Source organism: Nocardioides terrigena (genome assembly GCF_003047265.1).
In the GTDB taxonomy this organism is placed as follows: Bacteria; Actinomycetota; Actinomycetes; order Propionibacteriales; family Nocardioidaceae; genus Nocardioides; species Nocardioides terrigena.
The window spans coordinates 225792-283239 of sequence record NZ_PZYY01000005.1; the positions used below are offsets into that span (position 1 = coordinate 225792).

At 70.0% G+C, this 57448-nt stretch carries 52 protein-coding genes (2 of these 52 only partly in view); 34 read left to right on the forward strand and 18 right to left on the reverse strand.

What is annotated here, in order from left to right; translation table 11 throughout:
* Positions 1-1290: the 5' portion of a polysaccharide biosynthesis tyrosine autokinase gene (locus tag DAE25_RS12675; RefSeq protein ID WP_107766553.1), read on the reverse strand. 186 nt of this gene lie to the left of the window's left edge; 1290 of the gene's 1476 nt are visible here — the first part of the coding sequence; its start codon is at positions 1288-1290; its stop codon lies off the left edge, out of view.
* A gap of 134 nt (positions 1291-1424) precedes the next feature.
* Between DAE25_RS12675 and DAE25_RS12680 the strand changes: the two genes are divergently transcribed.
* The gene (locus tag DAE25_RS12680) at positions 1425-1793 is read left to right on the forward strand and encodes a phosphomannose isomerase type II C-terminal cupin domain (protein ID WP_107766554.1); all 369 of its coding nucleotides are present in this window, start codon (positions 1425-1427) and stop codon (positions 1791-1793) included.
* Here DAE25_RS12680 and DAE25_RS12685 read toward each other — a convergent pair.
* Together DAE25_RS12685 and rfbB are read right to left on the reverse strand one after the other, a co-directional pair.
* Positions 1757-3172 (reverse strand): sugar nucleotide-binding protein, encoded by a 1416-nt coding sequence (locus tag DAE25_RS12685; protein WP_107766555.1) that lies wholly within the window; start codon positions 3170-3172, stop codon positions 1757-1759. The two genes, DAE25_RS12680 and DAE25_RS12685, sit on opposite strands and share 37 nt — an antisense overlap.
* Positions 3169-4167, reverse strand: a complete 999-nt coding sequence (rfbB, locus tag DAE25_RS12690; RefSeq protein ID WP_107766556.1) for a dTDP-glucose 4,6-dehydratase — start codon at positions 4165-4167, stop codon at positions 3169-3171. Before rfbB ends, DAE25_RS12685 begins: the two co-directional genes overlap by 4 nt.
* Before the next feature lie 57 nt (positions 4168-4224).
* Here rfbB and rfbA point away from each other — a divergent pair, with 57 nt between their 5' ends.
* A complete protein-coding gene (gene rfbA, locus DAE25_RS12695) occupies positions 4225-5103 on the forward strand; it encodes a glucose-1-phosphate thymidylyltransferase RfbA (RefSeq protein ID WP_107766557.1) in 879 nt (292 codons plus the stop codon).
* Here rfbA and DAE25_RS12700 read toward each other — a convergent pair.
* Both DAE25_RS12700 and DAE25_RS12705 read right to left on the reverse strand, forming a co-directional pair.
* Positions 5097-6614: a sugar transferase gene (locus DAE25_RS12700; RefSeq protein ID WP_107766558.1), complete on the reverse strand. Its 1518-nt coding sequence runs from the start codon at positions 6612-6614 to the stop codon at positions 5097-5099. The genes rfbA and DAE25_RS12700 overlap by 7 nt on opposite strands.
* 311 nt (positions 6615-6925) lie before the next feature.
* Complete coding sequence (locus tag DAE25_RS12705; protein WP_159083711.1) at positions 6926-8188, reverse strand: hypothetical protein; 1263 nt, start codon at positions 8186-8188, stop codon at positions 6926-6928.
* Positions 8189-8551: 363 nt separating this feature from the next.
* Here DAE25_RS12705 and DAE25_RS12710 point away from each other — a divergent pair, with 363 nt between their 5' ends.
* From DAE25_RS12710 to DAE25_RS12775, 14 genes are all read left to right on the forward strand, one after another.
* Positions 8552-10327, forward strand: coding sequence for a polysaccharide biosynthesis protein (locus DAE25_RS12710; RefSeq protein ID WP_159083712.1), 1776 nt, complete (start codon positions 8552-8554; stop codon positions 10325-10327).
* A gap of 33 nt (positions 10328-10360) precedes the next feature.
* Entirely contained in the window at positions 10361-11389 is a 1029-nt protein-coding gene (locus tag DAE25_RS12715; protein WP_267895257.1) for a polysaccharide biosynthesis protein, read from the forward strand.
* Entirely contained in the window at positions 11389-12351 is a 963-nt protein-coding gene (locus tag DAE25_RS12720; protein ID WP_107766561.1) for an MraY family glycosyltransferase, read from the forward strand. The genes DAE25_RS12715 and DAE25_RS12720 overlap by 1 nt, the downstream gene beginning before the upstream one ends.
* A complete protein-coding gene (locus DAE25_RS12725) occupies positions 12348-13589 on the forward strand; it encodes a glycosyltransferase family 4 protein (protein WP_107766562.1) in 1242 nt (413 codons plus the stop codon). Before DAE25_RS12720 ends, DAE25_RS12725 begins: the two co-directional genes overlap by 4 nt.
* Before the next feature lie 29 nt (positions 13590-13618).
* A complete protein-coding gene (locus DAE25_RS12730) occupies positions 13619-14512 on the forward strand; it encodes an NAD-dependent epimerase/dehydratase family protein (RefSeq protein ID WP_267895260.1) in 894 nt (297 codons plus the stop codon).
* The gene (locus DAE25_RS12735) at positions 14509-15630 is read left to right on the forward strand and encodes a polysaccharide biosynthesis C-terminal domain-containing protein (protein ID WP_107766564.1); all 1122 of its coding nucleotides are present in this window, start codon (positions 14509-14511) and stop codon (positions 15628-15630) included. Before DAE25_RS12730 ends, DAE25_RS12735 begins: the two co-directional genes overlap by 4 nt.
* Positions 15627-16745 carry a non-hydrolyzing UDP-N-acetylglucosamine 2-epimerase gene (gene wecB, locus DAE25_RS12740; RefSeq protein ID WP_107766565.1) on the forward strand — a complete coding sequence of 373 codons (1119 nt, stop codon included), beginning with the start codon at positions 15627-15629 and terminating at the stop codon, positions 16743-16745. Before DAE25_RS12735 ends, wecB begins: the two co-directional genes overlap by 4 nt.
* Positions 16742-17863, forward strand: a complete 1122-nt coding sequence (locus DAE25_RS12745; protein ID WP_107766566.1) for a glycosyltransferase family 4 protein — start codon at positions 16742-16744, stop codon at positions 17861-17863. The genes wecB and DAE25_RS12745 overlap by 4 nt, the downstream gene beginning before the upstream one ends.
* Entirely contained in the window at positions 17860-19056 is a 1197-nt protein-coding gene (locus tag DAE25_RS12750) for an oligosaccharide flippase family protein (protein WP_159083715.1), read from the forward strand. Before DAE25_RS12745 ends, DAE25_RS12750 begins: the two co-directional genes overlap by 4 nt.
* On the forward strand, positions 19050-19949 hold the full coding sequence (locus DAE25_RS12755; protein ID WP_159083716.1) for a glycosyltransferase family 2 protein: 900 nt from the start codon (positions 19050-19052) through the stop codon (positions 19947-19949). Before DAE25_RS12750 ends, DAE25_RS12755 begins: the two co-directional genes overlap by 7 nt.
* A gap of 157 nt (positions 19950-20106) precedes the next feature.
* Positions 20107-21054, forward strand: a complete 948-nt coding sequence (locus tag DAE25_RS12760; RefSeq protein WP_159083717.1) for a polysaccharide pyruvyl transferase family protein — start codon at positions 20107-20109, stop codon at positions 21052-21054.
* Positions 21051-22421, forward strand: a complete 1371-nt coding sequence (locus DAE25_RS12765) for an O-antigen ligase family protein (RefSeq protein ID WP_107766569.1) — start codon at positions 21051-21053, stop codon at positions 22419-22421. Before DAE25_RS12760 ends, DAE25_RS12765 begins: the two co-directional genes overlap by 4 nt.
* 351 nt (positions 22422-22772) lie before the next feature.
* On the forward strand, positions 22773-22985 hold the full coding sequence (locus DAE25_RS23920) for a hypothetical protein (protein WP_456093767.1): 213 nt from the start codon (positions 22773-22775) through the stop codon (positions 22983-22985).
* Between the two features lie 301 nt (positions 22986-23286).
* Positions 23287-24396, forward strand: coding sequence for a hypothetical protein (locus DAE25_RS12775; protein WP_159083718.1), 1110 nt, complete (start codon positions 23287-23289; stop codon positions 24394-24396).
* 132 nt (positions 24397-24528) lie between these two features.
* On the opposite strand, the gene DAE25_RS12780 is transcribed toward DAE25_RS12775, so the two are convergent.
* From DAE25_RS12780 to gmd, 3 genes are all read right to left on the reverse strand, one after another.
* Complete coding sequence (locus DAE25_RS12780) at positions 24529-26388, reverse strand: DUF4012 domain-containing protein (RefSeq protein WP_107766572.1); 1860 nt, start codon at positions 26386-26388, stop codon at positions 24529-24531.
* 184 nt (positions 26389-26572) lie between these two features.
* Positions 26573-27523, reverse strand: a complete 951-nt coding sequence (locus tag DAE25_RS12785; protein ID WP_234411019.1) for a GDP-mannose 4,6-dehydratase — start codon at positions 27521-27523, stop codon at positions 26573-26575.
* Positions 27520-28503 carry a GDP-mannose 4,6-dehydratase gene (gmd, locus tag DAE25_RS12790; RefSeq protein WP_107766574.1) on the reverse strand — a complete coding sequence of 328 codons (984 nt, stop codon included), beginning with the start codon at positions 28501-28503 and terminating at the stop codon, positions 27520-27522. Before gmd ends, DAE25_RS12785 begins: the two co-directional genes overlap by 4 nt.
* Before the next feature lie 62 nt (positions 28504-28565).
* On the opposite strand from gmd, the gene galE reads away from it, so the two are divergent.
* From galE to DAE25_RS12805, 3 genes are read left to right on the forward strand one after another with little or no spacing between them, the layout of a single operon-like run.
* A complete protein-coding gene (gene galE, locus DAE25_RS12795; RefSeq protein WP_107766575.1) occupies positions 28566-29579 on the forward strand; it encodes a UDP-glucose 4-epimerase GalE in 1014 nt (337 codons plus the stop codon).
* Positions 29579-30349, forward strand: a complete 771-nt coding sequence (locus tag DAE25_RS12800; protein ID WP_234411020.1) for an N-acetylmuramoyl-L-alanine amidase family protein — start codon at positions 29579-29581, stop codon at positions 30347-30349. Before galE ends, DAE25_RS12800 begins: the two co-directional genes overlap by 1 nt.
* Before the next feature lie 20 nt (positions 30350-30369).
* Entirely contained in the window at positions 30370-31299 is a 930-nt protein-coding gene (locus DAE25_RS12805) for an alpha/beta hydrolase (protein WP_107766576.1), read from the forward strand.
* Positions 31300-31306: 7 nt separating this feature from the next.
* Here DAE25_RS12805 and DAE25_RS12810 read toward each other — a convergent pair whose 3' ends face one another.
* On the reverse strand, positions 31307-32209 hold the full coding sequence (locus DAE25_RS12810; protein WP_107766577.1) for a dihydropteroate synthase: 903 nt from the start codon (positions 32207-32209) through the stop codon (positions 31307-31309).
* Between the two features lie 31 nt (positions 32210-32240).
* Here DAE25_RS12810 and DAE25_RS12815 point away from each other — a divergent pair, with 31 nt between their 5' ends.
* Positions 32241-32933 carry a dihydrofolate reductase family protein gene (locus tag DAE25_RS12815; protein WP_234411021.1) on the forward strand — a complete coding sequence of 231 codons (693 nt, stop codon included), beginning with the start codon at positions 32241-32243 and terminating at the stop codon, positions 32931-32933.
* Between the two features lie 13 nt (positions 32934-32946).
* On the opposite strand, the gene DAE25_RS12820 is transcribed toward DAE25_RS12815, so the two are convergent.
* A complete protein-coding gene (locus DAE25_RS12820; RefSeq protein ID WP_107766731.1) occupies positions 32947-33471 on the reverse strand; it encodes a type 1 glutamine amidotransferase domain-containing protein in 525 nt (174 codons plus the stop codon).
* Between the two features lie 117 nt (positions 33472-33588).
* On the opposite strand from DAE25_RS12820, the gene npdG reads away from it, so the two are divergent.
* The 4 genes from npdG (at position 33589) to DAE25_RS12840 (ending at position 38110) form a co-directional block, all read left to right on the forward strand.
* Complete coding sequence (npdG, locus tag DAE25_RS12825; protein ID WP_234411022.1) at positions 33589-34290, forward strand: NADPH-dependent F420 reductase; 702 nt, start codon at positions 33589-33591, stop codon at positions 34288-34290.
* 247 nt (positions 34291-34537) lie between these two features.
* Positions 34538-35905: an IS607 family element RNA-guided endonuclease TnpB gene (gene tnpB / locus DAE25_RS12830; protein WP_159083719.1), complete on the forward strand. Its 1368-nt coding sequence runs from the start codon at positions 34538-34540 to the stop codon at positions 35903-35905.
* 224 nt (positions 35906-36129) lie between these two features.
* Complete coding sequence (locus tag DAE25_RS12835) at positions 36130-37467, forward strand: MFS transporter (RefSeq protein ID WP_159083720.1); 1338 nt, start codon at positions 36130-36132, stop codon at positions 37465-37467.
* 37 nt (positions 37468-37504) lie between these two features.
* Entirely contained in the window at positions 37505-38110 is a 606-nt protein-coding gene (locus DAE25_RS12840) for a rhomboid family intramembrane serine protease (protein ID WP_107766581.1), read from the forward strand.
* Between the two features lie 110 nt (positions 38111-38220).
* On the opposite strand, the gene DAE25_RS12845 is transcribed toward DAE25_RS12840, so the two are convergent.
* Positions 38221-39381, reverse strand: coding sequence for an acyl-CoA dehydrogenase family protein (locus tag DAE25_RS12845; RefSeq protein WP_107766582.1), 1161 nt, complete (start codon positions 39379-39381; stop codon positions 38221-38223).
* 158 nt (positions 39382-39539) lie between these two features.
* Between DAE25_RS12845 and DAE25_RS12850 the strand changes: the two genes are divergently transcribed.
* From DAE25_RS12850 to DAE25_RS12865, 4 genes are all read left to right on the forward strand, one after another.
* Positions 39540-40175, forward strand: coding sequence for a hypothetical protein (locus DAE25_RS12850; RefSeq protein WP_107766583.1), 636 nt, complete (start codon positions 39540-39542; stop codon positions 40173-40175).
* A gap of 64 nt (positions 40176-40239) precedes the next feature.
* On the forward strand, positions 40240-41019 hold the full coding sequence (locus DAE25_RS12855; RefSeq protein ID WP_107766584.1) for an ABC transporter ATP-binding protein: 780 nt from the start codon (positions 40240-40242) through the stop codon (positions 41017-41019).
* Positions 41016-41774 (forward strand): ABC transporter permease, encoded by a 759-nt coding sequence (locus DAE25_RS12860; protein WP_107766585.1) that lies wholly within the window; start codon positions 41016-41018, stop codon positions 41772-41774. The genes DAE25_RS12855 and DAE25_RS12860 overlap by 4 nt, the downstream gene beginning before the upstream one ends.
* Positions 41775-41793: 19 nt before the next feature.
* Positions 41794-42564, forward strand: a complete 771-nt coding sequence (locus tag DAE25_RS12865; RefSeq protein WP_107766586.1) for a MerR family transcriptional regulator — start codon at positions 41794-41796, stop codon at positions 42562-42564.
* 27 nt (positions 42565-42591) lie between these two features.
* Here the strand turns inward: DAE25_RS12865 and DAE25_RS12870 are convergent, their stop codons facing one another.
* Complete coding sequence (locus tag DAE25_RS12870) at positions 42592-43266, reverse strand: hypothetical protein (RefSeq protein ID WP_107766587.1); 675 nt, start codon at positions 43264-43266, stop codon at positions 42592-42594.
* A 13-nt stretch (positions 43267-43279) separates the two neighbouring features.
* Entirely contained in the window at positions 43280-45169 is a 1890-nt protein-coding gene (gene typA / locus DAE25_RS12875; RefSeq protein ID WP_107766588.1) for a translational GTPase TypA, read from the reverse strand.
* Positions 45170-45364: 195 nt separating this feature from the next.
* Here typA and DAE25_RS12880 point away from each other — a divergent pair, with 195 nt between their 5' ends.
* Complete coding sequence (locus DAE25_RS12880) at positions 45365-46744, forward strand: M4 family metallopeptidase (protein ID WP_107766589.1); 1380 nt, start codon at positions 45365-45367, stop codon at positions 46742-46744.
* Between the two features lie 459 nt (positions 46745-47203).
* Here DAE25_RS12880 and DAE25_RS12885 read toward each other — a convergent pair whose 3' ends face one another.
* Both DAE25_RS12885 and DAE25_RS12890 read right to left on the reverse strand, forming a co-directional pair.
* Positions 47204-47893: an aspartate/glutamate racemase family protein gene (locus DAE25_RS12885; protein ID WP_056887007.1), complete on the reverse strand. Its 690-nt coding sequence runs from the start codon at positions 47891-47893 to the stop codon at positions 47204-47206.
* Positions 47894-48007: 114 nt separating this feature from the next.
* Entirely contained in the window at positions 48008-48790 is a 783-nt protein-coding gene (locus DAE25_RS12890) for an SDR family NAD(P)-dependent oxidoreductase (protein ID WP_107766590.1), read from the reverse strand.
* Between the two features lie 16 nt (positions 48791-48806).
* On the opposite strand from DAE25_RS12890, the gene DAE25_RS12895 reads away from it, so the two are divergent.
* The 4 genes from DAE25_RS12895 to DAE25_RS12910 all read left to right on the forward strand — a co-directional run bounded on the left by DAE25_RS12895 (position 48807) and on the right by DAE25_RS12910 (position 54163).
* Complete coding sequence (locus DAE25_RS12895; RefSeq protein WP_107766591.1) at positions 48807-49715, forward strand: RNase H family protein; 909 nt, start codon at positions 48807-48809, stop codon at positions 49713-49715.
* A gap of 47 nt (positions 49716-49762) precedes the next feature.
* Positions 49763-52309 carry an AMP-binding protein gene (locus tag DAE25_RS12900; RefSeq protein ID WP_107766592.1) on the forward strand — a complete coding sequence of 849 codons (2547 nt, stop codon included), beginning with the start codon at positions 49763-49765 and terminating at the stop codon, positions 52307-52309.
* 82 nt (positions 52310-52391) lie between these two features.
* The gene (mshA, locus tag DAE25_RS12905) at positions 52392-53654 is read left to right on the forward strand and encodes a D-inositol-3-phosphate glycosyltransferase (protein WP_407669381.1); all 1263 of its coding nucleotides are present in this window, start codon (positions 52392-52394) and stop codon (positions 53652-53654) included.
* Between the two features lie 23 nt (positions 53655-53677).
* Entirely contained in the window at positions 53678-54163 is a 486-nt protein-coding gene (locus tag DAE25_RS12910; RefSeq protein WP_407669382.1) for a type III secretion system chaperone family protein, read from the forward strand.
* Here DAE25_RS12910 and DAE25_RS12915 read toward each other — a convergent pair.
* The 3 genes from DAE25_RS12915 to DAE25_RS12925 form a co-directional block, all read right to left on the reverse strand.
* Entirely contained in the window at positions 54160-55077 is a 918-nt protein-coding gene (locus DAE25_RS12915; RefSeq protein ID WP_107766593.1) for a DMT family transporter, read from the reverse strand. The two genes, DAE25_RS12910 and DAE25_RS12915, sit on opposite strands and share 4 nt — an antisense overlap.
* Positions 55078-55154: 77 nt before the next feature.
* The gene (locus DAE25_RS12920; protein WP_107766594.1) at positions 55155-55832 is read right to left on the reverse strand and encodes a response regulator transcription factor; all 678 of its coding nucleotides are present in this window, start codon (positions 55830-55832) and stop codon (positions 55155-55157) included.
* A 67-nt stretch (positions 55833-55899) separates the two neighbouring features.
* Positions 55900-57153 (reverse strand): sensor histidine kinase, encoded by a 1254-nt coding sequence (locus DAE25_RS12925; protein WP_107766595.1) that lies wholly within the window; start codon positions 57151-57153, stop codon positions 55900-55902.
* A 133-nt stretch (positions 57154-57286) separates the two neighbouring features.
* Here DAE25_RS12925 and phoU point away from each other — a divergent pair, with 133 nt between their 5' ends.
* Positions 57287-57448, forward strand: the start of a protein-coding gene (gene phoU, locus DAE25_RS12930) for a phosphate signaling complex protein PhoU (protein WP_107766596.1). The gene runs 495 nt beyond the window's last position; the window shows 162 of its 657 coding nt (coding positions 1-162); its start codon is at positions 57287-57289; its stop codon lies off the right edge, out of view.

Below are 57448 nucleotides of genomic sequence, written 5' to 3' on the forward strand. Positions count from 1 at the left end.
ATTGATGACCACGCCGAGGGCCTTGGCATCGACGGCCTCGAGGCGCTCGATCGAGTGCTGGAGCTGGTCGCGCGTGGTGCGGCCGTGGCGGATGACGATGACGGCGCCGTCGGCCTGGGCCGCGATCAGGGCGGCGTCCGTGACGGGCAGCAACGGCGGCGCGTCGACGATGATCACGTCGAACTTGCCGCGCAGGTCGGTGAGCAGGGCCTCCATGGCGTGCGACTGGAGCAGCTCGGACGGGTTGGGCGGGATCGGCCCGGACGCGAGCACCTGCAGCCCGGACGTGCCGTACTCCTGGAGGGCGTCGACCAGGGAGACCTTGCCGATGAGCACGTTGGTGGTGCCGACGGCCCCGTCCAGCTGGAGGCGTTGGGCGATGAGCGGCCGGCGTAGGTCGGCCTCCACCAGCACGACCCGCTGGCCGGCCATCGCGGTCGTGAGCGCCAGGTTGATCGCGGTGGTCGTCTTGCCCTCACCGGGCAGCGAGCTGGTCATCACGATGACCTTCTGCTCCTCGTCGACCTCGACGTACTGCATGTTGGTGCGCAGCACCCGGAAGGCCTCGGCCCACGGGGTCGCCGAGGTGAGGACCTCGAGTGGCGCAAGGTTGGCGGCCTCGTCGGTGGCGATGTTGCCCAGGATGGGTGCGTCGGTGACGTCGCCGATGTCGTCGCCGGTGGAGAGGGAGGTGTCCAGCAGCTCCCGGGCGACGGCGAGGCCAATGCCCAGCAGCAGCCCGAGGACACCGGCCAGGGCGAGGTTGCGAACGGGTTGCGGGGAGACAGGCGACGATGTTTCCACGGCTTCGTCCACGATGGTTGCCCGGATGGGGGCACGACTCTCACCGTCTGGCGTCTCGAGCTCCCGCACCAAGATCGTCAGCTCCTCGCCGTAGGCCTGGGCGATATCACGAGCCCGGACGGGGTCCATGTCCACGGCGGTGATCTCGAGGTTGACGGTTTCCGGGACGACGCTTGCCGTGACTGAGTCCATCAGTTCCTCGGGGTCGGAATCGTCTCCCAGCCGCTCGCTGACCTGGCCGGCCAGTGCGCGGCTGGTGACAAGGTCGGCATATGACGTCACCCGTTGCGTGGCAAAGAGGTTGCCGGCGTAGGCCGAGCTCGAGTCGGACTCGCTCGTGGTCGAGACAAAAAGTCGTGTCGACGACTCGTACTGCGGAGTCGCTGTCAAGGTGACGATGCCGGCGAAGGCAACGACGATCACGAGCGTCGCCACCACGATGCGCCAGCGACGACGGACAGCCAGCCAGTAGTCCTTGAGTTCCACGCGGTTCCGTTTCCCGAGGGGTGAGAGTGAGACGCCCCACCCTAGACGGCGCGACGACGGGTTCGACATCGTGGACGGTCTCCGACAGGTAGGGTCTGCGGGTCATCCGACGCACACAAGGGGAGAAGTAACGCATGTCGCTGGACTGGGAAGAGCGCCCGTGGGGCTCGTGGCACGTCATCGATGAGGGTGACGGCTACAAGGTCAAGCGCATCCATGTGGCTCCCGGCCAGCGTCTGTCCTACCAGACCCACGAGCACCGCTCGGAGCACTGGGTGGTCATCGCCGGCACTGCAACGTGTGTGGTGGAGGGCGAGACCCTCATCGCGGAGGCGGGTCACTCCATCGACGTCGCGCTCGGCGCGGCGCACCGCATCACCAACGCGCACGACGAGGAGCTGGTGATCATCGAGGTGCAGCGCGGCGCCTACACCGGTGAGGACGACATCTGCCGCCTCGAGGACGACTACGGCCGGTCGGACGACGCCGTCGAGGCCAGGTAGCGTTCCAGCGCGACCGTCGCGTCCTCCGGCTCGAAGCCGGTGGCCTCGAGCCGCTCCAGCGACATCGCGCTGCGCAGCGGGCGCGGGGCGAAGGGCTTGTCCTGGGCGAGCACGCCGGCGGCGTACTCCTCCGTCGTGATCGGCGTGACGTCGTCGGCAGACCGACCCGAGCGCTCGAAGACCGCCTGCGCGACCTCGGCCCACGACATCGCGGGCCCGCCGTTGGAGACGTGGTAGGTGCCGTGGTCGGCACCCGACTCGAGCAGGTGCCGGGTGGCGCGGACCAGCTCGTCAGTGAAGGTGAGCCGCCCGACCTGGTCGGAGACCACGCTCGGGGAGACGCCATTGGCGGCGAGTCGCTGCATGGTGCGCACGAAGTTGTTGCCCTCGCCGATGACCCACGAGGTGCGCAGCAGGTAGTGCCGCGATGCGATCGCGACGGCGATGTCGCCGGCCGCCTTGGACTGCGCGTAGACGCCGAGGGGGCTCAGCGGCTCGTCCTCGGTGTGCTCCTCGGCGGTGCCGTCGAAGACGTACTCCGACGAGTAGTGCACCAGCGTGAAGCCGTGGCGGCAGGACAGCCGGGCCAGGGTGGCGGGCGCGACGGCGTTGGCAGCCCAGGCGTCACGGCGACCCTCGGGCGTCTCGGCGGTGTCGACCGCGGTGTAGGCGGCGGCGTTGAGGACCACCGCGTACTCGTGCCACGGCCAGGCGGCGACGGCCGCGGCGTCGGTGACGTCGAGCTCGGCCCGCGTGACTCCCTCAGCGCCCGGAAGGTCCGCGACGAGGGCCTTGCCCAGCTGGCCGCCGGCGCCCAGGACCAGTGTCCGCTTGGGCGCGATGGCGGTCGCCGGGTCGAGGGCCGGGTTGTGCTGGTCCTTGTCGGAGATGATCGCGTCGGCCAGCGGGATCGGCCACGGGATGGCCACGGTCGGGTCGTCGAGCGCGAGCGCGGGGTAGGCGATGCCCGGACGCCAGTGCTCGTTGACGAGGTAGGTGTAGGCCGTCGCGTCCTCGAGCGTCTGGTAGCTGTTGCCGACGCCGCGCGGGACGTAGACCGCGACCGAGGTGTCCATCTCCAGGGAGAAGGTGGCGCCGAAGGACTCGCCCTCGCGCATGTCGACCCAGGCGCCGAAGATCCGGCCGGTGGCCAGCGAGACGAACTTGTCCCACGGCTCGGTGTGGATGCCGCGGGTCACGCCGCGGTCGGCGTTGAAGGAGACGTTGTTCTGCACCGGGCCGAAGTCGGGCAGGCCGATGGCGAGCATCTTCTCGCGCTGCCAGTTCTCCTTGAAGAACCCGCGGGCGTCGTCGCGGCGGTCAAGGCGGACGACGACCAGGCCGGGGATGGGGGTCGTCTCGAGGGAAGGAAGGGTCACTGGCCCTTCTCCGCGTACTGCGCCTCGACGGACTGCTTGACCGGACGCCACCAGTCCTCGTGCGTGCGGTACCACTCGATGGTGTTGGCCAGCCCGGACTCGAAGTCCTGGAACTGCGGCTGCCAGCCGAGCTCCTGGCGCAGCTTGCCGGACTCGATGGCGTAGCGCAGGTCGTGGCCGGCCCGGTCGGTGACGTGGTCGAAGGCGTCGGCGGGCTGGCCCATCAGGGTCAGGATCAGCCGGACGACCTCGAGGTTGTTCTTCTCCCCGTCGGCGCCGATGAGGTAGGTCTCGCCGATCTCGCCCTTGTTGAGGATCGTCCACACGGCCGAGGAGTGGTCGTCGGCGTGGATCCAGTCGCGGACGTTCTCTCCCGAGCCGTAGAGCTTGGGGCGGATGCCGTCGATGACGTTGGTGATCTGGCGGGGGATGAACTTCTCGATGTGCTGCCAGGGGCCGTAGTTGTTGGAGCAGTTGGAGACGGTCGCCTGCACGCCGAAGCTGCGGACCCACGCGCGGACCAGGTGGTCGGAGCCAGCCTTGGACGCGGAGTAGGGCGAGGACGGGTTGTAGGGCGTGTCCTCGGTGAAACGCTTGGGGTCGTCGAGCTCGAGGTCGCCGTAGACCTCGTCGGTCGAGACGTGGTGCAGGCGCTTGTCGTGCTTGCGGACCGCCTCGAGGATCGTGAACGTGCCCAGGATGTTGGTCCGGATGAAGGGGCTCGGGTCGTGCAGCGAGTTGTCGTTGTGCGACTCCGCGGCGTAGTGCACGACCGCGTCGTGCTCGGCGACCAGCGGGTCGACCACGTCGGGCTCCGCGATGTCACCGACGACGAGCTGGACGCGGTCCTCGGGGAGACCGGCGATGGCCTCGCGGCTCGCGGCGTAGGTCATCTTGTCGAGCACGGTCACCCGCACGTCGGTGTGCTCCATCAGGTGGTGCACGAAGTTGGAGCCGATGAAGCCGGCGCCCCCGGTCACGAGAAGTCGATCCATGCGCCGGAGTGTAGTGGTGGTGACACGGCCGGAAGCGACCCCTCTAGGGTGACGACCATGCGCGGAATCATTTTGGCCGGCGGCACCGGGTCGCGACTGCACCCGATCACCCAGGGCATCAGCAAGCAGCTCGTGCCGGTCTACGACAAGCCGATGATCTACTACCCGCTCTCCACCCTCATGCTCGCGGGGATCCGGGACGTCCTCATCATCACCACTCCGCACGAGGCCGAGGGCTTCCACCGCCTGCTGGGCGACGGCTCACAGTTCGGCGTCGACATCACCTTCGCGGTGCAGCCGAGTCCCGACGGCCTGGCGCAGGCCTTCATCATCGGCGCGGACCACGTCGGCGACGACACGGCCGGACTGGTGCTGGGCGACAACATCTTCTACGGCACCGGCCTCGGCACCCGGCTGCGCCGCTTCGAGAACCTCGTCGGGGCGGCCGTCTTCGGCTACCACGTGGCGGACCCCACGGCGTACGGCGTGGTGGAGTTCGACGCCGAGGGCCGCGCGCTGTCGCTGGAGGAGAAGCCCGAGAAGCCCAAGAGCCACTTCGCGGTGCCGGGTCTCTACTTCTACGACAACGACGTGATCGGGCACGCCGCGGACCTGAAGCCCTCGGCCCGGGGCGAGCTCGAGATCACCGACCTCAACCGGATCTACCTCGAGCAGGGCAAGCTCCAGGTCGAGGTGCTGCCGCGCGGGACCGCGTGGCTCGACACCGGCACGTTCGACTCGCTCAACGACGCGAGCAACTTCGTCCGTACGATCGAGGGTCGCCAGGGCTTCAAGATCGGCGCGCCGGAGGAGGTCGCCTGGCGGATGGGCTTCCTGTCCGACGACGAGCTGCGCCAGCGTGCCGAGCCGCTGGTCAAGAGCGGCTACGGCGCCTACCTCCTCGACCTGCTCGAGGAGCAGCGCGAGGGTCAGTAGGCCCCGCGGCTGCCGAAGACGGCGCCGAAGGTGCGCGCCAGGATCGACAGGTCCTGGAGCATCGACCAGTTGTCGACGTAGTAGAGGTCGAGACGGATCGCCTCGTCGAACGACAGGTTGGACCGTCCGGAGACCTGCCACAGTCCGGTCATGCCGGGGCGCACGCGCAGGCGGCGGTGCATGTGGTCGGCGTACGCCTCGACCTCGCTGGGCAGCGGCGGGCGCGGGCCGATGAGGCTCATGTCGCCACGCAGGACGTTGAAGAGCTGGGGCAGCTCGTCGAGGGAGAAGCGACGCAGCCAACGACCGGGCGTGGTGATGCGCGGGTCGTCGACCATCTTGAAGAGGCCTTCCTTGTGGCCGATCTCCGCGTGGAGGTCCTGCAGCATCTCCTCGGCGTTGGTGACCATCGTGCGCAGCTTGAGGCAGGAGAAGTCCTGGCCGTCCTTGCCCACCCGGGTCTGGCGGAAGAGGATCGGGCCGCGGTCGAACGCCCACACTCGGAACGCTGAGAACGCAAAGACGGGGGAGAAGGCCACCACGAGGCAGGTCGCGACGACCACGTCGAAGGTCCGCTTGCCCCACCGAACCGCGGCGGCCGAGCGGGGCGGGTCGAGGTGGATGAGCGGGAGGCCGCCTACGGGACGGATCTGCACCCGCTCGCTCGACACGTCGGTGACGCTCGGTGCGACGACCACGGAGACGTCGCGCTCCTCGAGGTCCCACACCGCTTGGCGGGTCTGGGCCGACGAGGTGAAGGCACCGCCCACGACGAAGACCGTGTCGGCCTTGAGGGTGTCGGCGGCCCAGGCGACGTCGTCGGTGTTGCCCCACACCCGGATGCCGGACGCTGTCTCTTCGCGGAAGTCGGTGGGCGGGGTCAAAGCGCCGACGACCTGGTAGCCGAGCCAGGACTCGCGGCGCAGCACCGCGGCGATCTCGTCGACGTGGGAGGGGAGCCCGGCGAGCACGACCCGCTGGAGGAGAGCGCCACGTCGGCGTGCGCTCTTGAGCAGGGTCCGCATGACGACCCGGCCGAGCACCAGGAGGGGGATCCCGCTCAGGAACGAGAAGAGGTAGAGGCCCCGGGAGAACTCGTACTGGATCAGGTAGCAAAAGATGCCGACGAGGCCGGCAGTAATCAGGGTGGCGTTGATGACGAGCTTGTACTCGTCGGTGCCGGCGCCAAAGAGACGCGACCGGTAGCCGCCGAGGCCGAAGATCACGACCAGCCACAGGACCACGAGGCCGGCGATGATCTCCGCTCCCACCGGGATGCCCTGGATGTTGCGGGGGAAGACGGGAAGGGCCTCGCGCATGAGTCCGCCGACGGCGACGGCGGCGAGCATCATGGCCAGGTCGACCATCACGGCGGCGAGCGGGATGCGGGCGAGGGCACGACGGGAGGCCTTGCGGGCCGCGGTGGGGGCGGCGGCAGTAATGGCCGCGGCCGCGTCGGCATCCTGCGTCGTGCCGACGCTGGTGCTCAACCGCTCACTGATGATCGACATACGTTGCCCCCCACAGGCCCCGAAACAGATCGGGCCGATGTCGGCCCGACGAGGCACAACCCTGTCATCTGTTCAGAGAGAGTTCGGACGCTTGATTCAATTGTTTACCAACGTGTGGTCAAGATCTCCCTGACTGTGACCAAAATGAGTATCAGGGGTCACGTAGGGCCGCCTGGGTCCCACCCCTTGGAGGGGGGATTTCACCTCAGAGACGTACTGAAACGACGGGTCACACCCGATCGAGGACTGCGGCGACCATCCGGGCCGCGACCTCGGGTCTGTCCTGCCTCCTGCTGCTGCGGGGTTCCGGGTCAGCGGCGCGGGTCGTTGCCCTTGCCCCGGCTCGGTTCGCGCCGGGACTCGATCATCACCGGCACCAAGCCAACCCGCACACGGCCGCGCGAACTGATGTCGCGGACCGTCCCGTCAGGGGAGAAGAGCCGCCTCGTACGGTCCGGAACGACGACGCGCCGTTCCCTCCCGGACATGCTCCAGATGACTCGGCGCTCAGCCTTCTTGGTAATGAAGAGGCAGGTGTAGAGGTCGCCCTTGGTGATCGTGCACCCTGCGGCCCGGGTGTCGATCAGCCATGGCTGGATCACGCCGAAGGCCCTGCCGGGCGCCGCCAGCTGGTTGTCAGGGGTGAGCATGGCCGTGTTCATGTTCGGCGTCGGCGGAGACCAGTAGTGCCAGTAGACACGCTCGGTCCCGATGGAGGCGTTGAGCACGTAGGTCTTGACCACGTTCGCGACCTGCTGGTCGACGCTGATCGGGACAGTCGCTCGACCTCCGTTCACGTCGTAGTTGATCTCGACGATCCAGATCGGCCCGGAGAAGCCGTACTGCGACGTCATGCGGCGCAACCACTTCACGAGCTTGATCCCCTTCTCAGGCCCGATCCTGGCCCGGGGAAAGCCGCTCAGGCTTGCCACGTCGACCAACTCGGCCACGGGCTTCCCGCCCACCCGCTCGCTCCAGTACTCGCGGAACCAGGCCCGGTTGGAGGAGTACCGGATGGGTCCGTGTGGAGCCACCACCTCGGCCCCGGGAGCGTGTCGGCGCACTTCCAGCGCAGCGACGCGGGTCATCTTCGCCATGTGTCGAGGGGTGCCGATGTAGTTGCACGGGCAGTTCATCTCTGCAAACACCTGATAGTCCGCACGGGCGCCGTAACGCTCGGCCAGGGCCCGCACGAAGGTGCGGTAGGCGCTCAGCCTGGGGGGCCGGAGCAAGCTCGGGACGCCCGACTCGCCCACTCCGTAGAAGGCGGGGGTGCCGAAAAGGGTGAGCAGCGGCTTGGACCCGTGCTGCCGAGCCATGTCGATCCTGGCGTCGAGCTTCGACCAGTCGAGCTGCCCGGGGGAACGTTCCACATTGGCCCAGTTGACGATCAGGCGCGCGGTAGGCGTCGACACCAACGGTGCCGCAGGAGCTGAGAGCTGGATCAGGTCGATGCCGAAGAGGTGCGGCTTGACCCGCTCGGCGTGGGCCGACGGGGGGAGCCAGACCATCAGGGTCGCAGCTAGAGCGCCGACTGCGGCGCGGCAGACCACCCGGGACACGTGAGCATTCATTGTCGCGGACGGTAACAGCAGACGCCACGCCTGCTCGATGCTTCTCGTCTGCGTCCATGGCTGCGCGCAGGCCAGCCCGAGGTCGGCCGTGCTCAGCCCTCAGGTCGGCACGCGCCCCCACAGGTCGGCACGCACCCCCCACAAATAGGTTGAAGATGCTTCGACTGGCATGATGTGACCATTCAGTCAGGCGCTACTTGACGCCGGGGTTCGCTTGCCCGCGGGTGGCGACCTGCGTCGGTGCGCGTCTACGACACGCTCATCATTGGATTCGGCCCTCAGTGGGCGTCAGTACTTCGTGGGGGAGTCATGGCAGGGACAGGGATACAGTCGCGGGTGCGCGCCAGGCGTACGGGCGTGCTCATGGCATTCGACGCCTCGGCGTTGGTGCTCGCCTACTGTGTGGGCCTGACCGCGCGCTACGGCGGCGACATCGATGCCGTCTGGCAGCACGCGGCGTGGATCACGCTCGGCGCCGTCGGACTCCAGTGGGTCGTCGGCCTCGCCAGTCGCGTCTACCTGGGTCGCGTAGGCGTGGCCACCATCGAGGAGACGATCGCCCTGGGCCTCGTCACCTTCGGTTGCGGCATGACGGTGGCGACGTTGAACGCCATCGCCGACCCCCCGTGGTTCGCACGAAGCGTCCCCCTGACCGCGACCTTCCTCGGGTTCTTCGTGATGCTGACGGTCCGGGCCCTGTGGCGCCACCTGACCGATCAGATCGCTCTGACGGGTGCCGAAGGCGCTCGGCGCGCGGTCATCGTCGGTGCCGGCTACAGCGGCAACCGCCTCGCGCGTTCGATGCTGGGTCGGCCCGAGGAGGGCCTGATCCCGGTGGCCTTCCTCGACGACGACCTGTGGAAGCGCAAGCGGCGGCACTTCGGCGTCCCCGTCATGGGCCGGTTGGAGGACCTCGAGCGCGTCGTCCACCACACCGGCGCCGAGGTGGTGGTGGTCGCCATCCCCTCTGCATCCAAGGAGCTGATCCGCCCGCTGGTCGACCAGGCGCGGGACCTGGGCATCACTGTCAAGGTGCTGCCGTCGTTCGCCGAGTCCTTCTCCGCCAAGGCCGACGTCCGCGATGTGCGCAACGTCAACATGGCCGACGTCCTCGGGCGCGCGACCGTCGAGACCGACGTGTCGACCATCGCGGGCTACGTCACCGGCAAGCGGGTGCTCGTCACGGGGGCGGGCGGCTCGATCGGTTCAGAGCTCTGCCGCCAGCTCCACAAGTTCGGCCCTGCCGAGCTCATCATGCTCGACCGCGACGAGTCGGCCCTGCACGCGGTGCAGCTCTCCATCCACGGTCGTGCGTTGCTGGACAGCCCGGACGTCGTGCTCAACGACATCCGCGACGAGCCCGCACTCCGTGAGATCTTCGAGGAGCGCAGGCCCGAGGTCGTCTTCCACGCCGCGGCCCTCAAGCACCTGCCGATGCTGGAGCAGTACCCGCTCGAGGCGTTCAAGACCAACGTCTTGGGCACTGCCAACGTGCTTCGGGTGTCCACAGAGGTCGGCGTCGGCACCTTCGTCAACATCTCGACGGACAAGGCGGCCGATCCCAAGAGCGTGTTGGGCTACAGCAAGCGCGTGGCTGAGCGTCTCACGGCGGCAAGGTCTAAGGAGACCGACGGCGCCTACATCAGCGTCCGCTTCGGCAACGTCCTCGGCAGCCGCGGGTCGGTGCTCCACACCTTCACCGCGCAGATCGCGGCCGGCGGCCCGGTCACCGTCGTGCACCCGGACATCACGCGATACTTCATGACGGTCGAGGAGGCCGTGCAGCTCGTCATCCAGGCAGGCGCGATCGGCCAGGACGGTGAAGTGATGATCCTCGACATGGGGCAGCCGGTGAAGATCGACGACGTGGCGCGACAGCTCATCGAGCTCTCCGGCGAGAATGTCGAGATCGTCTACACCGGCCTGCGCGAGGGGGAGAAGCTGCACGAGAAGCTGTTCAGTGGTGCCGAGAGCGACCAGCGCTCCAGACACCCCCTCGTCTCCCACGCGCCGGTGTCGCCGCTGGCTGAGGGCGTCGTCCGGTCGTACAAGCTGGACACTTCGACCCACCTGGGGCTCCGCCAGGCATTCGAGGACTGGGTGCACCTGCCCGATCCCGTTGCCTCCTACGTCGACTGACCCTTCCCAACAACCTGAAAGCGAGTCCTCTCCTTGTCGACGCCAGTCGATTCCCAGTCCACCGTCCTCGTCACGGGTGGCACCGGCTCCTTCGGCTCCTCGATGGTCCGGCGCCTACTCGACGGTGGCATCGGCGAGGTCCGCATCCTCAGCCGCGACGAGCTCAAGCAGGACGACATGCGGCGCCGGATCGGTGACGATCGTGTCCGCTTCTACATCGGTGACGTCCGCGACTACGACAGTGTCGACCGCGCCACCCGCGGCGTGGACTACGTCTTCCACGCCGCCGCCCTCAAGCAGGTCCCGAGCTGTGAGTTCTTCCCCCTCGAGGCGGTGCGCACCAACGTCCTGGGCAGCGCCAACGTGATCGAGGCGAGCAACGCCAACGAGGTGCGTTCGGTGGTCTGTCTGGGCACGGACAAGGCGGCCTACCCCGTCAACGCGATGGGCATGTCCAAGGCCATGATGGAGAAGGTTGCCCAGGCATTCGCGCGCAACAACCCGACGGCCAACACGGTCGTCTCGACCGTTCGCTACGGCAACGTGATGATGTCCCGGGGTTCCGTCATCCCGATGTTCGTCGAGCAGGTTCGTGCCGGCCGGGAGCTCACCGTCACCGACCCGAAGATGACCAGGTTCTTGATGTCGCTCGACGAAGCCGTGCTGCTCGTGGAGCACGCGTTCGAGCACGCGCGTCCGGGTGACCTGTTCATCAAGAAGGCGCCGGCGTCCACCATCGAGGACCTGGCGCTTGCCGTCGGCAACGCCATGGGGGTCGTCCCGGAGATCAAGGTGATCGGGACCCGGCACGGAGAGAAGCTCTACGAGACGCTGGCGACCCGCGAGGAGCTGGCGCGGGCGGAGGACCAGGGCGACTACTTCCGGGTCGCCGTGGACGCTCGCGACCTCAACTACGGCGAGTACTTCGACGCGGGCGACCGCAGGGAGTCGGAGCTCGACGACTACCACTCCCACAACACCGAGCGGCTCGACGTCAACCAGGTGGGGGATCTCCTGCTCGGGCTGCCCAGCTTCCAGCGTCTGATCGAATCCGGAGCGTGATGGTCGCGTTCTCGGTGGCCTTGGCCGCGGCTCTCCTGCTGACCGGTCTGATCGTGCCGTTCCTGCGGCGCGGCCAGCTCCTCGACGTACCCAACGAGCGGTCGTCGCACAGCGTGCCGGTGCCGCGCGGGGGAGGGCTGGCTGTGATGGCGGCGGTGGCTCTCGCGAGCACCGCCGCGGCCCTGACAGGGCGCGAAGTGCTGTGGGTCCCGTTGATCCTCGCGCTTGCGCTGGCCGCGGTGGGGTTGGCTGACGACCGCATGCCGCTGCCCGGGGCCGTACGCCTCGTGCTGCAGCTGATCGCCGGGGTCGGGGTTGCGGTGTGGGCGGTGTCGACCGCCTCGCCCGCTCCGGCCGTGGGTCTCTTCGCGCTGGTCACGGTGGTGGCCGTCGCCGGGTACGTCAACGCCTTCAACTTCATGGACGGTATCAACGGGATCTCCGCGCTCACCGCGGTGGTCGCAGGGGCGTGGTGGTGCTGGATCGGCGTCGAGAACGACCTCGACGGTCTTGTCACTCTCGGCGCCGTCGTGGCAGGGTCCATGCTCGGGTTCGCGCCGTGGAACGCGCCGCACGCCCGTGTCTTCCTCGGCGATGTCGGCAGCTACGGGGTCGGGTTCCTCGTGGTGACGGGTGGCGTGTGGGCGTGGGCGAACGACGTCTCCGCGGTGCTGTGCCTGGCGCCGCTTGCCGTCTACATCGCCGACACCGGCTGGGTCCTGGTCAAGCGTGCAGCCGGCCGGCGCCCCCTCATGCAAGCGCACCGCGAGCACGTCTACCAGCAACTGGTGGACGGGGGGTGGTCGCACACTGCCTCGGCCTCGCTGTGCGCAGCAGTGAGCTTGGTGGTGTGCTGCGCGATCGCCCTGGCGCCACTCACCGTGTCCCTACCCGCGGTGGCAGCGCTGCTGCTGGCCTACCTGGTGGCGCCGCATCTCGCGCGGACAGGGGCTGTCGCGTGAAGATCGGCATGATCAGCCAGTGGTATGAGCCAGAGACCGGCGCGGCTGCCCACCCGACGGCGATCGCCAGGGGTCTCCAGGCTCGCGGCCATCAGATCCGTGTCCTCACCGGCTTTCCCAGCTATCCGCAGGGCAGGGTCTACGACGGCTACCGGATGCGAATGCGGGACCTCGAGATGCGCGACGGCATCGAGCTGCTTCGCGTGCCCGACGTGCCGAGCCACGACCAGAACGCCCTGCGGCGCGCACTCACGCTGACCTCGTTCGCCGCCTCCGCCACGACCCAGGTGGGCTGGCTCCGCGGAGCGGACGTGGTCCTCACCTACTTGTCCCCGGCCACCGTCGGGCTGGCCGCATGGGCGCTGCACAGGCTGCACTCAGTGCCCTACGTGCTCTACGTGCAGGACCTCTGGCCCGAGACGGTGACTGCGAGTGGCTTCCTGCCCGGCGCGCGCCTCAACGACGTCGCGGAGTCCGTGATCAACGTCGGCCTGCGCGGCCTCTATCGCCGTGCGGCCGGCACCGCTGCCCTGAGCCCCACCATGGCCGGGATGCTCGCCGAGCGCGGCACGACGGTCCCGCCGGTCTCGATCCCCAACTGGGTGGACGAGCGCGTCTTCGCTCCCACGGCTTCGCCCGCCCGGTCGCTGTCGCGGGAGCTGCCGACGGACCGGACGTGGCTGATGTACGCCGGTGGCATGGGCGATGTGCAGGCCCTCGACCACGCGGTGCGCGCCATGGCGCGGCTGTCCGCGCGGCCTGACATCGGACTGGTGTTCGTGGGCGACGGGGTCGCCAAGGATCGACTCGAGCGGTTGGCGGTCGAGCTCGGCGCCGCGGACCGGGTGCTGTTTCTCGGATCTCGACCGATGTCGGCGATGCCCGCGCTCATGGCCGAGGCGGCGGCGCAGCTGGTGTCGCTGAAGGACCTCCCACTCTTCACCGGGACCATCCCCAGCAAGATCCAGGCGGCGATGGCGTGCGGCAGCCCGATCGTGTGTGCGGTCGCAGGGGACGCCGCCGACGTCGTCACTGATGCGGGGTGCGGTGTCGCGGTGCCCCCCGAGGACGACGCCAGATTGGCAGAAGCGTTCCAGGCCGTCGTCGACATGGGTCCCGACGCCCGTCGCCGGTTGGGTGACGCGGGCCGCCGGGCGTACGTCGAGCGCTACTCGGCCGAAGCGGGAACCGAGCGGCTCGAGCAGCTGCTCGCGCAGGCCGCTCGGGGGGCTCGGTGAACGGCGCAAAGAGTCCGCGAGTGGTGGCCGTGCTGGGGGCCAGCGGGTTCGTCGGCTCCCACGTCGTGAGCGCGCTCATCCGCAGGGGGGCGGAGGTCACAGCCGTGCGTGCTCCGCGGCTGAGCACCAGCGCGAGGAGCGTGCCAGACCTCCGAGGTGAGCTCGAAATGTCTCACGTGAAGGCCGAGTCGGACCGCTTGCGCGCGGAGCTGGCCGGCGCCTCGACCGTGATCAATGCGGCTGGGCTCGCCCACGCGACCGGTGGTGGTGACGACCTGTTCGGCGCCAACGCCCTCCTCCCTGCAGTCGTGGCTGAGGCGATGGAGGACGGTGCCCGCCTGGTGCACGTGAGCTCCGCTGCCGTCCAGGGGCGGATGTCGCCCTTGGACGAGTCGAACACCCGGGCCCCCTTCAGCCCCTACTCGGCGTCCAAGGCGCTCGGTGAGGAGCTGGTGGCGCAGCGCGCCGACACGGTGTGCTTCCGCCCCACCTCGGTCCACGGTCCTGACCGTCAGGTCACGCGCAGCCTGAGCCGCTTGGTGTCCTCTCGGGTGGCCTCGGTGGCTGGGCGGGGGGACGGGCCCACCCCCCAGGTGCTGGTCGACAACGTGGCCGACGCAGTCGCGTTCATTGCACTCACCCAGCAGATCCCACCTGCCGTCGTCCTCCAGCCGCACGAGGGTCTGACGGTCGCAGGCCTGGTGCGGAGCCTCGGCGGGCGCGAGCCGCTTCATGTGGCGACGTGGCTGGCGCGTCCACTCGTCCGAATGCTCAGCGAGCTGGGGAGCGTGCTCCCACCGATAGCAGGTGTTGCGCGCAGATTGGAGATGCTGTGGTTCGGCCAGCATCAGGTCGACGGTTGGCTGACCACGACGGACTGGTCAGCTCCGGAGAGCGTGGAGCGTTGGAAGGACATGATGTGAAGCAGGTTGCAATCACCGGTGGTTTCGGGTTCCTGGGCTGGCACACAGCGTGCAGGCTCCGGGCCCTGCACCAAGTCGAGCCGGTACGGCTGGGGCGGGCGGATCTCGCCGACCCAGCCCGGCTGGCGGCCGTCCTCGCCGGGGCCGACACGGTCATCCACACGGCCGGGGTCAATCGGGCCGACACGGACGCCGAGGTCGAGGCCGGCAACGCGCATGCTGCCGAGACGTTGGCCGCAGCGCTGCGTGCGGCCGGTCGACCGGTCGACGTCGTCTACGCCAATTCGGTCCAGGCCGAGCTCGACAACCCCTACGGACGTGGCAAGGCGGCCGCGGCCCAGATCCTGGCCGCGGTGTGCGCCGAGACGGGCGCGCACTTCGCCGACCTGCTGCTGCCCAACCTGTTCGGTGAGCACGGGCGTCCGGGCTACAACTCGTTCGTGGCCACCTTCGCCCACGAGGTGGCTGCCGGTCGTACGCCGAGCGTGACCGGAGACCGGGAGATCGAGCTGCTGCACGCCCAGGAGGCAGCGGCAGCGCTGATCGGGGCGGCTGGTCAGGACCTGCGCACGACCATCCGCGGTGAGGCCATCGGGATCCGCACGGTGCTGGAGACTTTCGAGGAGTTCCACGAGGTCTACGGCAAGCGCGGCGAGATCCCCGACGTGTCGCAGCGGATGCGGCTCAACCTGTTCAACACCTACCGCGCAGCCGCGTTCGGGAACGCTCCCGAGCTCGCGCCGCAGGTGCACGCGGACAACCGCGGCGACCTCTTCGAGACCGTGCGCTCGCACGGTGGCACTGGGATGTCGTACGCCTCCACCACCAGGCCGGGTCAGAAGCGTGGCGAGCACTACCACCTGCGGAAGATCGAGCGCTTTGTCGTGGTCAAGGGAGAGGCGGAGATCCAGCTGCGCCGCCTGCTGCACGACGAGGTAGTGACGCTCCGGGTGAGCGGTCGGCGACCGGTCTTTGTCGACATGCCGACCCTCTGGGTGCACAACATCCGCAACGTGGGTGACGACGACTTGCTGACGGTGTTCTGGGCGGACCAGCTGCTCGACCCCGCCGATCCCGACCAGTTCCCCGAGACGATCATCCAGGAGGCGCACGCATGAAGGTCATGACCGTGGTCGGCACGCGCCCGGAGATCATCCGGCTCGCGCGGGTGATCGACCGCCTGGACACGACCCAGGGCATCGAGCACGTCCTGGTGCACACGGGCCAGAACTACGACTACTCGCTCAACCAGGTCTTCTTCGACGACCTCGGCCTGCGCGCACCGGACCACTACATGGGCGTCGACACGAGCAGTCTGGGCGCGGTGCTGGGAGGTGTGCTCATCGGGACCGAGAAGGTCCTCCTCGAGGAGCGCCCCGACGCACTTCTGGTGCTGGGCGACACGAACTCCTGCATCGCGACCGTGATGGCCAAGCGGATGCGGATCCCGACCTATCACATGGAAGCAGGCAATCGCTGCTTCGACGAGAACGTCCCCGAGGAGACGAACCGCCGGCTGGTCGACCACGTGGCGGACTTCAACCTGGCCTACACCGAGCACGCGCGACGCAACCTCCTCAACGAGGGCTTGCACCCGCGCCGGGTGCTCGTCACGGGCTCGCCCATGCGCGAAGTGCTCGAGCACTTCCGCGGCCGGATCGACGCCGCTGGTGCGTTGGAGCAGCTGGGTCTGGAGTCGGGTGGCTACTTCCTGGTCAGTGCGCACCGCGAGGAGAACGTCGACTCTCCCGAGCGGCTGCGGCTCCTGATCGAGTGCCTGGAGCGCGTCGCTGCCGTATGGGACCTTCCGGTCGTGGTCAGCACGCATCCGCGCACTCGGAAGCGGCTGGCGTCGCTGGAGCAGGACATCGAGGGCGACATCCGCTGGCTGGAGCCCTTCGGCTTCCACGACTACAACAAGCTCCAGCTCGAAGCGGCGTGCGTCCTCTCCGACTCCGGCACGATCTCTGAGGAGTCCTCGATCCTGGGATTCCCGGCGATCACGCTCCGTGATTCGATCGAGCGCCCGGAGGCCCTCGACTCGGGATCGATCATCATGACCGGTCTCGACGCGGGCGACGTGGAACGCGGCGTGCGGATCGCCATGGCCGACGGTGCCGTTTCGTCCTCGATCCCGGCCGGGTACGAGATCGCCGACACCAGCAATCGCGTGGTCCGGTTCATCGCCTCGACCACGTCGCGGCACCGCCAGTGGGCGGGTATTCGTCGATGAGCGACCTCCGCCTGCTGGTGGTGTACCCCCACCTTCCTCACTATCGTGACGGTGTCTTTCGCTCCTTCGCGAACCGCCCAGAAATGGATGTCTCCTTCGCGGCGGCATCTGAGTCGAAAGATCCCAGCATCGAGACCATCCCCTTGTCGCAGTTCAACAGCGTCGAATTGGTCAACCGATGGTTTGGACCGGCTTTGTGGCAGCGAGGGTTGATCCTTCACCTCCTCCGCAACAGATATGACGCGGTCGTCTTCCTAGGCGACGTCAAGTACCTGTCCACCTGGGCGTCTGCCTTACTGCTCAGACTCCTGCGCCGGAAGGTGATCTTCTGGACCATCGGCTGGCACAAGCCCGATCGATACCTGGCCAAGTGGCTGCGTCTTGCCTTCTACCGTCTGGCTCATTCGCTGGCTCTCTACGGCGAAGTCGGGCGACAGATCGGTGTGAAGGCCGGTTATCCGCAGGAGAGAATGCACGTCATCGGGAACAGCGTTTCGTCGAGCGCCAAGGACCAGTGCCCCGAGTGGTCGAGTCCAGACCTTGCCGATCTTCGAGAGTGGCGCGTTCTGATGGTCGGCCGTCTGACCTCTGTGAAGAACCTGCCTCTCGTCATTCAAGCGATTGCAGGCTCCGCGCGATTGGCTCGGCGTACGTCAGTCCTCTTCGTTGGAGATGGGCCGGAACGTGAGGCTTTGGCGGACCTTGCTGCCGAATACGGCGTTGATGCACGTTTCTTGGGCGCCATTTATTCAGACGAAGCGCTCGCCCAGGTGTATCGCGAAGCACATGTCACGGTGGTGCCAGGCGCTGCCGGACTGACAGTCATTCAGAGCCTGGAGCACGGGGTACCCGTGATTACGCACGATTCGCCGTTCCACCAGATGCCTGAGGCCGAAGCGGTCGTTCCAGGGCGCACGGGGGCCACATACCGCTACGGTGACGTCGCGGACCTGGGACGCCGAATGGAAGAGTGGACCGAGATTCTGTCTGGAGGTGCCGGAGAGTACGCGGACTTATGCCGTCAGGAAGTCCGTACGCGCTGGTCGCCGGAGGTCCATGCCGATCGCTTGGCGGACGTGGTTCGTGGGGCACGCCCCCGTGTCGAGGACACCGGGTGAGCCCAGATCGCGGCCGGTCGATCCGCAGTGCTTTCGCCGCGCTACTGGTGGCACGTCTGGCGTCGTCTCTGCTGCAAGCCGGATTGCTGGTGACACTCGCTCGGGAAGTCGATCCGAAGACGTTCGGATCGGTTGCAGCCTTCATTGTGATCATCACCCTGGGTGGCGCGGTTGCAGACCTGGGGCTGGAGACCGCCGCTCTTCGTCAGAGCGCCGTGAATCTCTTGTTTGTCGGAAGAATGCGACGTCTACATTCGGCATTGGTCGGTTCGGCATGCTTGGTCATGCTTGGTGTGAGCGCGCTGGGTGTCATCCTCGGGCTGGATCTGCTCTCACTGTTGCCTCTGATGCTATGGGTCTACCTCGAACGGCGCATGAGTTTCGACATCGGCCTCAACATTGGCCACCAAAGGACGCTACGTGCCGGCGTGGCGTTGGTCGGCGCCCGGATGGTGACAGTGGGTGCGTTCATTCTGCTCCCGATCGATGTGTCCCCGGTTCTTGCCTACAGCCTGAGCTCGGTGCTTGGGAGTGGTGTGGGTGTGATGCTGGCGAAGTTCCACGTACCCCCCTCGAGGGGTGCCGCGGACGCTACGGTGAAGCAGGTCCTCAAGGCGGCGAATCCGTTCTGGCGCGCTACCATGTCGGGTCTGCTGCGGACGCTTGATGTGCTGATCGTTCAGGCGGTATCCGGGCAAGGGGTCAGTGGTATCTACGCTCTGCCCTCGCGAGCGATTGCCCCGATGCGCCTCATCGCGACAAGCATCTCCACGACGGCTTTGCCGTACGCAGCGCGACGTGATTATGCGAGGCTCAGGACGCTTGAGCGCACGATGCTGGTAGCACTGTGTGCGGCCATCGCAATGGCGATCGCGGGTTGGGCGTTCGTCGACGACTTCGTGGTGATGGTGTTGGGGGAGGCATATGAGCCGTCGGCGGATGTCCTTCGCGTGTTGATCATCGGGGTTGTTCTGAACGTGCCTGGGGCCTTTTGGAGCGGGGTCCTGCAAGGGACTGGACACGAGCAGTACGTGGCTCGAGTCGGCGCTCTCCTCGTGGTGGTGTTTCTGCCTCTGGTCGCTGTGGGTTCAGCCCTTGGTGGCGCAGTCGGCGCCGCGACGGGAGTGACAGCCACATATCTTCTCCAAGTAATGATCTTTGGAACCCAACGAGTAAGGACAGGCAAGTGGTGATCGAGTCGCTGGCAGTGTGTATCCCGACGCGAGACCGCCCAGCACAGTTGCGCAAGGCTTTGGATGCGGTGGCGCGACAGACGGTATCGGGGGTCGAGGTGACGGTCGTCGTCGCTGACAACTCGGCGGTGCAGTCTGCCAGGGAGATATGCGACCACCACGCAACCTCACCTCACTACCTCAGCGAATTGCGGCCGGGTGTATCCCATGTCCGCAACGCGTTGCTCGAGATGACAGACGAACTCGGGGTCGACGCTCTCTACTTCTTGGATGACGACATGGTGCCGGAGCCGGGCTGCCTTGAGGCTTTCGTGCGTGGGACGGTGGTGTGGCCGGACACCATACTCACCGGACCCGTTCAGTATGTGTGGGAAGTTGTTGACGGAGTTCCCGTTTCGACGGAGCAGGTTCCGATCGTCCGCGAGGAGCGAGCGCACGGCACTCCACTCCAGGTGACAGGCACCGGAAACACCTTTATTCCCCTGGCGGTGTGGAGGCGGTGCGGTAAGCCACGCTTCAATCCCGCATTGGGCACGTCGGGTGGCGAGGACACTGACTTCTTCGACCGGCTGACTGCCGACGGCGCGCAACTGAGGTGGTGCGCAACTGCGCGCACCGCGGAGTCCTTGCCGAAGCATCTGGGGACATCGAAGGCGGTGGCAGGTCGCTACTTGAGAGCAGGCTTTGCGAATGGGACCATCGCGTTGCGTCGCCGACCCCGCCTGGTCGTCCTGGTCGAGGGGATCGGTCGAAGCGTGCTCGGCGCCGTGGCGATGTGTCTGCCAGCCAGAATCAGCCCATTGGCGAACGCGCGGGCCACCTTCTGCGCCGGCGTCGGACGTGCCCGGGCGGCACTGGGACGACCGCCACGTCACTATGGTGTGGAGGGGTGAACTGGTGGTGACTCCACAAAGGCGGCGTCTTCAGGCTGTGCGAGGCGTCTCCAAAGTCCTCTGGGATGACCGTCACCAAGCGCGTTGGGTGTTGCGGCGACGGGTGGATGCGGCGTACTTGGGGTGGCACGGGCGAGGAAACCTGGGCGATGAGGCCATGTTCAACTCCGCTGTCCGCCACTCGCTCGTTCCTCTGTTCCCCGCTCCGCTGCACAGAGCGAGCAGAGCCATCGCGAGCGGCGTACGCATCCGCACCCTTGTATTGGGTGGGGGCACGCTCATTGGCCGCGACGAGTGGGCCACTCGGCTCGACGCCCTCCTCGGTCGGACCCATGTCGAGCGGCTTGTCGTCCTGGGCACAGGCTGCGAAGACCTGTCTCGCGCCCTTGAACTGGGAATCGCCACGGAACGAGGACTGAGGCGATGGTCGTCGTTGCTGCAGAACGCTGACCTTGTCGGCGTGCGCGGACCTGACTCTCAGCAGTCCTTGGCTGACCTGAGCGTGGGCTCGAAGGTCGTCGGGGATCTCGGACTATTGGCCGACACACTGGCCGACGACGGCCCGCTGACGCCCTCGGCTCAGCCGATCCCGAGACGCATCGGCGTGAATGTTGCGGGTGTGGAAGACGCCCTTGGCCATGACCGGCGATCTCAGCTGAGCACGGTGGCGATGACTGTGTCCGCACTCAGGGATCAGGGGTTCAGCCCGGTGTTCTTCTCGATGGAAGCCGAAGATGACGAGGTCGCTCGTCGGCTGGCTGAGAGTGCCATGGTCGAGATGCAGCCGTTCCGCAACAACCTCGATGACATGTTGACCTTCCTCATGGGTTGCTCGGCGGTCCTGTCGGAGCGACTGCACGGAGGAATCTTGGCTACGGCCCTAGACGTCCCGAACATCCTTGTGAGCTACAAGCCGAAGTGTTTCGACTTTGCGAAGAGCGTCGGGCTGGAGGGAAACCTGGTGAGTCTGGAGGAGGTGGAGCCGCAGGCACTGGCCGAGCGGTTGATCCGCCTTTCGAGTACGAAGACTCCTGAGGTAGTCCGAGAGAACGTGTCGAACAGGCGCGCAGCAATGCTGGACCTGATCCGTGGAATCGGTGAATGATGTTTGTCAGTGTCTTGATCGGAGCCGGGGCGGCCGTGGCGATGATCGGCGGGATCGCTCGGTGGGGCGGCGAACGACGCCGCACGCTCTTACTCCACCTGATCTGGGGAGCGGTCTTCCTGTATCCGGTGGTGTTCACCGTCTTGGACGCAAGATCCGTCTACAACGGAGCTGACGCCCGCCTCGTGGACGATCGAATGTTCGCGTCCGTGAATGCGGCGTGGTCGGCCTTCACCTTGCTGATCTGCGCTGCGCTCATCTTGGGACTGCTCGTGCACGCTAGGCGCGAAGTGCTGAACCGGCTCGATGCGAGCCGTGCCATGACGTTCGGGTTGATCTTGTTCCTAGCAACAACGGGGGGGCTGGCAGCCATCGCTGGTTCGTGGAACCGGGTTCTTGGCGTGGGTCTTGTCGCTGGCGTGCTCGTGGCGCTGTTGTTGTCGGGCGAGCCGCTGTCAGCGTTGCTGGCGCGCTTGCAGATTGCAGGCCGTGTGTTGATCGGGGGAAGTCTCATCTCCGCGATCGTGTGGCCCGGGTGGAGCTTCGTTCCCTTCGGACACGGGGGGCGTGAATTCTTCGGCATAGGGTCCAGACTGATCGGCCTGACGCCATCATCGAACTATTTGGGGATCTTGGCAGTGATCTGCGTCTACGCAGAGCTGGCGCAGGCCCGTCAGGCCGGACGCCGTCCCAATCCGATTTGGCTCCTGCTCGCGGCTGGGACGTGTCTGTGGTCGCAGAGTCGTACTGCGTACTTAGTCTTGATTCTCTTGGCGATCTTCTTTGCACCGTGGATGCCAAGAAGGAAGTTACTGTGGGATCGGATTCGCGTCGGTACGCTCCTGGCACTCTTGGTCACCTCGATGCTCGTGCCGCTGGCCTTCGCCTTTTCGTCGATGGCACACAACGACACCCTGAGCAGGCTTGTTACGGGCAGGTTCGGCGCGTGGGACGCCGCGATCGAGGCGTTCGCCGACCATCCGGTGGCGGGATATGGGCCCGAGGCGTTCGGACAGGCTTTCTGGGACACTTATGGCTCGCCGGAGGGTCAGACGTACGCGAATGCTCACAACGTGTGGCTGGACGTGCTGGCCGCTACTGGATTGCTCGGAGGAGCAGCCTTTCTCGTCTTTGTGATCCTCTTGATGAGGCAGGCCGTCACGGGTCCTCTGATGGCTCGTGACGTGACGCTCGGCGCTCTTGTGCTTGTCATGGCGCAGATGCCGCTCGGCACTCCCTTCCGGTTGCACGGGCTCTCCTCAAACCTCATCACCGTGGCGATTGCGCTGGCTGTCGTGGCGGCATCCGATCAGCATGGAGCCATCCGACGAGCGGAAACCGGATCTGAAGTAGAGGAGTTGGCCTGAATGATTGCTCGACTGAAGCAGCGGTTGCGTCCTGCTCTCCGCCCCGCCCGCAATGAACTTGTGCAGCGAGGAAAGAGACTGACGCGTATCGTTCCCACGGCCTACGTCCACCCAACCGCCCGTGTCTCACGAGACCTCGTTTGCGGGGAGTTCGCATTCGTTGGCCCACGTTGCCGGCTCTATCCGGGAGTGAGCATCGGAAGATACTCAATGCTTGCGAGTGGCGTCGCGGTGATTGGTGACGATCATGTGTGGGACGTTCCAGGAATGCCGATCCAGTTCACCGGCAGGCCCGCGCAATCACGAACTCGGATTGCAGATGACGTGTGGATAGGGGACGGCGCCCTGATAATGCGAGGGATCACGATTGGCCGAGGCGCGGTCGTTGCCGCGCGCGCGGTCGTCACCAAGGATGTTGAGCCGTACGCGGTGGTGGCCGGGGTTCCAGCAAGAGTCATCAGTCATCGCCTCGATGCCGAGGGACGTGCCCAGCATGACGCGATGCTTGACGGAGATCTAGTCGAGCCGCGCTTTGTTGAACGCCTGGCCGCACCGCCCTCCTGAGGTTTAATTCACTGGAGCCAGTACGCGTGCTTTCAGCGGTCGTCGAAAAGGTCGCTGAGTTTCCCGAGGGGCAGCAATCCCGATGCCACGGTCATGACCAGCTCAGGATCCGAAACCGACATGGGGCGCCTCGCGGGCCAGGGCGACGGTTTGAGAGACTCTTTCGATGATGTTCTCATCTCGTCCCATTCCGCGTAGGGGCTTCTGGCCCCTCCTGATTCTGGCGCTGGCATTGTCGTCCGGGATGACCGTCGTCCCGTCACCCGCCGAGGCGCAGAGGATCAAGCCAGACTTCTGGGGCATGCACGACTTCGACTGGACGACGCCGCCGACCTTCCCGGTGGGATCTGCCAACTTCACGACTTCCGGGACCTATTGGCCCAGTGTCGAGACGCGCAAGGGTCGCTACGACTGGACCCGGCTCGACCAGCAGGTCGCTGCCGCCGAGGGTGTGGGCGCGCAGCCGATGGTCCTGTTGGGACAGACGCCGCGCTTCCACTCCGCGCGGCCGGGTTCGGCGGAGTACACCGACTTCATGCCCAAGATCTCAGCCTGGAAGCGATACGTCACCAAGGTCTCCAAGAGGTACGGCACCAGGGTCGACTACCAGATCTGGCCTGAGCCCAACATCGTGCAGAACTGGCAGGGCAGCCCGCGCCAGATGGCGCGGCTCACGGTGGTCGCTGCCAAGGCGATCCGAAAGAGCGTCGGCAAGAAGGCGACAGTGGTGTCGCCCGCGGTGGCGCTGCGGTTGGACAGCCAGCGCGCGTGGACGGTCGACTACTTCAAGCAAAGCATCGGTGGCGTGCGGGTCCACCGCCACCTCGACGCCATTGCCATCGATCCCTTCCCGGAGCAGGCAGGTACCCCGGAGGACTCGTTCGCGATCATGCGGGGCATCAGGAGACAGTTGGCGCGGATTGGTGTGCGCAAGCCGTTCTGGAACAACGAGATCAACTACGGAGTTCCCGGTGGTGGTGCGACCACGACGACGAGATATCCCGTGGCCAAGCAGCGCTCCTACGTGATCCGGACCTACGTCCTGAGCGCGGCCGCGCGCATGCAGCGGACCTACTGGCTGGGGTGGTTCAGCAACGCCACCATGGCGATCAACATGGCGGACAGCAGCGGTCGTCCGCTCGGCCCGGGCGAGTCCTATGCAGTCGTCCGCTCGTGGCTGAACAAGACCAACTTCAAGGGCTGCAGCACGAAGCGCGGCCTGTGGGTGTGCAAGGCCGCAAAGGGTGGCGAGGTCCGCAAGATCTACTGGAAGCGCCGCGGCAGGGCCACGATCAGGACGCCTCGATCGACCATCCGGGTCGAGAACCAGAAGGGAGCCGTGGACAGCCGCGAGGGCTCCAGCAAGATCCGCGTGACGTCCCGGCCGATCATGGTGGCAACGCGGAGGTGACCGCAGTCTCCTGATCGCGCAGGTGAAGCGCCGCGCGCGGCGAACCACCCGCACACCAGCTACACCGAAGAGGCCCCGACCAGTCCGGTCGGGGCCTCTTCCACGGTTGAGGGCGGGAGCATCTGGCGACGACTACTGGCTCCGGGCCACGAGGGTGAACCGGGGGGAGTCGTCCAGGGCGGCGTCGGTCCACGTGAGGGTTCCCCGGCCCTCGGCGGTCCAGCCTTCGGGGAGCTCATCGGCGGTGAACCCCTTAGGCAGGTGCACGCGAACCGATGTGCTCTGGGGGCGCACCATGCCCTGGGGGTCGACGTCGAGACCGTAGGTCAGCGTGTCGTCGTCGCGGACGGCCGCGGCGGGGACGTCGTACTCGAGGCGAATCGTGCGCCGGGCTTGGGGCGCGAACTCGATGGTCTGTCGGACGAAGGGGCGGCCGAAGTAGTCGCCGACGTTGAACTCGATGGGCGTCCCGTCCACGGTCACGGTGTCCACGTCGGCACGGCGGGGCAGGAACGACCCTACGGACAGCGTCGCGTACCGGGTGAAGTATCCGGACCCGGTGTCGACGCCGGGTCCGGCGTACGGCGCGCTGTCGTTGTGGATCTCCACCTCGAGCGCCACCCGCGCGCTGCCGTCGGGCCGCAGGCGCACGTCGGAGCTGACCGTGCGCGACTGCCAGTAGTCGGTCTTGCTGGCCACGACGTTCTGGGTGAAGACGCCGAGGTAGTCGTGCTTGGTGTCGGAGAGGTCCCCGCTGAGGGCGAGGTCGTCGATGGTGGCCTGCACCTTGTCGTCGCGGAAGTAGACAGCGAAGTGGCGTCCGGCTGCGGCGTCGGCCAGCACCCGCGCCTTTTCGGGGAGCTGCCCGGTGCCGAGCAGACGGTCCACGAAAAGTGCCACCAGGGCTCGGTTGGCGGCCTTGCGCTCCTGCACGCCGGAGTCGGCGTAGTCGTCGTAGCTCCCGACGAGGGTCTCGACCAGGTTGGTGCTGTCGACCCGTCCGTAGCCGGGGACGTCCATGGGGCCGGTGATCTTGGACAGACGGGCCAGGGTGACGACGTCGACGGCGATCAGTCCGGACATGTTGCGGCCACGGAGGGCCCGCCAGGCGTTGAGGGTCTCCTCGCCTGCGACGGGCCAGGACGGAGCGAGGCCGGCAAGCGTCACCCGCTGGCGTCCCCGGTGGAACTGGTTTCCCTTGACCTTGCGCCAGTAGCGGGGCTGGAACACGGCCGGGTTTGCGGCGGTGTCGACGCTCTCGCCGATCGTCACGCGGCCGTCGGAGACAGTGACGGGGGCGTATGAGAGCGCGCTGCCTCCGGAGAAGTACATCTCGGCGGGATTGAGGATCGAGATGAGGTACTTGCGATCACCGTCCGCGCCGAGGAGCGCTGGCAGCTCATGCATGAGAGGCATCATGTCGCCGAGGGTGTCGGTGAGTGGAGTCACCTGCTCGAGCGCCACGTCGCGAGCCTCGCCGATCTGGCCACCGGCAGGTCCTGTCCCCTCGATGGCCGACAGGCTCGTGCGAGCGCTGTCGAGCTCGTCCTTGACCCCCTCTGCCGTGACCACCAGACGTTCGAGGGTGGCGATGTCCACCTTGCCACCCTCGAAGAACGTGGCTTCGTCGCCTGCGACCTCGGGGTAGGCGTCGGTGCCCAGCTCGGCGGTCGTGACGACAGCATCCAGGGCTTCGCCGAGGTGGCGGGCGTCGCGGACGCTGGTCCCCACGACCGGCAACCACTGCCCGAAGACGCCCACGGGGCCCTGGACGGCGAGCTGGATCGTGTCCGCGTGCTCCCGTGCGCTGGCGGTCGCATCCCGGGCCGCGTCCGCGTCACCGTCCTGCAGGGCAGTCTTGACGGCCTCGAGATCGGCCTGCGCACCGTCGGCTGCTCCGGGGACCTGCGCCAGGGAGACCGCGAGCGCGCCGAACCCGAGCGCAGCGGACAGCAGGACGACGGGTTTGCGGAACGAGGGGAGCGTAGGCACGCGCTCCAGTATCCCAGCCGAGCGGTGACCTCGGAAAACGCCGCGAGGGGACCCATCGGCCCGGGTGCGCCGATATCGAGCGGCGGGTCGCGCGTGACCTCGCCGCTGCTTCCCCCTCTACCGGATCAGGATGCTGGTGCTGGCCGGCGTCACCGACGGCTTCACGCAGGCGTCTGGCACAGAGTCAGTCGCTCTCGAGGTCGGCGGCCACCATCCGCCCGACCACCTCGGTGAAGCCGACGGTGGGTGACCAGCCGAGCGTCGTACGGGCCAGGGATGAGTCTCCGACGAGCTCGGTGGCATCGGCCGGTCGGACGAAGGCCGGGTCGGTGTGCACCAGGTGCCGCCAGTCGTCCATGCCGGCCGCACCGAAGGCGGCCGACACGAAGTCGTCCACGCTGTGGCTCTCGCCGGTGGCGATGACGTAGTCACGCGGGGTGTCGACGCGAGCCGCACGCACCATGGCGTCGACGTAGTCGGGTGCCCAGCCCCAGTCGCGGCGGGCGTCGAGGTTGCCGAGCACCAGCCGCTCGGCCCGGCCCTGCGCGATGGCGGCCACGGTCGAGGTGATCTTGCGGGTGACGAACTGCCCCGGTCGCCGGGGCGACTCGTGGTTGTAGAGCACGAGGCTGGACGCGTGCAGCCCGCGCTGCCGGCTCACGCCGACCGCGAGGTGCGCGTAGGCCTTCGCCGCGCCGTACGGGTTGAGCGGTCGCACCCGGGTGCCCTCGTCCTGAGGGGAGCGGTCGGGCTCGCCGAAGATCTCGGCGCTGGAGGCCTGGACGACGCGGACGTCGTGGCCGCGCTCGTGCAGGAGGCGGGCGCTCTCCAGCAGCGCCACGGGGGCCATCCCGTTGACCCGGCTCACCAGGTCGGGCTCCTGCCACGACTGGGCGACCGAGCTGATCGCGGCCAGGTTGTAGACCTCGTCGGGGGAGAGGTCGAGCACGAGCCGCCGGGTCGCATCGACGTCGGCAACGTCCCCGACGTGCAGCACGACGTCGGGGGGGCAGTGAGCGGGACGGGCATCGGCCGCCAGCACCAGGGCGTGCACCTCGACGCCGTCGGCGACCAGCCGCTCGGCCAAGTAGCTGCCGTCCTGACCACCGATGCCGGTGACGAGGGCTCGGGTCACCGCCAGCCGGCCTTCAGGGCCGCGAGGTCCGCGTCGACCATCATCCGGACGAGCTCCTCGAAGCCCACCTCGGGCCGCCAGCCGAGCTTGGTGTGGGCCTTGGTCGCGTCACCGATGAGGAGGTCGACCTCGGCGGGGCGCATGAAGCGCGGGTCCTGGCGCACGTACTGCTTCCAGTCGTCGATGCCCACGTGGCCGAAGGCCACCGTGAGCAGCTCCTCGATCGAGTGGGTCTCGCCCGTGGAGATGACGTAGTCCTCGGCCTCCTCCTGCTGGAGCATCAGCCACATCGCGTTGACGTAGTCGCCGGCGAAGCCCCAGTCGCGGCGGGCATCGAGGTTGCCCATCACGATCTCGTCCTGGAGCCCCAGCGTGATGGCGGCCACGGCCTTGCTCACCTTGCGGGTCACGAACTCCTCGCCGCGGCGCGGCGACTCGTGGTTGAAGAGGATGCCGGAGCTGGCGTGCATGCCGTAGGACTCGCGGTAGTTGATCGTCATGTAGTGGCCGTAGACCTTGCTGACGCCGTACGGCGAGCGCGGCCACAGCAGGGTCTCCTCGGTCTGCGGGACCTGGTGCACCTTGCCGAACATCTCCGAGCTCGACGCCTGGTAGAACCGCACCGCCGACGGGTCGTCGCCGGCGTGCAGGCGCACCGCCTCGAGCATGTTGAGGACGCCGATGCCCGTGACGTCGCTGGTGACGAACGCGTTCTCCCAGGAGTAGGCCACGAAGCTGACCGCGCCGAGGTTGTAGACCTCGTCGGGCTGCGAGTCCCGAAGCGCGCGCATCAGGCTGGAGAGGTCGGTGAGGTCCCCGTTGTGCAGCGTGACATCCGGGACGAGGCGCTCCACCAGCTGGCGGCGGGGGTTGTTCTGGCCGCGGATGACCCCGTGGACGTCGTACCCCTTCGACAGCAGGAGCTCCGACAGGTAGAGGCCGTCCTGACCGGTGATCCCGGTGATGAGTGCGGTAGGCATGGCCGCGATTGTGCCAGTCCTCGAGGGGCGTGCTCCGTACCGGCGTCGGTAGGGTGCGCGGCATGAAGATCCTCGTCAGCGGCGGCACCGGCTACATCGGCTCGCACACCGCCATCCAGCTCGTCCAGGCCGGCCACGACGTGGTGATCGTCGACAACTTCAGCAACTCCCAGCCGACCGTGCTGGGTCGCCTCGAGGCGCTGACCGGCACCGCCCTGCCGATGCACTCCTTCGACCTGCGCGACTACGACAAGACCGAGCACCTCTTCGCCGCCGAGGGCTTCGACGCCGTCATCCACTTCGCCGGCTTCAAGGCGGTCGGCGAGAGCGTGGAGAAGCCGCTCGACTACTACGAGAACAACATCGGCTCGACGTTCTCCCTGGTCCGGGCCATGCAGCGCTACGACGTCGACAAGCTCGTCTTCTCCTCCAGCGCGACCGTCTACGGCACCGACCAGGCCGGCGCGACCGAGGACCGTCGTACGTTCGCGACGAACCCCTACGGCTGGACCAAGGTCATGCAGGAGCAGATCCTCACCGACGTGGCCCTGGCGGCGCCGCACATGCGGGTCGCGCTGCTGCGCTACTTCAACCCGGTCGGCGCGCACGTGTCCGGCACCATCGGCGAGGACCCGTCCGACACGCCCAACAACCTGATGCCCTACATCGCGCAGGTGGCGGTCGGGCGGCGCGACAAGCTGAGCATCTTCGGCGACGACTACGACACCCCCGACGGCACCGGCGTCCGCGACTACATCCACGTCGAGGACCTCGCCGCCGGCCACATCGCGGCGCTGGAGAAGCTCACCACCACCGACGAGCCGGTCAGCGTCTGGAACCTCGGCTCCGGCCACGGCACCAGCGTCCTGGAGCTGCTGCGCGCCTTCGAAAAGGCCGTCGGGCGCGAGCTGCCCTACGAGGTCGTGCCCCGTCGTCCCGGCGACGTCGCGTCGTCGTACGCCGACCCGTCCAAGGCCAACGCCGAGCTCGGCTGGCGCACCACCCGGTCGGTGGAGGAGATGTGCGCCGACACCTGGCGCTGGCAGTCGCAGAACCCCGAGGGCTACACCAGCTGATGCTGGCCACGCTCGGCCTGTCCGTCGCCACCGCGCTGCTCGCGTCCGGCCCGCTGGCCGGTGTGCCTTCGGTGGTTGAGGTGCGAGCGGAGCGAGCCTCGAAACCACTCGCCGGCCACACGGTCGTCCTCGACCCCGGCCACCAGCTCGGCAACGCCAACTTCCCCGCCGAGATCAACCGGCCGGTGCCCGCGGGTGGCTTCACCAAGCCCTGCAACTCGACCGGGACCTCGACGGACGGCGGCTATCCCGAGGCCACGCTCAACTGGCAGGTCGCCCGGCAGCTGCGTGCCCGGCTCGTGGATCTGGGCGCGACGGTCGTGATGACCCGCACCAGCAACCGCGCGGACCGCTGGGGTCCGTGCGTCGACGTGCGCGGGCGGGCGGGCAACAAGATCGACGCCGACCTCAAGGTGAGCATCCACGGAGACGGGTCGTATGCCGCCGGGGCACGCGGCTTCCACGTCATCGCGCCGACCTCGCGGGCGGGCTGGACCGACGACATCGCCCGCCCCTCGATGGACCTGGCGAAGTCCGTGCGTCGCGGGCTGGTGCGGTCGGGGGTGCCGGTGGCCAACTACATCGCCGGGGGAGACGGGCTCGACGTCCGCTCCGACCTCGGCACGCTCAACCTCTCCGACGTGCCGACCGTGATGGTCGAGCTCGGCAACATGCGCCACCCCGACGACGCCCGCCGGATGACGTCGGCGCGCGGGCGCGCGGCGTACGCCTCGGCGTTGCTGAGCGGGATCCGCCGCTTCCTGCGCTGACGCGCCGCTAGGTTGACGCCATGCCTCTCGACCCGCAGCTCAAGGACATGCTCGCCTTCATCGAGTCGGCGGGCTACCCGCCGATGGAGGAGGGGACGCCCGCAGCGGCCCGGCAGGGCTTCCGGGTCATGGCGGTCGACATGGTCAAGCCCGAGGACGTCGTGCCGGTCGGCTCGGTCGAGGAGCTCACGGTGCCCGGCGGTGCGGGCGAGCGCGACGCGCGGCTCTACAAGCCGGAGGGCGACGGGCCGTGGCCGACGCTGGTCTACCTGCACGGCGGCGGGTTCGTCGTCGGCGACCTCGACACCCACGACCAGACCTGCCGCCGGATCTGCCGCGACGCCGACATCGCGGTGCTGAGCGTGGACTACCGGCTGGCGCCCGAGGACCCGTTCCCCGCCGGCCTCGAGGACGCGCTGACCGCCACCGAGTGGGCCGCGGCCCACCTCGCCGACCTCGGCGGCGACGACCGACTGGCCGTCGGCGGCGACAGCGCCGGTGGCAACCTCTCGGCCGTCGTCGCCCAGCACCTCGGTGACGTGCTCGCCGCCCAGATGCTCATCTACCCGGCCACCGACGGCGTCGGCGACTACCCCTCCAAGACGGAGAACGGGGAGGGCCTCTTCCTCACCGCGAAGATGATGCAGTGGTTCAGCGACCACTACGTGCCGGCCGACACCGACCTCGCCGCCGAGCTGCACCGGATCGCGCCGATGCACGGCGACCACTCCGAGGTGGCCCCGGCGCTCGTCGTCACCGCCGAGTTCGACCCGCTCCGCGACGAGGGCGAGGCGTACGCCGAGGCGTTGCGCGCCGCCGGCGTCACCGTCGAGCAGGTCCGCTACGACGGGATGATCCACGGCTTCGTCGACATGGGCCCGTTCTCCGCGGCGGCCGCCGACGCGGTCGAGGACATGAACAAGCGCTTCGGGGCACTGCTGCGCCGCTGAGGACGCCTCAGCGCACCTCGAGGGCGCGCAGCGCGCTGAGCACGACCCGGAGGTGGGGCACCTCGTGCACCCGCAGCAGGTGGGTGCCGCCGAGGGCCGCGAAGACGGCGTAGAAGCCCTCGGCCTTGCGGAACTCGTCGCCGAAGATGTCGTAGGTGTGCGGCAGCACGTTGCACACCGGCACGCCCAGCGGCCGGAGCCGGAAGGTCTGGGACAGCACCCGCGTCTGGTGCCGCGAGCGGGTCAGCGGGTCGACCAGGTTGCCGTAGTGGAAGCCCATCCCGGGGTCGACGACCACCCTGGTGGCGCCCAGCTCGCGCGCCCGCTCGATGCGCGCGCCGAAGTGCTCCAGCAGGACCGGCATCGGGTCGGCGTCCGGTGGCACGTCGGAGGCCTCGCGCACGTTGGCGGTCTCGCCGAAGCAGATGACCACCGCGGCGTCGTACTCCGCGGCGAGGGTGAGCATGGCGTCCTCGTGCTCACGGCCGGTCATGTTGAGGATGCGCGCGCCGGCGTCGAGGCAGGCGGCGACCACGGTGGGCTCGTAGGTCTCGACGGAGACGACGGCCTCCGCGGCGAGCTGCTCGACGACCGGGACCAGCGCCTTGACCTGGTCCTCGGGGGAGACGCGCGCCGCCTGAGCGTTGCTCGACTCGGCGCCGAGGTCGATGATCGCGGCGCCCTGCGCGGCCTGGATGCGGCCCATCCGGACGGCGTCGTCGGGGCTCGTCGCCACGCTCTCGCGGTAGGTCGAGTCGCGGGACAGGTTGACGCAGCCCATCAGGGTCACCGGTCCGTCGCCGATGACCACCTCACCGGCCGGGCTGTCGATGACGACGGGCTCGACGGGCGCGGACCAGGCGTCGCCGTACTGCGCGGAGAGGGCCGCGAGGTCCGCAAGGGTGATCACGTCCCAGACTGTAGGCGGCAGGATGGAACGTGTGACCTCTCCTCTCGCCCTGCCGCACCTGTCCGACCTGAGCGACGACGAGCTGACGCAGGCCTACGCGCCGCTGGCCGAGCCGTGGCTGCGGGTCAACTTCGTCAGCACCGTCGACGGCGCCGCGCAGGGCGGCGACGGCCTCAGCAAGAGCATCAACAACCCCGTCGACAAGCGGGTCTTCGACGCGTTGCGGCGCAACGCCGACTGCCTGGTGGTGGGGGCGGGCACGCTGCGTGACGAGGGGTACGACGTCCCGAAGATCCCGCTGGTCGTCGTGTCCGGCTCCGGGGAGGTGCCCGAGACGCTGCGCGAGGCCCCCGAGGGCCGGATCCTGATGGCGACGACCGCGTCGGCCTCCGGACTCGCTGAGTCGCGGTCGCTGCTCGGGGACGAGCAGGTGCTCGTGCTGGGCGAGGACGCGGTGGACCTCGTGGAACTCAAGTCGCGGCTGGCCGCGCGGGGCTGGGTGGACCAGCTGTGCGAGGGCGGGCCGGGGCTCTTCGCCGCTGCGCTCGAGGCCGGGGTCGTGGACGAGCTGTGTCTCACCATCGTGCCGCGGCTGCTGGGCGGGGACTTCACCCGGATCACCGCCGGCGCGGACCTCGATGTGTCACTGACCCCCCACTCGTTGCTGGAGGAGGAGGGGACGCTGCTGGGCCGCTGGCTGGTCGCCGGCGGCCGCAGCAGCTGATCTCCGGTTTTGCTCAGCCCAGGGCGGAGAGCAGGGCCTTGCTGAAGGAGGGCAGGTCGTCGGGGTTGCGCGAGGTGATGAGGTTGCCGTCCTCGACGACCTCCTCGTCGACCCAGTCGCCGCCCGCGTTGCGGATGTCGGTCTGCAGGCTCGGCCACGAGGTGACCCGCTTGCCGGACAGGACGCCGGCCTCGACGAGGGTCCACGGGGCGTGGCAGATCGCGGCGACGGGCTTGCCCGACTCGACGAACGCCTTGATGAAGGCGACCGACTTCTCGTCCATCCGCAGGGCGTCGGGGTTGGCGACACCGCCGGGGAGGACGAGGGCGTCGTAGTCGTCGACGGAGGCGTCGGCGACGGTCGTGTCGACCGAGCGGGTCTCGGCCTTGTCGAGGTGGTTGAAGAGCTGGACCTCGCCGGACTCGGGGGACAGCAGCTCGGCCGTGTGGCCGGCGCCGGTGACGGCGTCCCACGGGTCGGTGAGCTCGACTGCCTCGATGCCCTCGGATGCGGTCAGGAATGCGATGCGCTTGGTCATGCCCTCCACGGTGTCTCGCGGGGAGGGGCTGGACAACACACCTGCGGGTGGTGCGGGGCCACGGCCGCTGGATGGCGGGTCGGATCCCTCTGGGGCGGCGGGCGCTAGCCTCACGGCGTGACCGACGACACCACGATGCCCGCCGAATCCACCGCCCCTCGCATCGGGGACCAGACCATCGCCGTCCTCGGCGGCACCGGCCCCCAGGGGCGCGGACTGACCCGGCGCTTCGCCACCGCCGGGCTGACCGTGGTGCTCGGCAGCCGCACGGCCGACAAGGCCGAGGCGACCGCCGCCGAGCTGTCCTCGGCCCTCGGCATTCCCGTGTCCGGGGCGAGCAACGCCGACGCCGCGGCCGCCGCGGACGTCGTACTGGTCGTCGTACCGTGGGACGGGCACCGGGAGCTGCTCGAGTCGCTCCGCGACACCCTGGCCGGCAAGGTCGTCGTCGACTGCGTCAACCCGCTCGGCTTCGACAAGCAGGGGCCCTACGCGCTGCAGGTCGAGGAGGGGTCGGCCACCCAGCAGGCCGCCGCGATCCTCACGGAGTCCCGCGTCGTCGGCGCCTTCCACAACGTCTCGGCCGTCCTCCTCGAGGACCCGGCCGTCGAGCGCGTCGAGACCGACGTCCTCGTCCTCGGCGACGACCGCGAGGCCACCACGCTCGTCCAGGAGCTCGCCGACGTCGTTCCCGGCATGCGCGGGGTGTACGGCGGACGGTTGCGCAACGCGCACCAGGTCGAGGCCCTGACCGCCAACCTGATCGCCATCAACCGGCGCTACAAGTGCCACGCGGGGTTGCGCGTCACCGACGTCTGACTGGGTGTGTCCCTATTGCACTGACGACGAGCACGGTCACCGTGCGGGGCATGGCCTGCTCAGTACGCGGCGGTCCGCGAGGACGGCACGCAGCTGGCGGACGCATTTCGCCAGGCCGCCGATCTGCACGACGAGCTCGTGCAGGCACTCTCCCGCGCCGTCTGAAGCAGAGCGCCCTCCACACCTGCCGGTCAGCGGTACCGCGGGTTCGCGGTCTTTGTCGGTGCCGACCGGCACCATCAGGGGCATGCCCGTAGCTGCTGGAAGGACCGCCGATGCCGCGCTGGTCTCGCACACCGGTGTGGCGTTGACCCGGGCCACGACGTTCCGGTTCACCCTCGACGTCACCAGCGAGCAGCACCAACGGCTGTTGGCGCATGCCGGGGCGTCCAGGCTGGCGTTCAACCATCACCTGGCCCGGGTGAAGGCGAACCTCGACCAGCGTGCCGCCGAACGCACCTACGGGGTGCCGGAGGAGGACCTGACGCCGGCGTTGTCGTGGAGCAAGGTCTCCTTCATCAACCACATGAACGCCTGGAAGGACGGCCGCGCGGTCGACGCGCCGGTCAACCACGACGGCAGCCGGGGTCTGCCGTGGCGAGGCGAGGTGTCGACCGATGTGTTCGAGACCGCGTCCGTGCACGCCGCCCAGGCGCTGGCGAACTGGGCGGCCTCTCGGAACGGCGCACGGGCCGGCAGGGTGGTCGGGTTCCCGCGGTTCAAGTCCCGGCACAAGACGACGCCGGCGTTCCGGCTCCGCGCCAAGTACCCCGAGGGTGCCGCGCCACCGGTCCGTCCGACCGGACCAAAGGCGATGCGGTTCCCCAAGCTCGGTGAGCTCGGGGTCCGCGAGTCCACCCGCCGGCTACGTCGGCTGCTTCAGCAGGGCCGCTTCCACGCCTACGCCGCCGCGTTCCGGTACGAGCGCGGCCGCTGGGTCGTCTCGGTCACCGGCGTCGCCGCACCGTTCCACCCGGCCCGCCGCACCACCACCGGCCGCCACCGGGCCCGGGTCGGGGTCGACCTCGGCGTGAAGACCCTCGCGCTCGCCGCCGACGAACACGGCAACCTCCGAGGAACCTGGGAGGGGGTGAAAGCGCTCCACACAGCCCAAGCGCGCCTGAAGCTGGCTAACCAGAGGTACTCGAGAACCAAGAGGGACTCCAACGGCCGCAAGAAGGCAGCACGACGTCTGGGCAAGCTCCACGCCCGCGTCGCTGCGGTACGGAAGGCGCTGTTGCACCAGATCACCGCCGACCTCGCCAAGGGCTACGCCTGTCTCGTGGTCGAAGACCTGAACACCGCCGGCATGCTCGCCAACCGGCGGCTGGCACGGGTGGTCTCCGACGCTGCGTTCGCAGAGCTGCGCCGGCAACTCGAGTACAAGAGCAGTTGGTACGGCACCGAGCTCGTCATCGCTGACCGCTGGTTCCCGTCGTCCAAGACCTGCTCCGGCTGCGGGAGCATCAAGGCCGACCTGACCTTGGCCGACCGCACCTACCGATGCGACTCCTGCGGTCTGGCCATCGACCGCGACGTCAACGCCGCGATCAACCTCGCCCGCTACACCGAACCACCACCGCGCAGTTCACCGCCACAACATGTGGCCGCCTGACGCCCGCACCGCGTCTGCACCCGGATGGGCCGGGGAAGAGCTGACCGCCACCCTGCAGCACTGGGACACTGGGTCGGAACCGAGGTAAGACCACCCCAGTGGCGCTCGGACGGCGACCAAACCACACGTCCGTCAGGGCAGTGGTGAAGGGGAGCCGGCGTCGTCCCGAATAGGGACACACCCAGTGAGGAATGCGGCCACGCCGGGAGGTGTTGCGACCGGACGTGGCCCAGACAGTGACGACCCCCGTGCAGGCACCCGACGACTCCCGTCGGGTGTCCGTGCTGCTGGGTCTCCTCTTCGGCCTTGCCGGCATGGGCTCGTCGTCGGCGGCCGTCGCCCTGCCGTTGATGGCGCCCGACCTCGGGGTGAGCGTCGGGACGGCCGCGTGGAGCATCAGCCTCTACGTCCTGATGCTCGCCGTGACGACGGCCGTCTACGGCCGGGTCAGCGACCTGGTCGGCGTACGCCTCCCGCTCGTCTTCGGCATCACCCTGATGACGGTCGGCGCGCTCTCGGCGGCCCTGGCCCCGACCTTCGAGGTGCTGCTCGTCGCCCGGCTCTTCCAGGGCGCCGGCGCGGCGGCGGTGCCGACGCTCGGGGTGGCGGCGCTGAGCGCGCGGTACGCCGGGTCGGTGCGCGGTCTGGCCCTCGGCCGGCTCGCCGGGGTCGCGGCGGCGATCAGCTGCCTCGGGCCGCTGGTGGGCGGGGTCGTCGAGCACGCGCTGGGCTGGCGCGCGGTGATGGCGCTGCCGATCCTCGGCGTGGTCGTGATCCCGTTCCTCTGGCACGCGCTGGCCGGCGGCGGCACCGGCGCGCGGCTCGACATCATCGGGGCCGTGCTCGTCGCCGTCACCTCGGGCGGGCTGGTGCTGCTCGTGCAGTCCCCGACCAGCGGGCTCGCGATCGCCGTCACCGGGGCGCTGATGCTGCTGCTGGGCGCCCCGCTCGTGGCGATGCGGGTGCGGCGCAAGCCGCACGGCTTCCTGCCGATGGCGGTCATCCGCAACGGCAAGGTGGTCCGCTCGGCGGTCGCGGCGGCGTCGATCCCGGCGTCGTGGTTCGCCCTGCTCATCGGTGTCCCGGCCGTGCTGGTCAACGCGGGCTGGGAGCCGTGGGAGGTCGGGCTGCTGCTCGTGCCCAGCGCGGTCATCGCCCTGCTCGTCCCGCGATTCGCCGGCCCGCTGCTCGACCGCATCGGGGGCTCCTGGAGCCTCGCGGTCAGCGGTGTCGTGGCCGCCCTGACGATGCTCCTCGCCGCGCTCGGCACCCAGCTCGTCGCGCCCGTCCCGGTGGGCATCGCGGTCGCGCTGGCGACCGTGTCGTTCGGCCTCGGCCAGCCCGCGCTCACCGCGCTGGTGGGTGACGCGGTGCACGCCGACGTCCGGGGCGTGGCCTTGGGCATCGCCACCCTGCTCTTCCTCGTCGGCGGCAGCGTCGGCTCCGCGGTGGTCGCCGGGCTCGGCGAGGTCATCGGGATCCCCGGGAGCCTCGCCGCGCTCGCCGTGCTCCCGGCCCTCGGGCTCCTCGCGCTGGTGCCCGACCTGCGGCGGTCGCGCTGATCGCTGCCGTTCCCGGCAGCCTCGTACTCTCGATGGCATGACCACGCCCGCCCTCACCCGCACGTCCCCGTCCTGGGGCCAGGCCGGGGTGTGGAGCTTCGGGTTCGTGGCGGTGCTGTGGGTCGCGGAGATCGTCGACACCCTGCTGGGCAACCGGCTCGACGCGGAGGGGATTCGGCCGGGCTACAGCGACGGGCTGAGCGGGATCGCGTTCGCGCCGCTGCTGCACGCCGGCTTCGGGCACCTCATCGCCAACAGCGTGCCGCTGCTGGTCCTCGGCTTCCTGATCCTGCTCTCCGGTGTCGCCCGGTGGGCGGCGGTCACGACGCTGGTCTGGGTCGTCGCCGGGGTCGGGACGTGGCTCTTCGGTGGTGTCGGGACCGTCCACCTCGGGGCGTCGGGCCTGGTCTTCGGGTGGCTGACCTACCTGATCGTCCGCGGCTTCGTCACCCGGCGGCCGGGCCAGATCCTGGTCGGGATCGCGGTCCTGATGGCGTACGGCGGGGCGCTGTGGGGCGTGCTCCCCGGCCAGCCCGGGATCTCCTGGCAGGGACACCTCTTCGGCGCGATCGGCGGCGTGCTCGCCGCCTGGTGGCTGTCCGGTGGGCGCCGGGGCGAGCCCGTCGACCGCTACGTCCGCTGAGCGTCGTACGACCTGTCCCGGGGTTTCGAGGCTCGCTGCGCTCGCACCTCAACCACCGAGGGCGGGGTTTCGAGGCTCGCTGCGCTCGCACCTCAACCACCGAACAAGCGTCAGCGGATCGTGCCGGCGTTGTCCCTGGCGAGCGAGCGCGAGATGACCATCCGCTGGATCTGGTTGGTGCCCTCGAAGATCTGCATGACCTTGGCCTCGCGCATGTAGCGCTCGACCGGGAAGTCGCGGGTGTAGCCGTAGCCGCCGAGCACCTGGACCGCGTCGGTGGTGACCTTCATGGCGTTGTCGGTGGCGACCATCTTGGCGATCGAGGCCTCGCGGGAGAACGGCTGCCCGGCGTCGCGGAGTCGCGCGGCGTGGAGCACCGTGGCGCGGGCCGAGACGATCGCGGCCTCCATGTCGGCCAGCACGAAGGCGAGGCCCTGGTGCTCGATGATCGGCTTGCCGAAGGTCTCCCGCTCGCGGGCGTAGGCGACCGCGGCGTCGAGGGCGCCCTGGGCGAGGCCGACGGCCACCGCGGCGATGCCGAGGCGGCCGGAGTCGAGACCGGCGAGGGCGATGCGCAGGCCCTCGCCCTCCTCGCCGAGCCGGCGCGAGGCCGGGACGCGGACGTCGTCGAAGCGCATGGTGGCGGTGGCCGAGCCGGTGAGCCCCATCTTGCGCTCGGGCGGGTCGGCGACCAGCCCGGGGGTCGAGGCCGGGACGAGGAAGCAGGAGATGCCGTTGCGGTCGTCGGAGGTGCGGGCCATCACCTTGTAGAAGTCGGCGTGGCCGCCGTGGGTGGTCCACGCCTTGGCGCCGTTGATGACGTAGTCGTCGCCGTCGCGCCGGGCCGTCGTACGCATCGCTGCCGGGTCGGAGCCCGCGTGCGCCTCGGACAGGCAGTAGGCGCCGAGCAGGTCGCCGCCGAGCATGTCGGGCAGCCACTCGGCCTTCTGCTCGTCGGTGCCGAACGAGTACAGACCGAAGCAGGACAGTGCGTGCACCGAGACGCCGACACCCACCGACGACCACACCGCGGCGATCTCCTCGAGCACCTGGAGGTAGACCTCGTAGGGCTGCCCGCCGCCGCCGTGCTCCTCGGGGTAGGGGAGTCCCAGCAGGCCGGCCCGGCCCAGCATCGTGAAGACGTCGCGCGGGAAGGTCTCGGTCGCCTCGGCCTCCGCGGAGCGCGGGGCCAGCTCGCGGGTCGCGATCTCGCGGGTGAGGGCGAGGAGGTCTCGCGCCTCCTCGGTGGGCAGCACGCGGCTGGCGGTCATGCGGTGGTCCTCCCGGGGATGTGGCTGAGGATTGGAACGAGTGGGCTGTACCGGTGACGGTGGTCACGCTGCCGATCACCCTAGGCGGCGTAGTCCGTCCGAGCCATTTGCCCATCACCCGCCTCGCGGCTCGTCTGGTCACCTCTACGTTGCGCACCATGGACGACCACTGGCTGCCGTACTCGGCGGCGGCCCTGGCGAGCGGTGCGGTCGCCCTGGTCCTCGGCACGCTGAGCCTCCCGATGAGCTCCGACGACATGGCCCTCCTCCAGAGCGCGCAGGTCGAGGGGGGCCGCTGGATCATGGCGGCGGCGGCCTTCTTCTTCTGCGCCGTCGGGATGGGCCTCGGGCTGCCGACGTTCGTCTACACGCTGCCCCGGCGCGGTCGCCGGTTCGGCTACGCGGGCACCACGGTGCTCGGCGTCGCGACGCTGGCCATGGCGGCGTACGGCGCGCTGCTGGTGTTCTTCCAGGCGCTGGCCGCCCACGGGATCATCGACGAGTCGGAGATGGTCCTGCTCGGCCAGGACCCGGGGCTGCGTGGCTTCACGCTCGTCTTCGTCGGCAGCTTCTACCTCGGGGAGGTGCTCCTCGCCGTCGGGATGCTCCGGGCGCGCACCGTCCCGCGCTGGGTGCCGGTCCTGTTCCTCCTGCACGTCGCGATGTTGCCGCTGACCGACCTCGTCCCGCAGCTGGCGGCCGCCGACGCCCTCGTCGTCGGCGTCGCCTTCATGGGGGTGGCGGTGCACTCCAACGAGCGCTTCCAGCTGGCCCGGGTGGGCCGCGAGCACTGACCCCTCCACAGGCCCGGGTTTCGGGCTTGACCCTGACGCAGCGTCAGGGCTGGAGGCTGGTCCCATGTCCACCACCCCAGCCATCGAGATCACCGGTCTGACCCGGTCCTTCGGCGACACCACCGTCCTCAGGGGCGTCGACTTGAGCGTCCCGCCGGGCACCGTCCTCGCCCTGCTCGGCTCCAACGGGGCCGGCAAGACCACCATCGTGCGGATCCTGTCCACGCTGCTGCACGCCGACGGGGGCACCGCCACCGTCCACGGGTACGACGTCGCGAGCCGGGCCGCGGACGTCCGCGGGTCGATCAGCCTCACCGGGCAGTTCGCCGCCGTCGACGAGATCCTCACCGGGCGCGAGAACCTCGTGCTCGTCGCCCGTCTCCGACGCCTCCCGGACCCGCGCGGGATCGCGGACGGGCTGCTCGCCCGCTTCGACCTGGAGAACGCGGGCGACCGGCGCGCGGCGACGTACTCCGGAGGCATGCGGCGGCGCCTCGACATCGCGATGAGCCTGATCGGCGACCCGCCCGTGCTCTTCCTCGACGAGCCGACGACGGGGCTGGACCCGCAGTCGCGCAACGAGGTCTGGCGGACCGTGCGTGAGCTCGCCGACGGCGGGACGACGGTGCTGCTCACCACGCAGCACCTCGAGGAGGCCGAGCACCTCGCGGACCGGATCGCCGTCCTGCACGGGGGCCGGATCATCGCCGAGGGGACCCTCGCCGAGCTCCGGCAGCTGTTCCCGCCGGCAACCGTCGAGTACGTCGAGAAGCAGCCCAGCCTCGAGGACATCTTCCTCGCCATCGTGGGCGGCAGCGCCCCGGACGAAGGAGCCCAGCGATGACCACCCACGTCGTGCACGACACCACCGTGCTGCTCGAGCGGTCCCTGCGGCACATCCTGCGCAGCCCGGACACCATCATCACCACGGCCGTCACGCCGATCGCCATGCTGCTGCTCTTCGTCTACGTCTTCGGCGGTGCGATCGAGGTCGACGGCGCGTACGTCGACTACCTGCTGCCCGGGATCCTGCTCATCACGATCGCGTCCGGCATCGCGTACACCGCCTTCCGGCTCTTCACCGACGTCTCCAGCGGCATCTTCGAGCGGTTCCAGTCGATGCCGGTGGCCCGCTCGGCCGTGCTGTGGGGCCACGTGCTGACCTCCGTCGTGGCCAACCTGGTCTCGCTCGTCCTCGTGGTGCTCGTCGCGGTGGCGATGGGCTTCCGCACCGGCGCCGGCCTGCTGTCGTGGTTGGCCGTCCTGGGGATCCTCGTCCTCTTCACCCTGGCCCTCACGTGGCTGGCGGTGATTCCCGGGCTCACCGCCAAGACGGTCGACGGCGTGAGCGGCTTCTCCTACCCGTTGATCTTCCTGCCGTTCATCAGCTCCGCCTTCGTGCCGACCGAGGGCATGCCTGCCCCGGTGGAGTGGTTCGCCGAGCACCAGCCGGTCACGCCGATCGTCAACACCATCCGCAACCTCTTCGCCGAGCAGCCGGTCGGCACCGAGGGGTGGATCGCGGTGGCCTGGTGCGTGGGCCTGCTCGTCGTCGCGCAGGCGCTCGCGATGCGCACCTACCGTCGCCGGATCGCGTGAGCGACGCCAGACTGTGGCCATGCTGACGATCGGCCAGCTCGCGTCGTACGCCGGGGTGACGGTGCGGGCGGTCCGGCACTACCACGCCACCGGCCTGCTGCCGGAGCCCGAGCGCGACCACTCCGGCTACCGGCGGTACGACGCCGCGGCCGTCGTCGACCTCGTCCGGATCCGCGTCCTGGCCGACGCCGGCGTGCCGCTGTCACGGGTCCGCGAGCTGCTGGGGGCCGACGAGGACGAGTTCGCCACCGCGGTCGAGGAGATCGACCGGCGGCTGCGCGCGGAGATCCGCGAGCGGCAGGAGCACCGGGCGCGGATCGCCCGGCTGGCGGCCGGCGACAGCCTGGCGCTGCCGCCCGAGGCGGTCGCCTACCTGGACCGGCTCCGCGGGGTCGGCGTGCCGGAGGTGATGGTCGAGGCCGAGCGCGACGCCTGGATCCTGGTGGTCGCCCAGCTGCCGGACCGGATGCCGTTCTACATGGAGATGAAGGACCAGCAGCTCGACGACCCGTCCGTGCGGGAGCTCTACCGCGACCTCGCCGAGGTCATCCGGTGGCCCGCCGACGACCCCCGGCTGGACGGGGTCGCCGACCGCCTGGCCGCGCAGTTCGACCAGGCTCCGGACGAGGCATGGGGCGAGGAGGCGTTGCCGGACGACCTCGCGGTCCTGCTCGACTCGGTCTTCCTCACGTCCGTGCCGTGCGCGGCGCGACTGCTCGCACTCCTCGAGGAGCGTGGCTACACGGGGTGGACGAACATCCGGCGGATCCACCCGGGCGACCGGGACTGACAGCGCCGCCGGCGCGCGCGTCGTACGTCAGCGGGACGCGGGGCGTGCCCGCTCGGCCAGCCGGACCGCCGCGTGCTGCACGAGCGGCAGCTCCTCGGGGTCGCGCGCGGCCTCGTGGGGGATCGCGCCGCCGAGCAGCGCGGCCGGGTTGGCGAGCCAGGCCCAGGTCCGCCACGGGTCGGTGCCCGACGCGAGCAGCGGCTCGAGGACCGCCACCAGCTCGGCCCGGACCTGCCCCTGCTCGTCGAGCTGGAAGGCGGGCACGAGCGTGCGGCCCTCGTCCTGGACCAGCAGCACGGCACGCCGCTCGGCCGCCTTGTGCAGGGCGAAGCGGGCGGCGTTCTCGGAGATCCCGCGCAGGCGGCCGACCTCGGCGTAGTCCACCCAGCCGCCGTCGAGCAGCGCGGCCCGCACCCTGCCCTCGCGGCGCAGCCGCACCAGGGCGATCGGCACCGCGTGCGTGGGGTCCTCGCCCTCCGAGCGCAGGAGCGCATCGAGCTCTGCGAGCCGCTCGTCCGTGAGCGGGTCACCGGTGGCGGGGTCCGTCCAGCGCACGGTGCCGTCGTCGTCGCGCTCGTACGTCGGCAGGCCGGCCGCGGCGAGCTGGTCGGCCAGGCCGAGCTCCTCCAGCCACGCGGCCAGGCGTCCGGCGAGGTCGCCGGAGCCCGCGGCGGGGCGGGAGGAGTCGGAGAGGTCGGTCACCGGGCCAGCGGTCCTACTTGGAGGCCTTGCGGGCGTGCGAGGCGGTCTTGGCGCGGGCGTTGGCGTCGAGCACGACCTTGCGGATGCGGACCGAGTCGGGCGTGACCTCGACGCACTCGTCGTCGCGGCAGAACTCCAGGCACTGCTCGAGGGACAGCTTCTTCGGCGGGATCAGCTTCTCGAAGTTGTCGGAGGTGGCGGACCGGATGTTGGTCTGCTGCTTCTCCTTGGTGATGTTGACGTCCATGTCGTCGGCGCGGGAGTTCTCGCCGATGATCATGCCCTCGTAGACCTCGGTCGTCGGCTCGACGAACATGATCCCGCGCTCCTGCAGGTTGGTCATGGCGTACGCCGTGGCCGCACCCTTGCGGTCGGCCACCAGCGAGCCGTTGGTGCGCGAGCGGATCTCACCGGCCCAGGGCTCGTAGCCCTCGGAGATGCCGTGCGCGATGCCGGTGCCGCGGGTGTCGGTGAGGAACTCGGTGCGGAAGCCGATGAGGCCGCGCGCCGGCACCAGGAACTCCATCCGGACCCAGCCGGTGCCGTGGTTGGTCATCGACTCCATGCGGCCCTTGCGGGAGGCGAGCAGCTCGGTGATCGTGCCGAGGTACTCCTCCGGGGCGTCGATCGTGAGGCGCTCGAACGGCTCGTGCACCTTGCCGTCGACCACCTTGGTGACCACCTGCGGCTTGCCGACGGTGAGCTCGAAGCCCTCGCGGCGCATCTGCTCGACGAGGATGGCCAGCGCCAGCTCGCCGCGGCCCTGCACCTCCCACGCGTCGGGGCGCTCGGTGGGGAGGATGCGCAGCGACACGTTGCCGACGAGCTCCTGGTCGAGGCGGTCCTTGACCAGGCGGGCCGTGACCTTGCCGCCCTTGTAGCGACCGACCAGCGGCGAGGTGTTGGTGCCGATGGTCATCGAGATGGCCGGCTCGTCGACGTGGATGAGCGGCAGCGCGACGGGGTTCTCCGCGTCGGCGAGGGTCTCGCCGATGGTGATCTCGGGGATGCCGGCGACGGCGACGATGTCACCGGGGCCCGCGCTCTGGCCGGGCTGGCGCTCGAGGCCCTCGGTGACGAGGAGCTCGGTGATCTTGACGTTCTTGACCGAGCCGTCGCGACGCATCCACGCCACGGTCTGGCCCTTGTTGAGGGTGCCCTCGTGGACGCGGACCAGCGCGAGCCGGCCGAGGAACGGCGAGGCGTCGAGGTTGGTGACGTGCGCCTGCAGCGGCGCGCCCTCGGTGTAGACGGGCGCCGGGATGGTCTCGAGGATCGTCTTGAAGAGCGGCTCGAGGTCGCTGCCCTCGGGCATCGTGCCGTCCTCGGGGGCGGTGAGGCTGGCGATGCCGGCGCGACCCGACGCGTAGACGACGGGGAAGTCCAGCGCGTCCTGGCTGTGGCTCTCGTCGAGCAGGTCCATGAAGAGCTCGTAGGTCTCCTCGACGACCTCGGCGATGCGGGCGTCGCTGCGGTCGGTCTTGTTGACGACCAGGATCACCGGCATGTCGGCGTTGAGCGCCTTGCGGAGCACGAAGCGGGTCTGGGGGAGCGGGCCCTCGGAGGCGTCCACGAGGAGCACGATGCCGTCGACCATGGACAGGCCGCGCTCGACCTCGCCACCGAAGTCGGCGTGGCCGGGGGTGTCGATGATGTTGATGACCATCGGCTCGCCGCCGCCCGCCGGACCGGCGTAGTGCACGGCGGTGTTCTTCGCGAGGATGGTGATGCCCTTCTCGCGCTCGAGGTCGCCGGAGTCCATGACCCGCTCGGCGACGCTCTCGGCCTGGTGGGCCGTGAAGGCGCCGGCCTGGCGGAGCATGGCGTCCACGAGCGTGGTCTTGCCGTGGTCGACGTGGGCGACGATCGCCACGTTGCGGAGGTCGGAGCGCTTCTGGGGCATGGCAGTACGACGTCGCTTTCGCTGGGGTATGTCGGGGCGCGGTGTCCACAGCGCCCGTGACCCGGAGCCGGGCCGTCGTCGAGTCTAGTGGCGCCGGGCCGTGGGCCCGATTCGGCGGCGTGTGACGTGCAGCCCTTCTGCCGGCCCTTGTGCTTGGCCCTTCCCGCTGTCGGTCCGGTGGGGTAGGCCTGACCCATGACTTCTTCTCGGGAGACCCGAACCACCCGGCCCACCGCCCCGTCCTGCACCTTCACTGCCTCGTCCTGCACCTTCGTGCCGCCCTACGTGCTCGAGCGGATCGGGTCCGGCGACGCCCTCGCGGCCGACGCGGCCTTCCGGGCCCGCCGGGAGCAGGCGGCCTCGGCCCGTGCTTCCGCCGTTCCTGCGGCCTCGGCGGACCAGCCGGCCTGGACGGTCCACACCGCCGGCAACCGCGAGGTGCTGCCCGGGCGGCCGGTGCGCACCCCCGGCACCCCCGAGTCCGGCGACGTCGCCGTCGACGAGGCGTCGGCGGGGATCACCGCGACGCTTGAGATGTTCGCCGAGGGCCTCGGGCGCACGTCGTACGACGACGCGGGCGCGATGGTGAGCATCACCGTCCACTACGGCCGCGACTACGACAACGCGTTCTGGGACGGCACCCAGCTGGTCTTCGGCGACGGTGACGGGGAGATCTTCGAGCGGTTCACCAAGCCGGTGGACGTGCTGGCCCACGAGTTCGCCCACGCGGTCACCGAGTCCACCGCCGGGCTGGTCTACCGCGGCCAGTCCGGCGCGCTCAACGAGTCGGTGTCCGACGTCTTCGCCATCTGCCTCAAGCAGCGACTCCTCGGCCAGGACGCCGCGTCGGGCAGCTGGCTGATCGGCGAGGAGCTGTTCCTGCCGGCCGTGCAGGCCCGCGGGCTGCGCGACATGGCCGCCCCCGGCACGGCGTACGACGACCCGCGCCTCGGCCGCGACCCCCAGCCCGACCACATGGACCGCTTCGTGGAGACCACCGACGACAACGGCGGCGTGCACATCAACTCCGGCATCCCCAACCGCGCCTTCCACCTCGCCGCCGTGGCACTCGGCGGCACGAGCCTCGAGGGCGCCGGCCAGGTCTGGTACGACGCGCTCACCTCCGGCGACGTCTCACCCCGCGCCGACTTCGCGGCGTTCGCCGCCGCCACGGTCGCGGCCGCCGGGGACGGCGACCGGGCCGAGGCCGTGCGGGGGGCGTGGGAGCAGGTGGGGGTGACGCCCGCGGGATCGCCGGGGCGGGCGCCGGGCGAGGCGCCCGCGTCGGGCGCGCGAGTGGTGCGAGTGCGTCGTAGCGGCGGTTTCGCCGGCCGGACCTCCGAGGGCGAGGTCGACCTCGCCCTCGCCGGTGACGACCCGCGCGCGGCCGCCGTCGCGGACCTCGCCGATCGCGTCGACCTGGCGGGGGTCGCCCCGCGCAAGCCGATGCCCGACATGTACCTCTACCGCTTCGAGATCGGCGACCGCACGGCCGAGGTCTGCGAGCCCCTGCCCTCCGACCTGGCCGAGCTCGCGCGCCTGGTCCTCGAGGGTGGGGGCGAGGCGAGCCGCTGAGCCGTAGGTGGGTGTTGCTCAGGTGGTTGCGCAGGTGCGCAGCCATGGAGGGGCACCGTGGGGCCTTCCCTGCGCACGTGCGCAACTGTGGCGCGGCCGGATCGCGGCTTCCCTACGCGGGTGCGTAGGTATGGGAGGCGGCGTGAGACTCAGTTGCGCGGGTGCGCAGCTATGGAGAGAGACCACGGGCGCTTCCCTGTACGGGTGCGCAGCTATGCCGAGGCCGCCCGGAGTCTTCCCTGCGCGGGTGCGCAGGGAAGGGGTGTGGGCCGCGCCTGAGAGCTGCGCAGGTGCGCAGGGAAGGCGTGTGGGCCACGCCTGAGAGCTGCGCGAGTGCGCAGGTGAGGGGAGTCGTCACCGCCTCAGATCTGCGCAGGTGCGCAGGGAAGGGGTGTTGGCCCCATCTCAGAGCTGCGCACGTGCGCAGGTGCGCGTGTCAGCCGACGCCGACGCCGGCGCTCAGGCCAGGGCGCGATCTAGCGCGGCCTGCACGTGCAGCGTGGTGCAGGGGAAGACGGGCAGCTCGGTGTCGGCCTGTCGGATGAGCAGCTCGAGCTCGGTGCAGCCGAGCAGCACCCCGCCGGCACCCGCGTCCCACAGCTCGTCGATCAGGGAGACCACGCGCCTGCGGGTCCGGTCGACGATGCGACCGTGCACCAGCTCGCCGTAGATCGCGTCGTTGAGCCACTCGTGGTGCCGGGCGTCCGGGACGATCACCTCGGGGCCGCCGTCGGCGATCCGGCTGATGAAGAACGGGTCGTTCATGGCGACGGTGGTCCCGATGAAGGCGACCTTGTCCATGCCCGCCGCGGTGCACGCGTCGGAGACGACGTCGGCGAGGTGCAGCAGCGGGATGTCGACGGCCTCGGCGACCTGGTCGGCGACCTTGTGGAAGGTCGTCGTGCACAGCATCAGGAAGTCGGCGCCGGCGCGCTCGACGCCGACAGCGGCGTCGGCGAGGAGGGTGCCGATCTGGTCCCACTTCTCGTCGTCCTCGAGGTGGGTCAGCTCCGCGAAGTCGACGGTGCTGAGGACGAGCTTGGGCGAGGAGAGCCCGCCGAGCCGTTCCTGCACCCCGACGTTGAGGTCGCGGTAGTACACCAGGCTGGATTCCCAGCTCATGCCGCCGATGAGTCCGATGGTCTGCACGGGTGCAGTCTGGCACGACGCAGGGACCCCCGGTCCGGTCCGTGGACCCGGTGGACCCCCGCGTCGGCGGACCGTGTGGACCCCCGCGTCAGCGGACCGTGTGGACCCCCCGCGTCAGCGGATCCGGTGGACCTTGTGCTGAGCGGCCTGCGCAAGCGGCCTGATGACCAGCTCGTCGATGTTGACGTGGGCCGGCCGGGTGACCACCCAGGCGATGGCGTCGGCGACGTCGTCGGCCGAGAGCGGGTCGGGGACGCCGTCGTACACCGCGTCGGCCGCTGCCTGGTCGCCGCCGAAGCGGACCAGGGCGAACTCCTCGGTGTGGACCATGCCGGGCGCGACCTCGCTGACCCGGATCGGCTCGCCGTTGAGCTCGAGGCGCAGCGTCTGGGTCACTGCCTTGGTGGCGTGCTTGGCCGCGGTGTAGCCGCCGCCCTTCTCGTAGGAGACCCGGCCGGCGGTGGAGCCGACGTTGAGGATCAGCCCGTCGCCGCTGGCCCGCAGGGCCGGGAGCAGCGCCTGGGTGACGCGCAGCAGGCCGAGCACGTTGACGTCGTACATCGCGCGCCAGTCCTCGACGTCGGCCTCGTCGACCGTGTCGGAGCCGAAGGCGCCGCCGGCGTTGTTGACCAGGACGTGCAGGGCGCCGTCGCCCACCTCCGCGACGGCCGACGCGAGGGCGGCGACCGAGGAGTCGTCGGTGACGTCGCAGGCGACGGCACGCCCGCCGATCTCCTCGGCGAGGGCCTCGATGCGGTCGGTGCGGCGGGCGGCGCACAGGACGTGGAAGCCGGCGGCGGCCAGGGCGCGCGCCGTGGCGGCGCCGATGCCGCTCGAGGCGCCGGTCACGACGGCGGTCCGGGTGCGCTGGTCGGTCGAGTGGTGGGTCTCGGTCATGGCGCCATGATGCAGGATGTGCGCCGTGATCATCGCGGCAGCAGACGGCTCGGCCCTCGGCAACCCCGGACCAGCGGGATGGGCGTGGTACGTCGACGACGACTGCTGGGCGTCCGGCGGCTGGGCCCGCGGCACCAACAACATGGGCGAGCTGATGGCGGTCCTCGACCTGCTCCAGCAGACCGCGCACGTCGACGACGAGCTGCACGTCTACTGCGACAGCACCTACGTGATCAACGCCGTCACCAAGTGGATGGCCGGCTGGAAGCGCAAGGGCTGGAAGACCGGCGGCGGCCAGCCCGTGAAGAACGTCGAGCTGATGAAGGCGCTCGACGAGGCGATGGAGGGTCGTCGGGGCCGGGTGAAGTTCGAGTGGGTCAAGGGCCACTCGGGTCACGTCCTCAACGAGGCGGCCGACAAGCGCGCCAACGCCGCTGCGTCGGCGTACCAGGCGGGCCGCGTGGCCGACCCGGGTCCCGGCTTCGCCGGCGCCGCGGTGAGCACCGTCCCGCAGTCGGGACCGACCGTGGTCGAGGAGGAGCCCGACCTCTTCAGCGACCTCGACGAGGCGGGCCACGAGCCCGCGCTCTCCGACGAGGAGCAGGTGATCGCCCTCGAGCGCTCGCTGCTGACCGATGTCGTGCGCTCCGACCGCGCCACCGTCGCCGCTCTGCTGCACCCGGAGTGGCAGGAGATCGGCCAGTCGGGCCGGCTGTGGACCCGGGAGGAGATCCTGGCCGAGATCGGCCCGCTCGGCACCGAGACCACCCTCGACGTGGTGTCGACCGAGCGGCTCTCGCCGGACTCGATCCTGCTCCTGTGGCGCAGCATCACCGACGACGGCAGCGTGCTGCGCAGCTCGATCTGGGTGCGGACCCCCCAGGGCTGGCAGCAACGCTTCCACCAGGGCACCCGCGAGGCCTGAGCCACACCGACTGGCAAAGGTAAGCCTTACCTTCTATCGTCTGGCAGGTGACCACCGCCCCCCAGGTGCGCCCGACCCCGGCGCCCCTCATCGCCCACCTCGCCTCCTTCGGCGAGCGACGGGCCCTGGTCACCGCCGACGGCACGGTCTCGTACGCCGACCTCGCCCGCCGGGTCGAGGAGGTTGCTGCGACGTACGCCGGGGGTCGCCGGCTCGTGCTCCTGACGCCGGGCAACGACGTGGACTCCGTCGTCGAGTACGTCGCCGCCCTGGCCGCCGAGCAGGTCGTCCTGGTCTCCTCGCCGGCCGCCGCCCCGGGACTGGAGCAGGCCTACGCACCCGACGTCGTCGCCGGCCCGCGGGGCCGCGACTGGCGGTCGGAGGAGTCCCGGCACGCGCTCCACCCCGACCTCGCGCTGCTGCTCTCGACCAGCGGCTCGACCGGCTCGCCCAAGCTGGTCCGCCTGGCCCGCGACGGCGTGCTGGCCAACGCCGCGGCCATCGCCGAGACCCTCGGCATCCGCGACACCGACCTCGCGGCGACCACCCTGCCGCTGCACTACTGCTACGGCCTCTCGGTGCTGCACAGCCACCTGCTGCGCGGTGCCGGGCTGCTGCTCACCGAGCTGTCCGTCGTCGACGAGTGCTTCTGGGACCTGGTCCGCGAGCACGGCGTCACCACGATCCCGGGCGTCCCGCACACCTTCGAGCTGCTCGAGCGGGCCGGCTTCGCCGACCGCGACGTGCCGTCCGTGCGCGCGCTCACCCAGGCCGGCGGCCGGATGGCCCCCGAGCGGGTGCGCGCGGTCGCCGAGCTCGGCCAGCGCCGGGGCTTCGACCTCTTCGTGATGTACGGCGCCACCGAGGCCACCGCACGGATGAGCGTGCTCCCGCCCGACCTCGCCCTCGCGGCGCCGGAGTCGATCGGTCGCCCGCTGCCCGGCACGACCTTCGAGCTCGCTCCGGTCGAGGATCTGGACGGCCTCGAGCCAGGGGTCGGCGAGCTCGTCTTCCACGGCCCCAACGTGATGATGGGCTACGCCGGGTCGCCGGCCGAGCTCGCGGCCGGCCGCACGGTGGACGCGCTGCGGACCGGCGACCTGGCCCGCCGCCGCCCCGACGGGCTCTGGGAGGTCGTCGGCCGGACCAGCCGGATCGCCAAGGTCTGCGGCCTGCGCATCGACCTCGACCGCGTCGAGCGCGCGCTGGCGCTCGCCGGGACCGTAGGCGCCGTCGCGGACGCGGGGGACCGCATCGTCGTGGGGGTGGTCGACGGCGCGCGTCCCGTCGATGCCGAGGCCGTACGCCGCGCGGCCGCCGACGCCGCCGGGCTCGCCCCCACCGGGGTCGAGGTCGTCGTGCTGCCCGACCTGCCGCGGCTGGCCAACGCCAAGGTCGACCACCGGGCGCTCGCGGCCCTGGCGCCCGTGACCGGGACGCCCGCGTCCGCGCCCGGCGTACGACGCGCGGCGACCGCCGACGACGTGACCGCCCTCCTGGCCCGGCTGCTCGGCCGCCCCGAGGCCACGCCCGACGACTCCTTCGTGGCCCTCGGCGGCGACTCGCTGTCCTACGTCGAGGTGTCCCTGCGGCTCGAGGAGCTGCTCGGCCACCTCCCCGCCGGCTGGCCCACAATGCCCGCCGCCGCCCTGGCCGCGTCGGCGGACGACCGACGTCCCGGCCGCCGCCGGCGGGGCGTCGCGGTCGAGACGAACGTGGCTCTGCGCGCGCTGGCGATCGTCACCATCGTCGGCTCGCACGCCAACCTCTTCACGCTCCTCGGGGGCGCGCACGTGCTGCTGGCGATCGTCGGCTTCAACCTGGGCCGCTTCCAGCTCGGCGCCCGCTCGCGGACCGAGCGGACCCGGGCAATCCTGCGCGGGCTCGCCCGCGTCGTCGTGCCCTCGGTGCTGGTCATCGGGGCCGTGGCCGCCGTCTCCCGCGACATCACGTGGAAGCAGGCCGCGCTGCTGACCGCCTTCACCGAGTGGAGCTGGTCGGAGCCCCGGTGGAGCTACTGGTTCATCGAGGCGCTCACCCTGGCGGTGCTGGTGCTGGCGGCGATCCTCGCCGTGCCGGCCGTCGACCGGGCCACCCGACGGCACCCGTTCGCCACCCCGGTGGTGCTCACCCTCGTGCTGCTCCCCACGCGCTACGACCTCGTCGGCATGCCCGGCGACCACGTCCACCGCGCGCACGGCGTGCTGTGGCTCCTCACGCTCGGGTGGGCCATGTCACAGGCCCGCACCACCCGCCAGCGGCTGGTGGTCTCCGGGCTCGTCCTGGCCCTGGTGCCCGGGTTCTTCTCGGTCGGCGGCCTCGACCGGCACGTCTACGTCACCCTCGGGCTGCTCGCGCTGACCTGGGTGCCGCAGGTGCGGCTGCCCGCCCTGGTCGCCCCCGTCGTCGGCGTCGTGGCCGCGTCGTCGCTGTGGATCTACCTCCTGCACTGGCGGGTCTACCCGTGGTTCGAGGTCGACTTCCCGCTGCTGGCGACCCTGCTGTCGCTGGCCGTCGGCGTGGCCGCGGCGGTCGTCGTACGCCGGAGCGGAGCTGCCCTCGCCGGGGTGAGGCGCCGGGGCGGGAATCGCTGACACCCTGACGGTGTTGTGCCCGGTTGGCGCCCCTCTCGTGTGGCGAGATCCGTGACCGGGCGCCCTGAGGAGAGGACGTCGCGTGGACCGGGTCGCCATGATCAGCCTGCACACCTCGCCGCTCGACCAGCCAGGGACGGGCGACGCGGGCGGCATGAACGTCTACGTCATCGAGCTGTCCCGCCGCCTGGCGCGGCAGGGCATCGCGGTCGACGTCTTCACACGGGCCACGTCCTCGGCGCTGCCGCCGGTGGTCGAGGTGCCCGGCACCGACGGTGCCGTGCTGGTGCGCCACGTCGCGGCCGGCCCGTTCGAGGGGCTCACCAAGACCGAGCTGCCCGGCCAGCTGTGCACCTTCGCGCGCGAGGTGCTGCGCGCCGAGGCGGCCCACCCGCTGGGCCACTACGACGTCGTGCACTCGCACTACTGGCTCTCCGGCCAGGTCGGCGCGCTCGCCCGCGACCGGTGGCAGGTGCCGCTGGTGCACTCGATGCACACCATGGCCAAGGTCAAGAACGACGCGCTCGCCGAGGGCGACACCCCCGAGCCCGCCGCCCGCCTGATCGGCGAGGAGCAGGTCGTGCAGGCCGCCGACCTCCTCGTCGCCAACACCGACCTCGAGGCCAAGCAGCTCATCAACCTGTACGACGCCGACCCCTCGCGCGTCGAGGTGATCCACCCCGGCGTCGACCTCGACGTCTTCCGCCCGATGGACCGGGCGGAGGCCCGCCGGGCGCTCGACCTGCCCGCCGACGCGGTGGTGCTGATGTTCGCCGGCCGCATCCAGCCGCTCAAGGCCCCGGACGTGCTCCTCCGGGCGGTCTCGGTGCTCCTCGACCAGGACCCGTCCCTGCGCTCGCGCCTCGTCGTACCCGTCGTCGGCGGCCCCTCCGGCAGCGGGCTCGAGCACCCCGAGTCGCTCGCCCAGCTCTCGGCCGACCTCGGCCTCGACGGGGTGGTCCGCTTCGTCCCGCCCGTCGCCCAGGACGACCTGGCCCGCTGGTGCGCCGCGTCGACGGCGGTCGCCGTGCCGTCGTACAACGAGTCCTTCGGGCTGGTCGCGGCGGAGGCCCAGGCCACCGGGACCCCCGTGGTCGCGGCCGCCGTGGGCGGCCTGACGACCGTGGTGGCCGACGGTCGCAGCGGCCTGCTCGTCGACGGCCACGAGCCGCGCGACTGGGCCGCGGCCCTGCGCCGGCTCATCGACGACCCGGCCCTCGCCGCCCGTCTGGGGCAGGGCGCGCTGGAGCACGCCCGCGAGTTCTCCTGGGACCGGACGGCCGAGCGCACCCTCCACGCCTACCGGGAGGCGCGCACCCTCATGCGTGATGAGATGACGGTGTGAGCGACCCCGCCATCGCCGGCACCATCCGCGACTACCTCGACGGCAACGGGATCGAGTACGTCGAGGACCGCCCCGGCGTCTTCTCGCTGACGCTGCCGGGGGAGAAGAAGCTCCAGACCCCCGTCCGCCTCGACGTCGGCGAGCACGCGCTCGGCGTGCACGCCTTCGTGTGCCGCAATCCCGACGAGAACCACGCCCGCGTCTACCGCTGGTTGCTCGAGCGCAACCTGCGGATGTACGCCGTGGCGTTCGCCGTCGACCACAGCGGCGACATCTACCTCGACGCCCGGCTGCCGCTCTCCGCGGTCACCGACGACGAGCTCGACCGGCTCCTCGGCTCGGTGCTCACGCACGCCGACGAGTCCTTCAACGCCATCCTCGAGCTGGGCTTCGCCACCTCGATCCGCAAGGAGTGGGAGTGGCGGATCTCGCGGGGCGAGTCGACCCGCAACCTCGAGGCCTTCCGGGGCTGGCTCGAGGCCGGGACCGACCCCGAACCGCCTGCCTAGACCGCCGGCGCGCGCCGCGGCGGCGTACGCCGGGTCAGCAGCACCCCGACGATCGCCAGCGCCCCGCCGAGGAAGGTGAGGGCCGGCGGCACCTCGTCGAGCAGCGCCCAGGCGATCAGCGTCGTGATGGCCGGGACGAGGAAGGTCGTCAGGGAGAGCTTGCCGGCGTCGGTGTGCGTCAGCGCGAAGGCCCACGTGGTGAACGCGACGGCCGTCGGGAAGACGCCGAGGTAGACGGTCCACCACAGGGTCGCGCCGCCCTCGGTGACGACGTCGACCAGGTCGTGGGCGAAGGGCAGGCAGACCAGGGCGCCGATCACGAAGGACACGAAGACGACCTGCACCGACGGGATCCGGCGCAGGAGCGACTTCTGGCTCAGTACGCCGACGGCGTACATCGCGGCCGCCACCACCACGAGCAGGACGCCGACCACGTCGCCCTCGCCGCCGCCCGAGTAGCCCCGGGCGATGACGGCGACCCCGGCGAAGCCGATCACCATGCCGATCAGCAGCCACTTGTGGAGGACCTCGCCGAAGATCCACACGGCCAGGAAGGCCACGATGATCGGGCCGATCTGGATGATCATGGCCGCGGTGCCGGCGTCGACGCGGCGCTCGCCCTCGTTGAGGGCCAGGTTGTAGATGCCGAACCACCCGACGCCGCAGGCCGTGAGCAGGATCCACTCGCGGCGGGTCGGCTGCACCCACCCCCGGCGGAGGACCAGCGGCAGGACCACGAGCGCCGCCACGAGCAGTCGGCCGGCGCCGAGCGAGCCGGGGCTGATGTCGTGGGCGACGTGGCGGATGACCACGAACGCCGACGCCCACATCACGAGCGTGATGGCTCCCGCGGCGGCGGGGAACCACGCCGGGTGCGTCGGCGCCTGGGGCTCGGCGTGCTGCGTGACGGTCATGACTCAAGACTACGGACGCGCATGACGTCCCCGCGAGCGGGTTTCGGACGTCGTACGACGAGATCCCGCCGAACCGCTCAGAGGTCGAGCTTGTAGCCCAGCCCCCGCACGGTGACGAGGTACTTCGGCTCGCTCGGGTCGGGCTCGAGCTTGGCGCGCAGCCGCTTGACGTGGACGTCGAGGGTCTTGGTGTCGCCGACGTAGTCGGAGCCCCAGACTCGGTCGATGAGCTGCCCGCGGGTGAGCACCCGGCCGGGGTTGCGCAGGAACATCTCGAGGAGCTCGAACTCCTTGAGCGGCAACCGCTGCTCCGCACCCCCGACGGTGACGACGTGGCGCTCGACGTCCATCCGGACCGGCCCGGCCTCGAGGGTGTCGGGGGCCAGGTCGGGCTCGTGGCCGCGGCGCAGGACGGCGCGTATCCGGGCGACGAGCTCGCGCGGCGAGTAGGGCTTGGTGACGTAGTCGTCGGCGCCGAGCTCGAGGCCGACGACCTTGTCGACCTCGTCGTCCTTGGCGCTGACCATGATCACCGGCACGCTCGAGGTCTGGCGGATCGCCCGGCAGACCTCGGTGCCGGGCAGGCCGGGCAGCATCAGGTCGAGGAGCACGATGTCGGCGCCGTTGCGCTCGAACTCGGTGAGCGCGCTGTTGCCGTCCGCGGCGATCGCCACCTCGTAGCCCTCCTTGCGGAGCATGTAGGCGAGCGCGTCGCTGTAGCTCTCTTCGTCCTCGACGACGAGTACCCGGGTCACGCGGGGTCCCCGCGGTGTTGTGAGTCGGAGGAGCGAAGCGGGGGAGACGAAGAACATCGTGGGGTGCTCATCGGCGTACCTCCTGGTTGGTGTCTCCGGCGGCGCCGGGGCGGATGGGGGGTGGGCTCGTGGGGCGTCGACCGGAGGTGTCGCGGGGGGCGACGACGGTGACGGGCGCGGTCGGCCCGGCGAGCCGGGTGCTCGACTGCGAGCTGAGGGGGAGGGTCAGGGTGAACGTCGATCCCTGGCCCTCGACCGACCAGACGCTGACCTCGCCGCCGTGGGTGGCCGCGACGTGCTTGACGATGGAGAGCCCGAGGCCGGTGCCGCCGGTGGAGCGGTGGCGGGCGGGGTCGACGCGGTAGAACCGCTCGAAGATCCGGTCGATCTCCCGTGCCGGGATGCCGATGCCCTGGTCGACCACCGAGATCTGCGCGGTGTCGCCCATCGACTTGGTGGAGACGAGCACCCGGGAGCCGCCGTTGGAGTAGTGCACGGCGTTGGCGACCAGGTTGCTCACCGCGGCGCCGATCTGCTCCTCGGACCCGAAGACCTCGAGCTCGTGGTCGCCACGGGTCACCAGGGTGATGTCCTTGGCGGCCGCGTCGATGGCGCTGGCGTCGACCGCGGCGGCCACGACGTCGTCGAGCCGCACCTGCACCGGCATCTCCAGCGGGTCGTCGCCCTGGAGGCGCGACAGCTCGATGATCTGCTGGACCAGCCGGGAGAGCCGGTCGCTCTCGTGCAGCATCCGGCGGGCGAAGCGCTGCACGGCCTCGGGGTCGTCGGCAGCCTCGTCGACCGCCTCGGCCAGCAGCCGGATGGCGCCGACGGGGGTCTTGAGCTCGTGGCTCACGTTGGCCACGAAGTCGCGGCGCACGGCCTCGACCCGGCGCTCGCGGGTGCGGTCCTCGACCAGCGCCAGCACGAGGCGCGAGCCCAGGGGAGCGACGCGCGCGATCACGGTGCGGGCGGACGAGCGGTCGCCGGCGAGCTCCATCTCGGACTCGCGGATCTGGCCGTCGCGGCGTACGACGTGGATGAGGTCGCGCAGGTCCTCGACGAGGATCTCGTTGCCACGCACCAGGCCGAAGGCGTACGCCGGCGCGGAGGCCTTGAGCACGTGGTCGTCGGCGTCCACGACCACCGCGGAGGAGCGCAGCACGGACAGCACGGCGGCCACGCCGGGCGGCACGAGGGGCTCGTCGACGTGCGGCAGGCGGCGCTGCTGTCGGTCGCTGATGTGCCAGGCGAGTACGGCGCCGCCGGCGACGATCGCCCCGATGACGGCAGCCAGCGCTGCCTGGGTCGTCGGGTCCACGTGTCGATCGTACGCACGTCGCGGGGCCACGATCCGCCCCTGGACGCCATGGCGCCAGTCCTGTGCCCAGAGTTCACCACGCGTTCACCGCAGGCGGTCGGGAGGGCACCTGGGGCCACCTAGGCTGCGGGTCATGCGTGAGGCCTTCCATGACCAGCTCGATGCCGTCTTCACCGATCTCGCCGAGATGTGCGGTCAGGTGGAGGTGGCCGTACGCCGCGCCACCGAGGCGCTGCTGAGCGGCGACGCCGCCGTGGCCGAGCAGGTCATCAGCGCCGACGAGGCCGTCGACGCC

Coding starts and splice junctions, on each gene's coding strand:
- DAE25_RS12765 (WP_107766569.1), top strand. CDS start 21,051: ATGATGTTTGTCAGTGTCTTGATCGGAGCCGGGGCGGCCGTGGCGATG.
- DAE25_RS12895 (WP_107766591.1), top strand. CDS start 48,807: ATGTGCGCCGTGATCATCGCGGCAGCAGACGGCTCGGCCCTCGGCAAC.
- galE (WP_107766575.1), top strand. CDS start 28,566: ATGAAGATCCTCGTCAGCGGCGGCACCGGCTACATCGGCTCGCACACC.
- DAE25_RS12840 (WP_107766581.1), top strand. CDS start 37,505: ATGACCACGCCCGCCCTCACCCGCACGTCCCCGTCCTGGGGCCAGGCC.
- DAE25_RS12745 (WP_107766566.1), top strand. CDS start 16,742: ATGAGCGACCTCCGCCTGCTGGTGGTGTACCCCCACCTTCCTCACTAT.
- DAE25_RS12845 (WP_107766582.1), bottom strand. CDS start 39,381: ATGACCGCCAGCCGCGTGCTGCCCACCGAGGAGGCGCGAGACCTCCTC.
- DAE25_RS12860 (WP_107766585.1), top strand. CDS start 41,016: ATGACCACCCACGTCGTGCACGACACCACCGTGCTGCTCGAGCGGTCC.
- DAE25_RS12680 (WP_107766554.1), top strand. CDS start 1,425: ATGTCGCTGGACTGGGAAGAGCGCCCGTGGGGCTCGTGGCACGTCATC.
- DAE25_RS12850 (WP_107766583.1), top strand. CDS start 39,540: ATGGACGACCACTGGCTGCCGTACTCGGCGGCGGCCCTGGCGAGCGGT.
- gmd (WP_107766574.1), bottom strand. CDS start 28,503: ATGCCTACCGCACTCATCACCGGGATCACCGGTCAGGACGGCCTCTAC.
- DAE25_RS23920 (WP_456093767.1), top strand. CDS start 22,773: ATGCGAGGGATCACGATTGGCCGAGGCGCGGTCGTTGCCGCGCGCGCG.
- tnpB (WP_159083719.1), top strand. CDS start 34,538: ATGCCCGTAGCTGCTGGAAGGACCGCCGATGCCGCGCTGGTCTCGCAC.
- DAE25_RS12915 (WP_107766593.1), bottom strand. CDS start 55,077: ATGACCGTCACGCAGCACGCCGAGCCCCAGGCGCCGACGCACCCGGCG.
- DAE25_RS12705 (WP_159083711.1), bottom strand. CDS start 8,188: ATGAATGCTCACGTGTCCCGGGTGGTCTGCCGCGCCGCAGTCGGCGCT.
- DAE25_RS12855 (WP_107766584.1), top strand. CDS start 40,240: ATGTCCACCACCCCAGCCATCGAGATCACCGGTCTGACCCGGTCCTTC.
- DAE25_RS12820 (WP_107766731.1), bottom strand. CDS start 33,471: ATGACCAAGCGCATCGCATTCCTGACCGCATCCGAGGGCATCGAGGCA.
- rfbA (WP_107766557.1), top strand. CDS start 4,225: ATGCGCGGAATCATTTTGGCCGGCGGCACCGGGTCGCGACTGCACCCG.
- DAE25_RS12775 (WP_159083718.1), top strand. CDS start 23,287: ATGCACGACTTCGACTGGACGACGCCGCCGACCTTCCCGGTGGGATCT.
- DAE25_RS12710 (WP_159083712.1), top strand. CDS start 8,552: ATGGCATTCGACGCCTCGGCGTTGGTGCTCGCCTACTGTGTGGGCCTG.
- DAE25_RS12700 (WP_107766558.1), bottom strand. CDS start 6,614: ATGTCGATCATCAGTGAGCGGTTGAGCACCAGCGTCGGCACGACGCAG.
- DAE25_RS12760 (WP_159083717.1), top strand. CDS start 20,107: ATGTTCAACTCCGCTGTCCGCCACTCGCTCGTTCCTCTGTTCCCCGCT.
- typA (WP_107766588.1), bottom strand. CDS start 45,169: ATGCCCCAGAAGCGCTCCGACCTCCGCAACGTGGCGATCGTCGCCCAC.
- DAE25_RS12805 (WP_107766576.1), top strand. CDS start 30,370: ATGCCTCTCGACCCGCAGCTCAAGGACATGCTCGCCTTCATCGAGTCG.
- DAE25_RS12880 (WP_107766589.1), top strand. CDS start 45,365: ATGACTTCTTCTCGGGAGACCCGAACCACCCGGCCCACCGCCCCGTCC.
- wecB (WP_107766565.1), top strand. CDS start 15,627: ATGAAGGTCATGACCGTGGTCGGCACGCGCCCGGAGATCATCCGGCTC.
- DAE25_RS12865 (WP_107766586.1), top strand. CDS start 41,794: ATGCTGACGATCGGCCAGCTCGCGTCGTACGCCGGGGTGACGGTGCGG.
- DAE25_RS12720 (WP_107766561.1), top strand. CDS start 11,389: ATGGTCGCGTTCTCGGTGGCCTTGGCCGCGGCTCTCCTGCTGACCGGT.
- rfbB (WP_107766556.1), bottom strand. CDS start 4,167: ATGGATCGACTTCTCGTGACCGGGGGCGCCGGCTTCATCGGCTCCAAC.
- DAE25_RS12890 (WP_107766590.1), bottom strand. CDS start 48,790: ATGACCGAGACCCACCACTCGACCGACCAGCGCACCCGGACCGCCGTC.
- DAE25_RS12800 (WP_234411020.1), top strand. CDS start 29,579: ATGCTGGCCACGCTCGGCCTGTCCGTCGCCACCGCGCTGCTCGCGTCC.